The following is a 57,671-nucleotide window of genomic DNA, read 5'->3' as shown; positions in this document are numbered from 1 at the left end:
AGCAAAGCAAGCCCGGTTATCGGCCATTTGCCATATTTCTGCCGCAGATGCTGAAATTAATCGCAGCTCTCTTATTTTAAGCGGTTTTGCAGTATGATAGCGGCCTCTAATGGCAGCACACGCTGTCAGTACCGGCAAGAGGTTACTGTGGAAAAGCCGTTTCAACTGAAACTGATTATCAGAAGGGTTAGCGCTACTGCATCGCTGCAATGGTTGTCTGGCGCCTGGCAGCTGTTTAAAAAGACCCCAGTGCTGTTTATGGCAATGTTTTTACTGACCGCTTGTCTGGGTTTTTTATTGCAGCTGAACCAGCTGACGGCGATAGTCTGGGTATTTCTGAATCCGTTTTTAACGGCTGGGTTCTACAAAGCTATTGTTGGTGTTCAGCACCAGCAACACGTGACGGTTGATTGGGTATTTAAACCGCTGGCTGAACCGGCCTGCCGCTTAATCTTATTAGCTATTGGTGCGCTCAAAGTATTGTTGTTAACGCCTTTAATCAGTTTTCAACAGCAATTGCTATTGCCGATGTCTACTGCAATTGAGAGTCAAAGTACCGCTGATATAACCATTACCTGGCAATTGCTGGTATTGGTGGCGTTGTTTGCTCTGGTGTTTATGTTATTTGCCTATGCGGTCGCCATTGCTTACTTTTTAAAAGAACAACGTATTCTGGCGGTGCTGCAAACCAGCTTTATTGCCTGTTGGCGTAATGTGGCGGCACTGCTGGTTTTTGGTTTGCTGAGCATGGCGCTGGTGCTGTTAACCGTGCCCACATTTTTTATTGGCTTAATCGTGGTTTTACCGCTGTTAAACATTGCCTTCTTTTTGTCTTTTAACGAGGTATTTGCGCTGCAGGTAAAATCATCAGATGACGGCATATTAGAGGTTTAAGCATGGCTGAACTGGCCCAGCTGAAGAAAAACGCCTTAAACTGGCTTAGCCGGCGGGACTACAGCGAAGCCCAGTTGAGTCAGAAGTTGCGCCAGAAAGGCGCGTTGCCAGAACAGTTAAGCGCCGTTATCGAGTGGTGCAAAGCACAGCAGTACCTTGATGAAAGCCGGTTTTTAAGTATGCTGGTACGCAACAGGGCGCGCCAGGGGTATGGGTATAATTACCTGCTGCAGGAATGCCGGGCGCAGAAAATCAGTGTTGAACAACTAAATAGTTGTCTGCATGCGCTGGCTATTGACTGGTGGGCATTAGCCAGTGCTGCTTATCAGAAAAAATATGGCGACAGCCCGATAAGTGATTATAAAGAAAAAACAAAACGAATGGCCTTTTTGCAGCGCCGGGGTTTTAGTGGCGAGCAAATAAAGGCAGTATTTACTGAATTAACAAACCAACCTAACCGGACAGGATAGTTTCATGACGATGACTTCGGCCAAAATCAGACAGGCTTTTTTTGATTATTTTGCCAGTAAACAACATCAGGTAGTTGCCAGCAGTTCGCTTATTCCGGGTAATGATGCCACCTTATTGTTTACTAACGCTGGTATGGTGCAGTTTAAAGATGTGTTTTTAGGGCAGGACCAGCGCAGCTACAGCCGGGCGGTATCTGCCCAGCGTTGTGTCCGCGCAGGCGGCAAGCATAACGATCTGGAAAATGTGGGCTACACAGCCCGCCATCATACTTTTTTTGAAATGTTAGGTAACTTCAGTTTCGGCGATTATTTTAAACGTGAAGCAATCGGCTATGCCTGGCAGTTTTTAACAGAAGTGGTCAAGTTGCCAAAAGAAAAGTTGCTGGTAACGGTGTATGCCTCAGATGATGAAGCTTACGATATCTGGTTAAAAGAAATTGGCGTGCCAGCCGAGCGCATTGTCCGCATTGGCGATAATAAGGGTGCGCCCTATGCTTCTGATAATTTCTGGGCCATGGGTGATACCGGTCCTTGTGGCCCTTGCACCGAAATATTTTATGACCATGGCGAGCATATCTGGGGTGGCCCACCGGGTTCACCGGAAGAAGATGGTGATCGCTTTATTGAAATCTGGAATATCGTGTTTATGCAATTTAACCGCCAGGCTGGTGGTGAAATGCAACCGCTGGCTAAACCCAGTATTGATACCGGTATGGGCCTGGAACGGATTGCTGCGATATTGCAGGGCGTGCACAGTAACTACGAGATAGACACCTTTGCCGCACTAATTAAGGCTGCTGCTGAGATAACGGGTGCCACCGACTTATCGGATAAATCGCTACGGGTAGTAAGCGATCATATTCGTAGTTGTGCGTTTCTGATTATTGATGGCGTGCTGCCGGCCAATGAAGGCCGTGGTTATGTATTGCGCCGGATTATTCGCCGCGCTGTGCGTCATGGCAACACCCTGGGCGCGAAAGGGGCATTTTTCTATAAGTTAGTTGCAGCACTGGTAGCACAAATGGGCGAGGCTTACCCTGAGCTGATTGAGAAGCAAGCCGTTATTGAAAAAGCGCTGCGACTTGAAGAAGAGCAGTTTGGCAAAACACTGGAACGTGGCCTGACGATCCTGGATGATGAGCTGAAGGAATTGACCGGCAGCGTGATCCCGGGTGAGCTGGTGTTTAAATTGTATGATACCTACGGCTTTCCGGTAGATTTAACCAATGATGTTGCAAGGGAGCGTAACCTGACCATTGACCAGCCGGGCTTTGATGCTGCTATGGCAGCACAGCGAAAACGTGCCCAGCAAGCTTCAAATTTTGGTGCGGATTACAATGCAACGTTAAGCTCTGCTCAGCATACGGCGTTTACCGGCTATGATCATGAGTTTGGTGATGCGACCATTGTTGAAATTTTCAGCGAGGGTAAAGCGGTCGACAGTCTGAGTGCAGGTGACAGCGGCTTGGTAGTGCTGGATGAAACGCCGTTTTATGCAGAGTCTGGCGGTCAGATGGGGGATAGCGGAAAATTACTATTGGCCGGCGGTGGTGAGTTTGCGGTAACCGATACCATTAAGTTAGCTAAAGCATTTGCTCATCAGGGACAAGCCAGCGCAAATCTGCGGGTTGGCGATAAAGTTGCCGCCAGAATCGACAGTGACCGGCGCAGCGCGATAAAACAGAATCACTCGGCCACTCACTTGTTGCATGCGGCACTGCGACAAATATTAGGTGAACATGTTACCCAGAAAGGCTCATTGGTGGGGCCAGAACGGTTACGGTTTGATTTCAGTCATTTTGAAGCGGTCAAAGCCGCGGAGTTGCGTGAAATTGAGCTTTTGGTTAACCAGCAAATTCAGCAGAATAACCCGTTGCAAACCCGTTTAATGCCGATTGAGCAAGCCAAAGCGGCAGGCGCCATGGCATTGTTCGGCGAAAAGTATGATGAAGAAGTCCGGGTGTTGTCGATGGGTGAATTTTCTGTCGAACTGTGCGGTGGCACGCATGTCAAACGTACCGGTGATATTGGTTTCTTTAAAATTGTCGCTGAAGCAGGCATTGCTTCCGGCATCCGCCGGATTGAAGCAGTAAGCGGCAACGGCGCGCTGCATTATATTCAGTTGCTGGAGCAGCAGGCTGCGCAAGCGGCGGCATTGGTAAAAGGCGATATGTTAAGCCTTGCCGACAAAGTGCAACAAGCGCTGGAGAAAAGCCGTGGCCTGGAAAAAGACATTGAACAGTTAAAAGCGAAAATGGCCAGCCAGGCTGGCTCGTCACTGGAGCAGCAGGTTAGCCAAATCGCCGGCGTCAATGTGCTGGTCAGTGAGGTTGAGCAGGCCGATCCGAAAAGCTTAAGAGTCATGCTGGACGAGCTGAAAAATAAACTGAGTCCGGCGGTTATTCTGCTGGCAACGGTAAACGATGCTAAAGTTAGTTTAATTGCGGGCGTTAGCAACGAGTTAACCGGCAAAGTGCACGCCGGCCAGATGGTTGCCTGGGCAGCAGAGCAGGTTGGCGGGAAAGGTGGTGGTCGGCCCGATATGGCGCAGGCCGGTGGCACTGACAGCAGTGCTTTACCGACCATGCTGACAAAAGCGCAGCAGTATATCAGTGATAAGCTGAATAGCTGATCGTCGATAACCGATGTTGCGTAAAAAAATACTGAACAGCTGCTGACCGTTTTAATGCTGTTGTATATCGCGAAAAGCTTCCGGCCAGTGCCAAAGTTGCTACAATTTGCAGGTAATGGTCAGAAGCGGTTTATAAATATCATTTGCTGGCTTTTCAGTAGGAGCCAGCTGAGTTACTATACGGCGTTTTATCGAAAACAACGGTGAAAGGTCACTGTAATTGCAAGGAAAAGGAGCAAGCGAATGCTAATTCTTACCCGTCGTGTTGGTGAGACTCTGATGATCGGTGACGAAGTAACGGTTACCGTGTTGGGTGTAAAAGGAAATCAGGTTCGGATTGGTGTTAATGCGCCAAAAGAAGTGTCTGTGCATCGTGAAGAAATTTATATGCGGATCCAGGCAGAAAAAGATACCTCTGGTGGCGGCTTTAACGAAAGCAACTAAAAAATTACCGGCAGGATGCTGGTAACCAAAACAGACTGTTTTAATCAATAGCTGGTAAATATTGAGCGAATTGTTTAAAAGGTCGGCAAACAGACTTTACTGTCCTAAAAATTGTTTGACTTATTTTCCTGAGACATTAATATACACGCCGCAACATAGAGCGGAGAAATGGCCGAGTGGCTGAAGGCGCACCCCTGCTAAGGGTGTATAGGGGAAACTCTATCGAGGGTTCGAATCCCTCTTTCTCCGCCATTTTTATAGAGCGGACGCATAGCTCAGCTGGATAGAGTACTCGGCTACGAACCGAGCGGTCGGAGGTTCGAATCCTCCTGCGTCCACCATCTATAAAACGTAGTTTGAAAAAGTAATACCACCGGATGCATAGCTCAGCTGGATAGAGTACTCGGCTACGAACCGAGCGGTCGGAGGTTCGAATCCTCCTGCGTCCACCATATACGAAGAACCCGCTACGGCTAACGCCTTAGCGGGTTTTTTTATACTCACATTATGCTGCCTGACGCAGGTGGTTGAGAAGCTCCGGAAGGTTCGACCAATTTGCCGGGAGCAAATTGGCACAGCTTCAGCTGGCCCGAAGGGCAGGCGGCAGGATAGCCGCCTGCAATCCTCCTGCGTCCACCATATACGAAGAACCCGCTACGGCTAACGCCTTAGCGGGTTTTTTTATACGTGCCCAATATGGAATTTTCTTTTCATTCAGCCTCTGCTTATCTGCAAAGTGTTATATACTGCTGATTATATAAGGTAACTTCGCTACACGATTACCTATAACACTGCAGCTCAGGTTAACCCGTGAACACTACTGCCACCTTATCAGCATGTCAGACTCATGGTTCGGATCAGAACACAGATCCGCGGCCTGACGAACTGGTATTGTGTCCACATTGTGATGTGCTGCAGTACCTGCCGGCATTGATACCAGGTGAACAAGCCCATTGTTTGCGTTGCCAGCATCAGCTGGACGCCCGCCAACCTAACCCGATTATGCGCCCGGCGTTGTATGCGACATCCGCCTTATTAATGCTATTGCTGGCCAATCTGTTTCCCTTTGTCAGTATGGCGCTGGCTGGCACTCGCAGTGAAATTCATTTCTTTGATACCTCGGCGGTGCTGTTTACCGAGTATCAACAAATATTGTCCATTCTGGTTTGGCTGTTTATTCAGGCGGTTCCGGCATTTTGTATGCTGGCTATTATTTATCTGAAACTGGGTATGCGTTATCAACTGCCAGCGCGTATCTGGGTAGCCAGGGTGCTGTTTATGCTGAAGCCCTGGAGCATGGTCGATATTTTTCTGATGGGCTTGTTAATCAGCTTCGTTAAGCTGGTGGCTACTGCAGAAATTTCGCTGGGCATGAGCTTCTGGGCGTTCTGCCTGTTTTGTTTGTTGCATTTGCGCACATTTCAGGTACTGGATCGCCATGCGCTCTGGGCGAGTATCGCGCCCAGTCCGCAACCTGATGTTGCCGTAAAAGCTGGCCGCACGGGCTTGGACCAACAGTTAAAATTATGTCATTGTTGTACCGCTGTAGTGCCGCTTGCACAGCGTCATTGCAGCCGATGCCATACCAAGGTAACTGTTCGCATGCCAGCCAGTTTACAGAAAACCCTGGCCTTACTTATTACTGCCTGCGTGCTGTATGTACCGGCTAATATGTTACCAATTATGCGCACTGTGTCATTTGGCGATGTTACCGACTCCACCATAATTAGTGGTTTTATTCTGATGTGGCAGGATGGCGAATATCCGGTCGCCATTATTATTTTCCTGGCCAGCGTGGTTATTCCGATTATTAAAATTGTGCTGATGTTTTGGCTGTGTTACCTGGCTGCTAAATCAAAACAAACCGCAGCAAAATATAGTGGTAATGTCTACCGGTTAGTTGACTGGGTTGGCCGTTGGTCCATGGTAGATGTATTAGTGGTTGCGTTTATGGCGGCATTAGTGCGCTTTGGTTTATTGGCCAGTGTGTATCCGGGTGTTGGCGCCCTGGTCTTCGCCGCTGTGGTCATTACCACGATGCTGGCGGCCGTCAGTTTTGACCCTCGCCTGCTATGGGACAATCAACAGATAGCGGCAGATAAACCGATGCAATACAGACAAGCAGAAGGAAAGGTATAGTGACTGAGTCCGGACAGGTAAAGGCGAACGTCAGGGTGATTAAACAGTGGTCTCCTATCTGGGTAGTACCAATAGCGGCCGTTTTAATTGGTCTGTGGATGTTGTTTAGCCATTTTCAGCATCAGGGCGTGATGTTATTGCTGGTGGCTGAAGATGCCGAAGGGATCGTCGCGGGTAAAACTCAGATTAAAAATCGTAGTGTTGATGTGGGTCAGGTCGTGTCGGTTGAACTGAGTGAAGACTTAACTCAGGTATTAATTCAGGCCCGGATGAAACCAAATATGTCGCCGCTGCTGAACGCCGGTTCGCAGTTCTGGGTAGTGAAGCCACAAGTAGGGCGAGGCGGAGTCACCGGGCTTAACACACTGTTATCCGGAGTTTATATTGAATTGCAGCCCGGTGATACTGGCGACACCCAGCTTAGTCACCCGCTATTAAATTCTCCGCCGGTTGCACCGGCCGATGCGCCTGGTGTTCGGGTTAATTTAAATTCTGCTGACACCACAGGCCTGGCGGTGGGTGACCCGGTATTGTACCGTGGTTATGAGGTAGGGACCGTGGAATTAAGTGACTTTAACGTAGCAGAGCGTCGTACCCAGTTTCAGCTTTTTATTCGTGAGCCCTATGATCAGCTGGTTACTGACAATATCCGCTTTTGGTTAAGCAGTGGCCTCGCTTTTGATTTGTCCGCGGAGGGCCTGAGCGTTGATATCGGCTCGGCGACTACCCTGTTAACCGGTGGTGTTAGTTTTGACTTAATGGATGGCTGGCCTGCGGGAGAGCGGGTAACCGACGGGGCGGAATTTCAGTTATTTCCTGATAAGCAAAGTATTCAGGAGGGGATGTACAGCCAATATATCGAATACCTGGTGTTCTTCGACGAGTCTGTACGAGGCCTCAAAGCAGGGGCGCCAGTGGAATATCGTGGCGTCAGGGTAGGCACCGTAGCGACGGTACCTTTTTTCTTTGCCATTGATAAACCGTTTGAAGTCTCACTGCAGCAGGGCGTGCCGGTGCTTATTCGGATCGAATCGGCAAGGTTGTATGAAAAATTAAATTTATCACAGCTTGATACTGAGTTGCGCCGTGCGATTGAAGATGGCTTACACGCCGTATTAAAAACCGGCAATTTAATTACCGGTGCCCTTTATATTGACCTTGATATGAACGGCAGCTGGCGCGAGGACAAAGCGCGCCAGCAGTTATTCAGCGAGCAGCAGCAGCTCAGTACATCGGTGGGTTATCCGGCACTGCCCTCGGCTCGCAGTGGTTTTAGTAATATGGAGCAGAAACTGCTGATGGCACTGGATAAAATTAATAACCTGCCGGTTGAATCGATGCTGGCACAGGGAGAGCAAACCCTGGCCGCAACCAATGATGTAATGGAAAATGCCCAGCAACTGATGGTCAGCATGCAAGCGCTGGTCGATCAGCCACAGCTGCAACAGCTGCCAGCAGATATCCAGTTAAGTTTACAGCAGCTGCGTGATACCTTGCAGGGTTTTAGTCCTGAAGGGGCGGCATACGGCAGTGTTAATGCCAATTTGCAGGCGCTGGAGCAGGTTTTGCGGGAATTACAACCGGTGATTAAAACCCTGAATCAACAGAGTAATTCGTTAATCTTCAATGCCAGTGACCAGCCTGAACCTGAACCAAGGAAAGCCAGACAATGAAATTACTCTTGACCATGCTGCTTGTCAGCGGTTTAGTTGCCTGTAGCAGCCCGCCACCAGTGAGCTATTATCAGCTTAGTGCACCGCAACCGCCGCGGCTCAACCCTGAGCAGCGGCAGATACCTGAGCAAAGCCTGCACTTACAACCGGTTTTGGTGGCAAACTATTTAAATGGCGCGGGCCTGGTAATGCAACGCTCTGAGGTAGAGCTGGTTATTGCCAGTCGTCATTTATGGGCGGATGCACTGGATCAGCAAATGTATCGGTTGCTGGCCGAGCAACTTCAGGCGAGAATACCGGCGTTGCAGCTAAGCCCGGTTAGCATCGCCTCTGATATGCGACTGCAGCTGACCGTCGATCGGTTTCATGCGCAGAATGATGGCGTTGCGGTGATCAGTGGTTATTACACCCTGCTTTCAGGCGACAAGCGTGCTACCCAGCGCTTTAGTTATCAGCAACCATTAACAGCGGACGGTTATCCGGCAATGGTAAGTGCGCTAAGTGCCGGCTGGCAGCAGTTAGTCGATGATCTGGTAGAAGATCTCAGGCAGCAGCACTTGTAATCAGTATTGCTTCAGGGTATCTTTCTGGACGGCTAGACGCTAATAAGTCTTTGGTGATTCGCAGCCGAAATGGCTGGCATCACGCAGTTCTATTATTCAGCCCGCTTACTTGGCGCCATAATGCGGGTACTAATCACGGCAGTCAGGCAACGGCCAGACTATGCGGTTTGCATTGGTTATACAGGCATGAAACACTTGCTGGCTTAAAGCACGGGTTGGCTGAACACACACTTTGGAAAAGGAGAGCACACAGATGGTAACTGATTTATTACTCGAGTCAGCCTCGCTGATGGTAATTGGCATGGTAAGTGTGTTTACTTTTTTACTGCTGCTGGTGTTGCTGATGACCGCGATGAGCAGCTTACTTCGGCGTTATTCGCCGGCCAGGATTGTGACCCCGGGTGGCAAAACCGAGCCGGCAACGCATGGTGTATCACCTGCGGTCGTTGCGGCTATCAGTGCTGCAGTGCACCAATATCGCCAACAACATAAATAAGAGGAAGCTGGCATGTCGAAGCCTTTATTATTAACTGAGTTAGTGTTGCGCGACGCGCACCAGTCTTTACTGGCTACCCGCCTGCGTCTGGAAGATATGCTACCTATTGCCGGCAAACTTGATCAGGTGGGTTATTGGTCAATGGAGTCCTGGGGTGGCGCAACATTCGACTCTTGTATTCGTTATCTGGGTGAAGATCCCTGGCATCGGATCCGTGAGCTGAAAAAAGCCATGCCAAATACCAAGCAGCAAATGCTGTTACGCGGCCAGAATTTACTGGGTTATCGGCACTATGCTGATGATGTGGTCAAAGCATTTGTTGAACGGGCCCATGCTAATGGCGTCGATGTATTCCGTATTTTCGATGCAATGAACGATATCCGCAATCTGCAAACGGCTGTACAGGCAGCAATCAGTGTTGGCGCACATGCTCAGGGCACCATTTCTTATACAGTTAGCCCGGTACATACCATTGATATGTGGGTTGATATGGCCCGCCAGTTAGAAGATATGGGTTGTGATTCCATTTTCATAAAAGACATGGCCGGTTTGCTCAAGCCTTACGTCGCTGAGGAGTTAGTGACCCGGATAAAAGAAGCGACCAATATTCCACTGGCAATGCAATGCCATGCAACAACTGGGCTTAGCACCGCCACGTACCAGAAATCGATAGATGCCGGTATTGATATGCTGGATACCGCGATATCATCAATGAGTATGACCTATGGTCATAGTGCTACCGAAACCATGGTGGCAATAACCGAGGGTACTGAGCGTGATACCGGCCTTAATCTGGAGTTATTGGCTGAAATTGCGGCGTACTTCAGAGACGTACGAAAAAAATATGCCCGCTTTGAAGGCTCATTGAAAGGCGTTGACGCCCGGATTTTACTGGCGCAAGTGCCAGGTGGCATGTTGACCAATATGGAAAGCCAGTTAAAAGAACAGGGCGCGCTGGATAAACTCGATGACGTGCTAAAAGAAATCCCCAGAGTTCGGGAAGATTTAGGTTTTTTACCACTGGTCACTCCCACCTCCCAAATTGTTGGCACTCAGGCAGTGCTGAATATATTAACTGGCGAACGTTATAAAAGTATCACCAAAGAGACGGCGGGTGTGCTTAAGGGCGAATATGGTGCCACTCCGGCTCCGGTTAACCAGGAACTGCAGCAAAAGGTGCTTGATGGTGCTAAACCGATCACCTGCCGGCCAGCTGATTTACTTGAGCCTGAACTTGATAGGCTTAACAGCGAGTTGCTGGATATTGCCAAAGCCGAGTCGATTGATTTAGCAAAAGATACTATTGACGATGTGCTGACCTATGCCTTGTTCCCACAAGTTGGTCTGAAGTTTTTGAAAAACCGCAACAACCCGGCGGCCTTTGAACCGGCTCCTGAAGAGGAAGATGACACTACGGGTCAGGCGCCCGGCAAACCTAAAACGGCAACGTCTGGTCCGGCTGCATACAGTGTTCGGGTTGACGGTAAGGCTTATGAAGTTGAAGTGGCACCCAGTGGTGAGCTGAACAGCATTAAGCCTGTGGTGTCAGAAAATATTCCCGGCAGTGCCTCGGTTACCGGTGGCGCCACGTTAAATGCACCGCTTGCCGGCAATATCTGGAAAATTACCACCAAAGTTGGCGCGACCGTAAAACGCGGCGATGTGGTGATTATTATGGAAGCGATGAAAATGGAAACGGAAGTGCGGGCGGTTGCTGATGGTACCATCGCGAGTATTCATATCGCGGCCGGTGATTCAGTCAGTACTGGCGATGTGCTGATAAGTTATGAGTAGTACTACCGGTTTAAGGAATTTACATGGACGCGCTTAATACCCTGATTGCTTCAACTGGCATCGTGCATTTTACAGTGGGTCAGGTGGTGATGATGTTGGTGGGCTTTTTGCTGCTGTATCTTGCCATCGCCCGCGGTTTTGAACCCTTGCTGCTGCTGCCTATTGGCTTTGGTGCTATTTTAACGAATATCCCATTGGCCGGCATGGGTGAGCCGGGTGGCTTGCTGTATATGATCTATGAAGTTGGCATTGGCACCGGCATTTTCCCGCTGTTAATATTTATGGGTGTTGGCGCAATGACCGATTTCAGCGCGTTGATAGCCAATCCACGAATGCTGTTTTTAGGCGCTGCTGCCCAGTTTGGTATTTTTGCCACACTGTTCGGTGCCATTGCGCTCAATTGGGTGCCGGGGTTAAGCTTTACCTTAAAAGAAGCGTCAGCTATTGCAATTATTGGTGGTGCTGATGGCCCGACCGCGATTTTTCTGGCATCAAAGCTGGCGCCTGACCTACTTGGCGCTATCGCGGTCGCCGCCTATTCTTATATGGCATTGGTACCTATTATCCAGCCACCCATTATGAAAGCCCTGACCAGTAAAGCAGAGCGGGAAATTCAAATGACCCAGTTGCGCTCGGTGGGCAAGCGGGAAAAAATTATTTTCCCATTGATGCTAATACTGCTGACTATTTTGTTACTACCAACCGCAGCGCCGTTAATTGGCATGTTCTGTTTGGGTAACCTGATGCGCGAAGCGGGTGTCGTTGAGCGTTTAAGCAAAACTGCCCAAAATGAGTTGATTAATATTGTGACCATTTTCCTGGGCCTGGCCGTGGGTTCAAAGCTTAGCGCCGATAAGTTTTTGACCACCCAAACCCTGGGTATTCTGATATTAGGCGCAATAGCCTTTGCTATCGGCACGGCGACGGGTGTGTTAATGGCTAAGTTGATGGCGAAATTATCTAAACAACCCATTAACCCATTAATCGGTGCTGCCGGGGTATCAGCAGTGCCCATGGCGGCGCGGGTCGTCAATAAAGTAGGCTTACAGGCAAACCCACATAATTTCCTGTTAATGCATGCTATGGGGCCCAATGTGGCAGGGGTTATTGGCTCTGCGGTCGCTGCAGGTATTTTGCTGGCGTTAGTTGGTTAGAAGCCGGTTAAGCAAGTTAACGGCGTATAGCTATATTACCACACACTCGTTTTATTAATTCGGGGCGCAATATTGCCTTAAGGTAAGAACGCAACCCCCAGCACACAGTCTTTGCTGGCACCGGTAACCTCGGGCAGGTTACCGGGTATGTTATGCTGATAAGCCCAGGCCAGCCAGGCAAACGCCAGCGCCTCTACCCAGTCCGGATCCACACCTAAGGTGTTGGTGCTGCTTACCGTGCAATTGGGTAGCAGTGAGGCTAAATCAGCCATTAGTACCTGGTTATGCACCCCTCCACCACACACAAACACCTGCTGCATCTGCTGATGTTGTACGGCATCACTGATGCTTTGTGCCGTTAAACGACATAAGGTGCGCTGTACATCGGCTGGGTTATAGCGTTCAGGTTGAAATTGTTGCAACCAGGCAAGATTAAAATATTCGCGACCTGTGCTCTTCGGGGCAGCTTTGGAAAAGTAGGGATCGGCCAGCATTTCAGTCAGCAAATCAGGGAGCAGTTGCCCTTCACTGCAAAACTCACCGTTATTATCATAAGGCTGATTACGGCAGCGCATTACCCAATTATCCAGCAGCGCATTACCCGGACCGGTATCGAAACCGGTTACCCCGTCATCAGCGGGTAACAGGCTGACATTAGCTATGCCGCCAATATTCACAATGACCCGCTGCTGCTTTGGGTTTTGAAAGACCGCACGATGAAAAGCCGGTACCAGCGGTGCACCCTGACCCCCATAGGCAATGTCTTTACGGCGAAAATCGGCAATCACCGGAATTTGGCAGAGCATTGCCAGCTTATGCATATCACCAATCTGGTAACTGAACGGAAACGGCGCATCGGGGCGGTGGCGGACGGTCTGGCCATGGCAGCCAATAGCGGCGATAGCGCTGGCAGCAACACCTGCTTTTGTAAGCAGCGCTTTGACACTAGCGGCGTAACAATGAGCCAACTTCTGCTCGGCCAGGCCAAGTTGTTCAATTTCGTTATCGCCGGGTTGGCATAACTGCTGAAGTTGTAATTTAAGTTCGGTAGGAAACGGATGCAGCAGACTGCATACTAAGCGAGGCTCAGGGCTGAAACTGACCAGCACCAGGTCGATACCATCAAGGCTGGTGCCGGACATCATGCCGATGTAGTACATGGCGTTGCTGCCTTATGGCGCTATCTTAGCTAATAACACCCGTTCTTTGGTCTGTAGCTCGGCCAGCACCGGTGCTGCGTTGGCAACAAATAGGTCCCGTTCTTCACCTTGCAGCGGGTTAGCCTGTGGCAGCTTTACCGTGCGGGGATTGCGATGCACACCATTTAGCAAAAACTCATAGTGCAAATGCGCTCCGGTAACCCGACCGGTAGCACCCAGTCGGCCAATCGTTTCACTTTGCTTTACTCTGTCACCGACTTTAACGTTGCGCCGGGATAAATGCAGATATTTCGTCACAATATTATTGGCGTGTTTAATAAACACATAGTTGCCATTTAAGTTGTTATAACCTGAGTGGGTTACTTTGCCATCGCCAGCCGCCATAATAGGGGTACCAACCGGCGCGACGTAGTCTACGCCATTATGAGCCCGAACTTTACCGAGCACCGGGTGTAAGCGGCGCGGATTAAAGTTTGAACTGACATACTGAAAGCTAACGGGGGCACGCAGAAACGCCTGGCGCATGCTGGCACCATCGGGTTTGTAATAATTGCCGTCGGTGTGCCGGACCGCCTGAATCACCTGGCCCTGATTCTGGAATTGGGCGGCAATGATAGTGCCATAACCAACAAAATCACCATCAACGTAATTGGTTTGATACAGCACACTAAAGCTGTCGCCGGCCCGTAAATCCAGGCCGAAATCGATATCCCAGCCAAAAATTCCGGCCAGATTCATAATTTGCGCTTCTGATAACCCGGCTTCAATGCCGGCACTCCAGAAGCTGGATTTAATTTCTGCACTGGCAAACTGTTGGCGGTGTTCGACGGTTTTTTCCAGCTCTTGCGCCATAAACTGACCTTGTGGATCACGGCTTATGCGTAGCGTTTTCAGTTTGTTGATGGCGTAACGTAACTCGGTCAGCTCACCCTGCTCATTTAAGCCGAACTCCAGCGTTTCACCGGGGAACAGTCTGGTCAGTGTTTTTGTGGTATCCCCCAATGCCAGAATGGCCAGCATGGTTTGCTGACTGACATTGGCTTTCTTGAATAAACTAGATAGTACATCGCCGCGTTGAACCTGCAGGCTGGACCACTGCAAATTATCTTCTGCAGCAAGATCATCAATGACGTCAGGCTCGATGGCTTCATCGGTATCACTTTCGTTAACCAACTGTTGAGTCTGAGGAATAGCTAAACTGTAGCGTTTGCCAATTTCCAGCGAGTTACTGTGCGTGCTTTTTGACGCAGCCGCCTGCTCAGACGGCAGTAACAAAATAATGGCTAAACATACCGACACGGCGAGAATTAACGCACGGTGTTGAGAAGGAATTTTTGCTACCAGTTGCCGCATAAGCCCCGTCATCTGTTGTAAATGCACAAAAACCGAGCATAAACGTTTTTTTTCGAAGATACCAGAGTTTTGTGCGTTTCCCCTGGCTGGAACATGCTATAGAATGGCGGTTGTTTAGACAAAATAGCACTAAGTCAGGAGTTTAAAATGGCCGATTGGGCACAGGCGTTAGCTGAATTAAAACGCGGCTGCGAGGAAATCTTGCTGGAAGAGGAGCTTATTGCCAAGTTAAAAACCGGCAAGCCGCTAAAAGTAAAGGCTGGCTTTGATCCGACTGCGCCTGATTTGCATTTAGGTCATACCGTGCTGATTAATAAATTACGCACTTTTCAGCAACTGGGCCATGAAGTGATTTTTCTGATCGGTGACTTTACCGGCATGATTGGTGATCCCAGCGGTAAAAATGTGACCCGTAAACCGTTAAGCAGGGAAGATGTGCTGGCAAACGCTGAAACCTATAAAGAACAGGTATTTAAGATACTTGATCCGGCAAAAACCCGGGTCGCGTTTAATTCACAGTGGATGGGGGAGCTGGGCGCAGCCGGCATGATTAAACTGGCCTCACGCCAGACCGTTGCCCGGATGCTGGAGCGGGACGATTTTAAAAAGCGTTTTGCCAATAACCAGTCTATTGCCATTCATGAGTTCTTATATCCGTTAGTGCAGGGCTGGGACTCGGTTGCCTTAGAAGCAGATATTGAAATGGGCGGGACCGACCAGCGTTTCAATTTACTGATGGGTCGTGAGTTGCAAAAAGACGAAGGCCAGCGGCCGCAGACAGTGATGATGGTACCGTTGCTCGAAGGGTTAGACGGCGTGCAGAAAATGTCTAAGTCGTTAGGCAACTATGTGGGTATCACTGATACGCCAACGGAAATGTTTGGCAAAATTATGTCAATTTCCGATGAGCTGATGTGGCGCTATTACGACTTACTGAGTTTCCGGCCATTGTCAGAGATAACCGAGTTAAAGCAGCAAATGACACAAGGCGTTAACCCACGTGACATTAAAATCAGCCTGGCAAAAGAAATTATTGCCAGGTTTCATGATGAAGCTGCAGCAGAAGCCGCCCATCATGATTTTACGCAGCGTTTTAGCAAGAATGCCTTGCCTGATGATATTCCGCAGCTTACCGTCAGTGCTGAAGGTGACAGCATGCCCATCGCTAACCTGTTAAAAGAAGCTGGGTTAGTCGCAAGCACCTCAGAAGCGCTGCGCATGATTAAACAAGGCGCAGTGAAGCTGAACGGCGATACCAGAATAGACGATACCCGGCTCGAGGTGACAAAAGGCAGCACCGCGATTTATCAGGTCGGAAAACGGAAGTTTGCTAAAGTTACCCTGAGTTAATGTCGTTTTGACACGATAGTGTTGAATCGCTTGTCAGCAGGCCGCCATCGTGCGGCCTTTTTATTGGCTGTTGCCAGCTAAAATTTACGGACGTGTTGCCTTGCTTTTTCGCATCTGCGCCCCGATGCACTACACTTGATGAAGACGCAATAACCGAGGAATGTTATGAGCCAGAGTAATCCCTACGCCGACGTGCTGAAAGTTGCTGAGCAGGAGTACCAGATTTTCAGCCTAACCAAAGCTGCTACCCGTCATGGTACGGTTGACCGCTTACCCTTTTGCTTAAAAGTGCTGCTGGAGAACCTGCTGCGCAATACCGATGCGGATACCGTAACTGAGCAAGATATTCAGGCGCTGGTCGACTGGCAGAAACACGGCCATGCAGATCGGGAAATTGCTTTTCGCCCAGCCAGAGTATTGATGCAGGATTTTACCGGGGTACCGGCGGTTGTTGATTTGGCAGCGATGCGGGCGGCCGTGGCAGAGCTGGGTGAAGATCCGCAGAAAATTAATCCGTTATCGCCGGTGGATTTGGTCATTGATCATTCGGTGATGGTCGACCATTTCGCAACAGAAGACGCATTCAAACAGAATGTGGCCATAGAAATGGAACGTAATTTTGAACGGTATACTTTTTTACGCTGGGGTCAGCAAGCCTTTGCTAACTTTAAAGTCGTGCCGCCGGGCACCGGTATTTGCCATCAGGTAAACCTGGAGTATCTCGGCCAAAGTGTCTGGGCGAAAGATACCGAGCAAGGCACGCAAGCCTATCCGGATACCCTGGTCGGTACCGACTCGCACACCACCATGATAAACGCCCTTGGTGTGTTAGGCTGGGGTGTCGGTGGCATTGAAGCAGAAGCAGCGATGCTCGGCCAGCCGGTATCGATGCTGATCCCGGAAGTCGTCGGTCTGGAATTTACCGGTAAGCTTGCTGCCGGCATTACGGCAACGGACTTGGTATTAACCGTTACCGAGTTGCTGCGCAAACACGGTGTTGTTGGCAAATTTGTCGAGTTTTTTGGCGATGGCCTGGATCATCTGAGCCTGGCTGACCGGGCGACCATTGCCAATATGGCACCAGAATACGGCGCGACCTGCGGCTTCTTTCCGGTAGACCAGATAACCCTGGATTATATGGCATTAACCGGTCGGGACGAGAAAGTCATTGCCAGAGTAAAAGCCTATTGTCAGGCGCAGGGCCTGTGGCGTAAGCCGGGCCACAAGGCAACCTATACCGACGTGCTGCACCTGGATTTAAGTAAAGTAGTGCCGTCACTGGCTGGCCCGAAACGGCCACAGGATAAAGTCAGTTTACCGGCCCTGAAACAACATTGTGATGATGTATTGGCACTGCAGCTGAAAGCCGCAAATGAGCGTGAAGCAAAAATGGTTGAAGAGGGCGGTGGTCAGCCACAGCCGGAAGATAATGATGACCACGTTGAACTCGATGGTCAGCGAATTAAGCTGGATCACCATGCTGTTGTTATTGCTGCGATTACCTCCTGTACCAATACGTCCAATCCCAGTGTGCTGATGGCCGCGGGCTTGCTGGCAAAGAACGCACTTAAAAAGGGCTTAAACCGCAAGCCCTGGGTGAAAAGTTCGTTGGCACCCGGCTCAAAGGTGGTAACGCGCTATCTTGAAAAAGCCGGTCTGATGACGTCACTGGAGCAACTGGGTTTTAATCTGGTAGGGTATGGCTGCACAACCTGTATTGGTAATTCCGGGCCGCTGGCTAAAGAACTGGAGCAGGCAATCACTGACAATAACCTTAATGTGTCAGCAGTATTGTCCGGTAACCGTAATTTCGAAGGGCGGATCCATCCGTTTATTCAGTCTAACTGGTTAGCCTCACCGCCGCTGGTGGTGGCGTTTGCGTTGGCAGGCACGGTTAATATTGATCTTAGCAAAGAGCCGATCGGCGATGATAAAGATGGCAAACCGGTTTACCTGAAAGATATCTGGCCCAGTAATCAGGACATTGCCGATGAAGTCGCCAAAGTTCAGAGTGACATGTTTAAAAGCGAATATGCTGATGTGTTCAGTGGCGATGCGACATGGCAGGATATTGAGGTACCCAAAGATAAAACCTATACCTGGCCAGAATCGAGTTATATTCGCCAGCCCAGCTTTTTTCAGGGAATGGGCCGCGAGCCAGAACCGGTAAAAGACATCAGTGAGGCACGGGTACTGGCGTTGCTGGGCGATTCAGTAACAACCGACCATATCTCGCCGGCAGGTAGCATTAAAGAAAGCAGCCCGGCCGGGCGTTATCTGAAAGGGCTTGGCATCAGTAAAGCAGACTTTAACTCTTACGGCTCACGGCGCGGCAACCACGAAGTGATGGTACGGGGTACCTTTGCCAATGTCAGAATTCGCAATGAAATGGTACCTGGCACCGAAGGTGGGGTAACACTGCATCAGCCTTCAAAGGAGCAAATGGATATCTATGATGCGGCAGAGCGTTATCGGCAGCAGAAAACGCCGCTGGTGGTGGTGGCAGGCAAAGAATACGGTACCGGTTCGTCAAGGGACTGGGCAGCTAAAGGCACCTTGTTACTGGGAGTCCGGGCAGTGCTGGCGGAGTCTTACGAGCGGATCCACCGTTCAAATCTAATCGGGATGGGGGTACTTCCGCTGCAGTTTCTGGCAGGGGTTGATCGTAAGCATTTGCAACTGACCGGTGCGGAAACCTTTAGTATCAGTGGCCTGAATAATTTAAAGCCAAAGCAAAAGGTAGCGGTGTTAATTACCTATCCGGATGGCGACCAGCAGAAAATTGACATGCTGTGTCGGATTGATACCGGAAATGAGTTGGCGTACTACCAGCATGGCGGTATTTTACATTACGTATTACGCCGGATGATTGGCACAGCGTAGCAGGGTGTTAATGGTAAAAAGCTGACGTAACGTCAGCTTTTTTGTTTAATGGCTGTGGCCTGTTTTGCGTACTGACGGCACTCAATTACGGCTTTATTGACCCGCGGCAGGTTAGCATCGGCAAATTCAGGCGACAGATAAAAACCCGCATCGCGGGTGTAGTAGTTATAAAGTTGCAAATTATGTTCTGTTGCATCAGCTTGCATTTCAGACTGCAACTCCTCTGCCAGAGGTTGCGGCACGGCCAGCATTTCGACCCGGTTCATTTTCAATAAAGGCAGCAACTGCTGATAGTCATAAACCTGATGAATATACAGGTAGTTATTACTTTGCAGGTAGTTTAACTGGGGCGAACCGCGTTTTACGCCAATGGTCTGGTTTTTAGCCTGCCCTTGTTGTAATACCTCTTCTGCCACTACTCCGGTTTTATAAACAAAGTAGTCATCATCTTTGGTCAGCCAGACGCTGGATTTTAAATAGCTGTCTCGTTCAGCGGTAAAGCCCATCGGATAAATCAGATCCAGTTCATTTTCACGGGTGAGTTTTAACAACCGATCGGTCGGTAAGTTTTGCCATTCAATATCCACATTCAGCGCTGACTCGATGCAGTTGATAATTTCAGCGTGGCCATACGCCGCCTCTGGCTGGATATTACCCTCGACTACGGTGATCCCCGGGAAAGATTGCACAACGCCACCGCGCAGTGTAAGCGGCTTAGCCCAGAGCAAGGCAGGCAGCATCAGCATACTCAGCAAGGAAATAAGGAGTAATGCTTGCCTGATTAGCGATGTGCTTGTTACTGCTGGTTTAGTTGCAGCTGATTTGATAGTCGTTGTTTTAGCTATTGTCATAAATTAGTTACAACCCTAAATACGCCTGACCCTGATCTGTTATCAGATCGGTAAACGACTAAGTATTTACTAAAAACTCAATTTTGTCAGCTTTATAGTAACAAATCGTCTAAGTAAACCCTTACAACATCGCCAGATAGCCTGCCTGATAATCGGGGTAGTGCCAGTCAAAGCCGGTTTGTTGTAAACGGTTGGCACTCACTCTTTTACTGCCGTTATTGCGGTGTTCGATTGACTGAGGGTTGATCTGCAGTTGCTGCTGTAAAAAATCAATAACCTCAGTATAAGTAGCGGGTTGTAAGTCAGTCAGATTATAAGCATTAGCTACAGTATGCCCTTGCTGGCGCTGCTGAACCAGGTGCACAATGGCCCTGGCACAATCTGACACTTCTATGCGGTTGGTATAGACCGGTTTATTTTCAATAAAATGAATGGCCTTTTTAGCGGCGGTAATCATCATGTTGCGGCCCGGGCCATATAGACCAGCGGGGCGAAGTATGGTGCAGGCAATACCGCTGTTAAACCAAAAATCTTCTGCTTTCACCAGTGTTTTTGCAGTTGGAGTATCGGGTTGTCGCGGACTGTCTTCGGTTACCCATTCACCATTTTGCTGGCCATACACACCGGTAGAGCTGACGACCCAGACATGTGGTGGCTTAGCATGTTGATGTAGCCAGGCTAAAGCGCGCTCGCCTATTGTCAGGTAAGCCTGGCGATAGGCGGTTTCGTTGCGCGCATCTGGCGCAACACAGAGTATTAGATCAGTAAAAGTGCCCGTTATTTCTGGCCAGGGTAGCGTGGCATCGTGCTGAATAAGGCTAATACCTGGCGGGCATTGGGCACTGCGCCGCATCGCGCAAACGGTATTTCCCGCCTGTTGGACGCCCAGTGCAATCCGGCTACCCAAATCTCCCAGACCAACTACTAAAATATCTGCCATTTACTCTTCTTTCGCTGTGATGGGTGCGGCCGCAGGCCAGCCCGATTTAATATGTAAATCACGCTGTGGATACGGAATAGTGATCTTGTTGGCTTTAAAGGCCCGCCATATTGCCAGATTAATATCTGAGCGGATTTCACCGGTGCCTTTTTCCATATCAGCAATCCATACCCGTAGTTGCAACTCAATGCCGCTATCGGCAAACTCCATCAGTCGCACCGTCGGTGGCGGCTCTGTCAGAATGCGTGGTGATACTTTGGCGCATTCTAACATCAGGGATAATGCCTGTTCCGGATCATCGTCATAACTAATTTGTACTTTGATAATGAGTCGGACATTGGTGTCGGCGTAGCTCCAGTTGATCACTTCTGACGTAATCAGATTTTCATTTGGAATTAGGGTATCGACGCCCTCACGGTTGCGCACTACCACATAGCGGGCATTGAGTTGTTCAACCCAGCCAAACTTATCCCCTACGGTAATAATGTCACCAGGCTTAATTGAACGGTCGAATACCAGAATAAAGCCACTGATAAAATTGGACGCGATACGTTGTAAACCAAAGCCAAGGCCTACACCCAGGGCACCACCAAATACGGCCAGTGAGCTAAGGTTAATACCGACTGCATTCAGGGCCACCAGAAACGCGATGGTGATCAGTAAAAATTTACTGAATTTGGCAAAGCCAACCTGCATGCTGGGGCTAATGTGGGCGGAGCGTTGCACCCGTCGACTGATAAATTCAGCCAGCCAGATCGCCAGGGTAAAGGCCAGTGCAATCATTAAAATCAGTTTTAGCACTGCTAGTACGGAGATGCGGGTTTCGCCGACTGTCATGGCCAGACTTTCCAGCACCGCCAAGATCCCGGGTAACCAGCCTGCCAGATGCAGTAGCACGCCAAACCAGATAATTCCCGCTAATACGTTTTCGGAAGATTTTAGCAACGGGCTGACATTGAACGCTTTACGCAGTATGTAGACCACTAAGCGGATAACAGCCAGGGCTAATAACACCGGTACGGCAACTTCAAGAATTTGCACCGGCAGAGCGTTCATTTCAAATACAATTTTGGCAGGCACTAACACCGCTAGCGCGGTTAGCGGCCATAATAAGCGTTGAATACTGCGCACCGCCAGATGACGCAAACCGGTGTCCAGAACATGTTGTTTTTCTAATAAAGCTTGTAAACGCTGGTTTGCCAATGAGGCCAGCAATAAGGCTGATACGAGTGCCAGCAGCTGCCACCAGAAATCAAATTGTTGCACGCTGGTTAGTACTGACCTGCCGATTTCGTTCAACTTTTCCATAATGTTCCTTTAACGCAGTAACCAATAAACCACGGGGAGCGTTACCAACCCGATTAAAATACCAAAACCAATGATGCCACTGACTAAACGTGGTGCCAGGCCCGCCATAATAGCAATGGCGCCGGCCGAGATCATCGGTGGCATCGCTGCCTGAAAAATACTGATATCTACCGCCAATCCGCTCTGGCCAAGGCTGCGCCAGATTGCCCATGCCAGTAAAGGCATCATCAACAACTTAATGGTCAAGGCTGAGATGAGCGGCGATATTTCGCTTTTGCTAAAACGAAAGCTTAGCTGAAAACCGACAGCAATCATCACAACGGGCACTAAGGTCGCCGCCAGATTGTTTATCAAGGCGTCAGCCAGAGGGGGGACAGTAGCATTTTTCAGTAATAGTCCCACAACCAGCGCAATAAAAGACGGAAAAGAGATAATTTTTATCAGAATGCTTTTGGCAGTTGGTTGGCTAACCTGCGGGCTGTAAATAGCGGCGACGATGGTGACATAAGTGGCCAGGGCGATAAACGAGCCCACTTGGTCATACACCACGGCATAGGGCATGGCAGTGCTGCCAAACAATGCCTGGGTCATCGGGAAGCCTAAAAACGAGGTATTACCCAGCGGCAAAACAATTAACAGCGCGCCGGTAACCTCGCGACTCCAGTTAAACAGTTTACTCAGTAACAGCACTGCCGCAACCACGGTTAATAGCAACAGCCAGGGGGTGAGTGCCGGGATCAACAATTCAGCAGAGAACTGCAACAGTGGTACGTTTTTCAGAATAAGCGCCGGCAGGGCAACATACAACACATAGATATTAAGGACAATGCCGCTATTTTCCGGCATGGCCGGCAACCGTCGCAAGCCAAAGCCAATAACCAGGTACGCCAGTACCAGGTAAAAATTATCCATTACACGGCTCGCTTATCCGCTGCTCTTTTGCAGCTTTTGAAAGTTGTTTTAACTGATACTCAGCCTTGCTGGCCTCGGCCCGGTTAGCCATAACCTGCTGGTAAACCAACTGCAGCGGGCCTTTGCCGCGCAATGCTTTTGCACCGCCTTTCAGTTCACCATTGTGCTGGCGTAACCGGCGCTTAGGATCGGTGCTGATGCCAGTGTAAAGCTGGCCGCCAGCAGTGCGAATCATGTATAAAAACCAAGGTGCTGCTGTCATGCTGCTGAATATCTTGTTATTGGCGCATCTGCTATAATCGCGCTTTAATTAGCCCTGGCCATTCTGGCATGGGCGCAGTCAGGATAACCAATGTCGTTTCAATCTTTAGGGCTGGCAGAGCCTATCTTACGGGTATTAACCGAACAGGGCTATACTGAAGCCACACCGGTACAGCAACGCAGTATTCCGCTTATTCGCTCCGGTAAAGATGTGTTAGCCGGTGCCCAGACCGGTACCGGTAAAACTGCAGCCTTTACTTTACCACTGCTGCAGCACTTGCTCAATGCACCTAAGGTGTTAACTGCGGGTCAGGTAAGGGTTTTAGTGCTGACACCGACCCGGGAATTGGCGCAGCAAGTGCATGATAGCGTGCTAACCTACAGCCGGTATGTTAACTGTCGCAGTGCCGTGTTCTACGGCGGCGTATCTATCCGGCCACAGTATGATGAGGCAGAGCAGGGGCTGGATATTCTGGTGGCAACACCCGGACGCTTAATTGACCATTTGCACCAGCAAACTATTGATTTAAGCCAACTGGAAGTATTGGTGCTGGATGAAGCCGACCGCATGCTGGATATGGGGTTTGTAGTAGACATTAAGCGCATTATGGCGAAATTGCCGCCAAAAAGACAAACCCTGTTATTTTCTGCTACCTATTCTAACGATATTAAAAAACTGGCAGACGAGCTGTTAGATAACCCACTTCTGGTTGAAGTCGCTGCGGCCAATGCCACGGCTGACCGTGTCAGCCAGCAGGTGTATCTGGTCGATAAGCATCGTAAACGCGAAATGCTATCGCATTTAATTGGCTTTCGTAACTGGCCGCAGGTGCTGGTGTTTGTTCGCACCAAGCATGGTGCTGACCGCTTAGCTAAGCAATTGCAAAAAGACGGTTTAAAAACCGCCGCTATTCACGGCGATAAAAGCCAGGGTGCCCGTACCAAGGCATTAGCCGATTTTAAAGCCGGCTCAGTCAGGGTTTTAGTGGCGACTGATATTGCCGCCCGCGGCCTGGATATTACTGAATTACCCTATGTAGTAAATTACGATTTACCACAAATTGCCGAAGATTATGTGCACCGCATCGGTCGTACCGGCCGTGCTGGCATGAGTGGTATTGCCGTTACCCTGGTAACCCCGGAAGATTTAGGCGCACTTGAAGATATTGAGAAGCTGACCCAGCAGGTGCTGAATACCGAAGTGATTCCGGGCTATGAGCATGACCCCAGTTACCAGGCACCGAACGAAGCGGTAGCTCGCACCCCGGGCCAGCGGCCGGGGCGCAATGATGGTGCAGCAAAACGCCAGGCGCAGGGTAAGTTAAAAGCAAAACTCAGAGCCAAAGCGCTAGGTAAAGCTTAACTGACAAGGCTTAGCTGGCAAGGTTTAGCTGATAAGGCTTAACTACGATACAGGGTTTTAATCAGGTGAAAACCAAACTGGGTTTTCACCGGACCATGTACTTCCAGCAGCGCTAGCTTGAATACAACATCATCAAAGGCCTTAACCATCTGGCCTTTACGAAATTCGCCTAAATCACCACCTTTTTTGCCTGACGGGCATAGTGAATGCTGCTTAGCTAATTTGCCGAAATCGGCGCCTTGGGCAAGTTGCTGCTTTAGTTTTTCGGCTTGTTCCCGGGTTTTAACCAGAATATGTAAAGCACAAGCTTTAGACATGATGATTCCTTCGATGCTAATAGCGAAGATTGGAACCCCGTTCCGGTCGACACAGAGTGTCTGAGCGAGTGCGCTGACACTCGCGAGTTGCTGTGGCGAGCCGGGGCGGGTGTTGCAATCGCAGCTACACCCTTTCCGCAGAGTTAACCAGTAGGCTGCTGCTGGGTAATACAGTGAATATTGCCACCGCCCAGTAGAATTTCCCGGCCGGGTACTTTCACCACCTGATGATCCGGATAAAGTTGTTGCAATATTTCAGCAGCTACCTCGTCGTTCGGGTCATCGAAGGTTGGCATAATCAGGCCGCCATTACACAAATAAAAATTGATGTACGAACCGGCCAGCCGGGCGTTAGCTTCGCGTGGAATGGCGCTTAAGGTCGCATCTACCGTGGCATATTCATCCGCTTTGGCGATAATAGGCTTAGGTAGCGGTAGTTTATGCACTTTAATCTTGCGACCTTTGGCATCGGTACTGGCTTCTAAATAGTCCAGTGCCGCTTTACTACGGGCATACTGCGGGTCGCTTTGATCGTCGGTCCAGGCCAGTACCACTTCGCCAGGTTTAACAAAGCACGCCATATTATCGACGTGGCCATCGGTTTCGTCGTTAAAAATACCGTCTTTTAACCAAAGTACTTTGCTGATCCCCAGATACTCGGCCAGTTTTGCTTCTATTTGCTCGCGGCTTAAATCAGGATTACGGTTAGCGTTTAATAAACATTCTTCGGTCGTTAATAGGGTGCCTTCGCCATCGACATGAATAGCACCGCCTTCCAGCACAAAGTCTTCAGTGCGATAGCGGGGCAACTGTTCTATCCCTAAGATTTTACTGGCAACCTGATCATCAAAATGCCACGGGAAATATAGACCGCCGTTGAGCCCGCCCCAGGCATTAAAGGTCCAGTCGATACCGCGCACTTCACCGTCGCTGTTTGTTAAGAACGTAGGACCGGTGTCGCGACACCAGGCGTCGTTGTTAGACATTTCCACAACTCGCACCGGGTATAATGCGCCGGCTTTGCTGAGTTGTGCTTCGGCATTAGCATACTGGGCAGCCGATACCCCTACGGTTACCGGTTCAAAGCGGGCAATAGCGGTAATAACAGCACAAAAGGCCTGCTGGGCGGGTTTAGCCCCCATCCGCCAGCTATCGGTGCGCTCTGGCCATACCATCCAGGTTTGCTTGTGCTCTGCCCATTCGGCCGGCATCGAGAAACCATCTTGTTCAGGTGTGGTTGGCAGTAAACGGCTCACTTGCTGTTCTCCGGGTTTACTTTGCCGTCTTTGGTCAGCACGGTATCGTAAATGTCGATTCGACGGTCACGAAACAGGCCCCAGGCACGGCGATCAGCGGCAACTTTATCCAAATCGAAAGTGTGGATCAGCACCGCTTCGTCGGTCTGATTGGCTTCCTGCACCTTTTCACCGCTGGCGTCGGCAATAAAAGAACTGCCATAAAAAGTAATATGGTAGTCAGCTTCCGTTTCGGTACCAATGCGGTTAGAGGCAATAAGTGGCATTAAATTCGCTGCAGCATGGCCTTGCTGTGTGCGTTGCCAGTGGCCACGGGAGTTAATGCTGGCGTCATGCGGCTCACTTCCGATTGCTGTCGGGTAAAACAATAATTCAGCGCCCTGTAACGCCATGCTTCTGGCGCATTCCGGAAACCACTGATCCCAGCAAATGCCTACGCCAATTTTGGCATAACGGGTTTGCCACACTTTAAAGCCGGTATCGCCAGGCGTAAAATAGTATTTTTCGTTATAGCCCGGGCCATCCGGAATATGGCTTTTACGGTACGTGCCCAGGTTTTCACCGTCAGCATCAATAATAACCACACTGTTGTATAAGCAATTGCCAGCACGTTCGTAAATGCTGATAGGCAGCACCACGTTCAGCTCTTTGGCAATCTTGGTAAAATGTTTAACCGCCGGGTTTTCCTCTACAGTAGTTGCAAATTCCAGATAAGCAGGCTTTTGCTTCTGACAAAAGTAGTTACGTTCAAACAACTCTTGCAGCAAAATAATCTGGGCGCCTTTAGCGGCAGCGTCGCGCACCAGCTTTTCACCACGGGCGATGTTTTCGTCAACATCCCAGCCACCAATCATTTGAGTTGCAGCAACGGTTACATTACGCATCAGTTATCTCCAGCAGAGGGTTAAACCAACAGGCTAGCATTTCAATGAATACTTGCCAAACAGGGCGCGCAAAATGCCGTATTTTTGTGCGCTCGTCAACGTTTTTGTTTTAAAAAAACAGCAACGCCAACCGCAAAGGTGGGTGTTGCTGTGAACAGGTGAGACAACCTGAAAAATAGAAATTATTGCAGCGCAAGTTCAGCGGCTTTTAACAGCAGCTCGCTTTCTAAACGGGTTTTGTAATTGATATGAACGTAGTTAAATACCACTTCGCCGTCGGTATTAAGGATGTACACTGCTGGCACAGGTAACACCACTTTTTCAGTGCCGCTCTCAGTGGTAATTAAACTGCCCAATTTACCTTTATAAATGCTAGCCGTTTTATCGTCCAGATAGTACGCCAGACCAAAAGCACTGCTGGCTTTAAACTGGTTGTCTGACAATAACTGGTAGGTTAACTTTTCGCCGCCGGTATCGTTCATACTGTTAACGATTGAACTGACACTGTCGGGAGTGATGGCAATGATCTGGTAACCGAGCTTGGTCAATTCAGGCTCAATGGTTCGCAGCGCGGCTAACTGGGCGTTGCAATAGGGACACCAACCGCCACGATAAAACACCAGCACACTGGGTTGTTGTTGTACCCGTTCGCGCAGTGCTACCGCTTTATTGTCAGCAGAGTACAACGTCACGTCGGGAATGGCCAGGCCATTTAACAATGGCGATACCTGCTCTGGTGAAGGGGCAATCGTGGGTGCTGCCATCAGCTTGATACTAAACAAAGCTGCCATTGCGACGATAAAATAATATTTCATGTGTTTTCCTGTTTTTTGTTGGACTGTAGATAAAGGCTTGCCGCAACACAGACCGGTGCTGTAATGGTTTACTTTCAATTACTGATAAAATTTCCTAAACGTTTTCGGGGTGCAGTTGCGGGCAATTCGCTTATGACTGGCGTAGAATAGAAAACAGAGCAGGCAAGCGAAACACAAAGAAGGTTTTTTGTTATGAACAGTGACACCCCGGCACAGCATTTTGATATCAGCATTGTCGGTGGCGGCATGGTAGGGGCGGCTATTGCGCTGGCGCTAAGCCAGGCTGGGTTGACAGTAGCACTTATTGAAAAGCAGGCGCCAATAGAATTCGAAGCCGATAGTGTGCCGGATTTACGGGTGTCATCGATTAACCTGGCCAGTGAAGCCTGGTTAACCAAGCTGGGCGCCTGGCAGTTATTGCAAACTATGCGGCTTTGTCCTTATCAGCGACTGCAGGCCTTTGAACATCCGGCCAGTATTGTCACCTTTGATGCTGCCGAGGTTAAAAATAGCCACCTGGGCCACATTGTTGAAAACAACCTGCTGCAGCTGGCGCTTTGGCAGCAATTTTGCACTAGGGTTAGCCGGTTTTGTCCGGACTCAGTGATCGCGCTTAATCAATCTGCTGACGGTGCCTGTCTTACGCTCGACAGTGGTGCTCAGCTGAACAGCGCATTAGTCATTGCTGCCGATGGTGGCAACTCGCAGCTGCGCCAACTGGCGGGTATTGGCACCAATGGCTGGCAATATCAACAAGCTTGTTTAGTGGCGTTAGTGACCACACCTTACCCACAGCAAAACGTCACCTGGCAGCAATTTACCCCAACTGGCCCCAAGGCGTTTTTGCCGTTGCCCGGCCAGCAAGGCAATATTGTCTGGTATGACGATGCGTCCAGAATTAAACAATTAGCGGCCCTGACGCCAGAGCAACTTACCCTGGAACTGTTAAAGGTTTTCCCGCCGCAGCTTGGCAAGGTGGAGGTGGTTAACAGCAGCTGGTTCCCACTAGCCCGGATGGATGCCAACCGGTATTATTCAGGCAGGGTCGTGCTGGCAGGCGATGCTGCCCATACCATTAATCCGTTAGCGGGGCAGGGTGTTAATTTAGGCTTTGCTGACGGCAAACTGCTGACTGAGCTAATTATCAATGCGTATCAGCAACAGCAAGATATTGGTAGCCAGACGTTATTTAGTACGTATCAGCGTAAACGTAAGCCAGCTAATTTACTGATGATGAGTACCATGGATGGTTTCTATCAGCTGTTTGGTAATGACATTCCCCCGCTGCGTAAATTACGCCAGCTGGCCCTGACGATTGCCTCACGTAGCAGCGCGCTTAAGACAATAGTTACTCATTTTGCTGTTGGGGCTAAATAGCTGAGACTTTCCCATACCGGGAGGTTAGAACTCTTTTTGCGCAGCCACAGAGTGTCTGAGCGAATGCGTCAGCATGAGAGAGTTGCTGTGGCGAGCACAAAAGATGTTGTAACCGGCAGGATTGAGTCAGGATTAGCACAAAGCAAAAACCCAGCCGAGGCTGGGTTTTTTAAATATGGCAGGGGCGCCAGGATTCGAACCTGGGCGTGGCGGGATCAAAACCCGCTGCCTTACCGCTTGGCTACGCCCCTAAGATAGAGATTGCAGTTCAGTTGAACACAAGGAGAGATAAAATCAACTGCCTGAGTTAATGGCAGGGGCGCCAGGATTCGAACCTGGGCATGGCGGGATCAAAACCCGCTGCCTTACCGCTTGGCTACGCCCCTGCAGAAACTGCTTACTTGCTAAGTATGGTGCGGAAAGAGAGACTCGAACTCTCACGCCTCGCGGCGCTGGAACCTAAATCCAGTGCGTCTACCAATTCCGCCATTCCCGCATACATAGGAAAATTAAGTGGTGGCTACAGCGGGAATCGAACCTGCGACCCCAGCATTATGAGTGCTGTGCTCTAACCAGCTGAGCTATGTAGCCACGCTAACTTGTCCTAAGCAAGTGGCGCGTATTATGCTGATCTGACATATTAGCGTCAACCGTTTTTTTACGATTAGTGCGCAGGAAGGGTGTGTTTGCTGTTTTTATACGCAATACGCGGCCAGATAAAAAAGCCGCTGCGATGGCAGCGGCTTTCTAAATGCGATAACGGGGTTAAACGTTAAAGCGAAAATGCATCACGTCGCCATCTTTAACGATGTAATCTTTACCTTCCAGCCGCCATTTGCCGGCTTCTTTGGCACCGGCTTCGCCGTTAAAGCTGACAAAGTCGTTGTAACCTACTACTTCAGCCCGGATAAAACCTTTTTCAAAGTCGGTATGAATAACTCCGGCCGCCTGCGGTGCGGTAGAACCAATTTCCACGGTCCAGGCCCGTACTTCTTTTACGCCAGCGGTAAAATAAGTATGTAAGCTTAACAGTGAGTAACCGCCACGAATCACCCGGTTTAAACCCGGCTCTTCCAGGCCCATATCGGCCATAAATTCGGCTCTCTCGTCATCTTCCAGCTCAGCAATTTCAGATTCAATCGCCGCGCACACCGGCACCACAATAGCGCCTTCTTTGTCGGCAATGGCCTGCACGATATCTAAGTAAGGATTGTTCTCAAAGCCATCGTCAGTCACGTTAGCAATATACATGGTGGGCTTAATCGTTAAAAAGTTCATATAGGCAATCAGGGCTTTTTCGTCCTTGTCCAGCTCCAGCTGACGTAAGGTATTGCCTTGCTCTAAATGCGCTTTAACTTTTTCCAGCACCAGTATTTCCGCCTTGGCGTCTTTGTCACCGCCTTTGGCTTTTTTACTGACCCGGAAAATAGCCCGCTCGGCGCTGTCCATATCAGACAGTACCAACTCCATATTAATGGTATCGATGTCATCGGCCGGGTCTATTTTACCGGCAACGTGAATAATGTTTTCATCGTCAAAACAGCGGACCACATGGCCAATAGCATCCGTTTCGCGAATATTCGCCAGAAACTTATTGCCAAGACCTTCACCGCGGGACGCGCCTTTTACCAAACCGGCAATGTCGACAAACTCCATGGTAGTAGGAATAACCCGCTGCGGTTTAACAATCTCGGCCAGTTTATCCAGTCGTAAGTCTGGCACCGGTACCACGCCGGTATTAGGCTCTATGGTACAAAACGGAAAGTTGGCCGCTTCAATGCCTGCCTTGGTTAACGCATTAAACAAGGTAGACTTTCCTACGTTAGGCAGGCCGACAATACCACATTTGAAACCCATAATAATTTTCCTTTGCGCTGAGTTGCTGGCCCAAGGGCTAGCTGGCTTTAAAACTGTGTAAGCGGTGTTGGGCTTTTATTAAGCCGTCACGGGCCAGAATATCAAAGCAGCTTACTGCTTCATCAATACTGGCATCAATTAATTTTTGTTCACTGGCCGGGGCTTTGCCCAGCACAAAACCGGTGACCTGGTCTTTATGGCCCGGATGGCCAATACCGAGGCGTAACCGGTAAAAATTCGGGTTGTTACTCAACCTGGCCATGATATCGCGTAAACCGTTGTGGCCGGCATGGCCGCCACCGAGTTTAAATTTAGCAATACCTGGCGCCAGCGCCAGCTCATCGTGGGCCACCAGAATATTTTCCGGTGCCAGTTTATAAAACTGCGCCATGGCTAAAACGGCTTTGCCGCTGAGGTTCATAAAAGTAGAAGGGATAAGTAGTTTAAATTCCTGGCCGGCGCAAACAAATTTACCGCTATAACCAAAGAATTTACTGTCATTTTTCAGGTTGACATTAAAGGCATGAGCCAGCTTTTCAACAAACCAGACCCCGGCATTGTGCCGGGTATGCTGGTATTCGGGGCCCGGATTTCCCAGGCCCACGATTAACTGAACATTGGCAGGTAATGCGTCAGACATTACTCGGCAGTTTCAGTTTCTTCTTCTGTATCAACGGCTTTACCAGCTGGCTTGTTCACAGATACCACTGGCAGGTCATGGCCTTCACCTTTGTTTAACTGAACAAAGCTAACACCTTTAGGTGCTTTAATGTCAGTCAGGTGTAAGGTAGTACCGACTTCAACGTCAGCCAGGTCTACTTCAATAAACTCTGGTAAGTCTTTTGGTAATACGCTGATTTCAATCTCGTTCAGCGCGTGAACTACCACACCGCCTTTTTTGATTGGCTTGTCTTCGTTTAAGAAGTGAACCGGAACGATAGTGGTCAGCTCGTGGCCAGCTTCAACGCGTTGGAAGTCAACGTGCATGATTTTTGGCTTGTACGGGTGACGTTGCATATCTTTAACGATAGCCTGGATCTTCTCTTTACCGACGGTGATGGTCAGAATGTGAGAGTAAAATGCTTCAAAGCTTTGCGCTTTTAACAGCTTAGGGTGCTCTAAAGTAACAGATAAAGCATCTTTATGTCCGCCATAAATGATGGCTGGAACTTTGTCTTCGTGACGCAGGCGGCGGCTCGCACCTTTCCCCAGGTCAGTACGGACTTCTGCAGTTAACGTGAAAATTGCATCAGACATGATGTACTCCAATAAAGTGATTGTTGTTGCGGCTTGCGACCAGCCCCAACCTGATTGCCCCTTCAAAAGGCGCGACATGTTACCACCAGCACCGACCAGCTGCAAATGAAAAAGGCGCCCACAGGCGCCTTAATGACATCGGTTGACGGTTTAGTCGAACATAGAAGAAATAGATTCTTCGTTGCTGATCCGGCGAATACATTCAGCCATCAGCTCGCTTAAGGTTAACTGGCGTACTTTACTAACCGTTTTCATTGCCGCTGACAACGGGATGGTGTCGGTAACGATTAACTCATCAATCACGGAATTGCTGATAATTTCCGGGGCATTGCCAGAAAATACCGCATGAGTGGCGTAAGCAAATACCCGTTTGGCACCTTGCTCTTTTAGCGCTTCAGCCGCTTTACAAAGGGTACCGCCGGTATCAATCATATCGTCCACGATAATACAGTCGCGGTCTTTTACATCACCGATGATATGCATAACCTGCGATACATTCGCCTTAGGCCGGCGCTTATCAATAATGGCCAGGTCGGCGTCGTTCAGTAGTTTGGCAACCGCACGCGCCCTGACTACGCCACCAATATCTGGTGAAACGACTACCGGCGAATGCAGGGTTTTCTTGCGCATGTCGTCCAGCAGCACCGGGCTGGCGAACACGTTGTCTACCGGCACATCGAAGAAACCCTGAATTTGCTCGGCGTGCAAGTCGACGGTTAATACCCGATCTACCCCAACACTGGATAAAAAGTCTGCGACTACTTTAGCGGTGATAGGAACCCGGGCTGAACGCACGCGGCGATCCTGTCTGGCATAACCAAAGTAAGGAATAACCGCAGTGATCCGACCGGCTGAGGCGCGGCGTAATGCATCCACCATCACAATCAGTTCCATCAGGTTGTCATTGGTGGGGGCACAGGTTGACTGAATAATAAAAACATCAGAACCACGAACATTTTCATTGATTTGTACGCTAACTTCGCCATCACTGAAACGGCCAACTTCGGCATCTCCCAGTTTGATATAGAGACGGCTGGCGATTTTACGAGCAAGTTCTGGTATGGCGTTACCAGCGAAAACCTTCATGTCGGGCACAGTAGGATCCTCAGGGCGGTGGTGAGTCCGGTTATATTATTCAATGCCAGAGTAAATGGCATCAGGCGTAAAATTCCGTATCTGCCAACGCCGCCATTACTGGCGACTGGTTGACTCCTTTAGCAATAAATCCGCGGCAGTTTGCCGGTAAATTGGCTAAGGCATGCTGAGCACTGGCCGTGTCCGGAAATTCGGCGAACACACTGGCGCCAGTACCCGTCATTCGACACGGCGCATATTCTACCAACCACTGTAAGGTTATTGCAACAATCGGCTGCAGCTGTTCGACCAGAGGTTGGCAATCATTGCGCCAGGGACTGTTAAACAGTGTGTCTAAACTGAGTGCACGGCTGTTTCTGATTAAATCTGGATGTTGAAATACCTCTGCCGTGCTTATGTGGCAGTGCGGTGTTACCACTAAATACACTTTCTCAGGCAAGGTTACCGGCACTAACTTCTCACCGACACCTTCAGCAAAGGCGCTGCAGCCCCTGACAAACAATGGCACATCGGCGCCAAGTTGCAATGCCAGAGCAGCCAGTTGTTCATTACTCAGCTTTAACTGCCACAAGGTATTTAAGGCCAGTAAGGTGGTGGCTGCATCAGACGAGCCGCCACCCAGACCACCGCCCATTGGTATTTTTTTATCCAGCACAATATCGCAGCCAAGCTTACAACCGGTGTGCTGTTGTAATAAACGACCGGCTTTCATAATCAGATTGTCGGGACCCTCAAGGCTGGGATCATTACATTGCAGCGTCAGCTTATCGTTATGGCGGGGGGTAAAATGCAGCTCATCGCCGACATCCAGCAATTGAAATAAGGTTTGCAGGTTATGATAGCCGTCGGGCCTGCGACCGGTAATATGTAAGAATAAATTAAGTTTAGCTACGGCAGGCAGGCTCAGGGTCATAATTGCCAGTTCCTGATGTGAAAGCGGATAGTGGTATCTTCACTGCTTAAATTAATTTTCTGAGGTAAAGCCAGCGGATCGGTGAAGAAGCTCTGATAACGCAGCTGCCAGGTAATACCGGTGCTATCGACCAGCTGAAATGCCTGAACTCTGCCAATTTCATCGTATTCAATGGCACTGGCCGTTGCACCCGGTATGCCTTTTAACCACAATGGCATATCAGAGAGCGGCATCGACCAGCCAGCCAGCTGCCAGAGCAAACTACTGGGGTCTGCTGCCTGATACCGCTCGCCGCGTACCATAATACTGCTGCCCTGGGCGTCGTTGTTCAGCTCAAATAAGCTGATCCCTAAAAAATTAGCAAGACGTGCTTTGAAGTGTTCAGTGTTATGCTGTTGCCAGTTCAGGTTGCCACTTACTGACTCGTCTGGTGTTTTAATACCGACAGATGCCTGTAACGTATACTGTTCGATAGCTGTAAGTTGCACCAGCCGGCTTTTATTGTCCAGGGCGGGCCCCGCGGCAGGTTTTGATAACAGGCTGCAACCACTGGTGATGAGCAGTAATCCGGCAAGGGCTAGCCACTTAATTGGTGCTGACACGCTGAAAGTCCTTAGTTACGCTTTTCTTAATATGGGCTTTTTCGTACAATTCGCCCCTGACAAACTTGATGATACAGGTGATGGCCATCTTTGCACTAGGCATTAATCATAAAACAGCACCGGTTGGCTTACGGGAAAAAGTGGCATTTGCCCCGGAACAGGTGCATGAAGCCTTGCGCGAACTGGCGACTGCGACAGCGGTGACCGATGCGGTGATTTTGTCTACCTGTAATCGCACTGAATTGTATTTTAATGGCACAAATAATCAAGCAGAACACGTGATTGCCTGGTTGGCCCAGTTTCATCAGTTAAAGGTTAATGAATTGCAGCCGCACCTGTATCTGCACTACGATCGACTGGCGGCTGAGCATTTGATGCGGGTTGCAGCCGGGCTTGATTCTCTGGTGTTGGGCGAGCCGCAAATCCTCGGCCAGGTTAAGCAGGCTTACAATCAGTCACGTCAGGCCGGCACCATTAATCCACATTTTGAACGATTATTTCAAAAAACCTTTGCCGTCGCCAAAGATGTCCGCACCAACACCGATATTGGTGCCAATGCGGTCTCGGTTGCTTTTGCCGCAGTGAGTTTAGCCAGACAAATTTTTGGCAAACTTGAGAAAGTGCAGGTGCTGTTAATTGGCGCGGGTGAAACCATTGAGCTGGTGGCCCGTCACCTGGCCGAGCAGGGCGCGAAAGAGCTTACCGTTGCTAATCGCACTTACGAGCGGGCTGTACTGTTAGCAGAGCAGTTTAATGCCAAAGTTATTACCTTGTCGCAGGTGCCGATGCAGCTGCCGCAAGCGGATATTGTCATCAGTTCGACCGCCAGTACGTTGCCCATCGTGGGGAAGGGCATGGTGGAACAAGCGTTGAAAAAACGCCGGCATAAACCGATGTTTCTGGTGGATCTGGCTGTGCCGCGCGATATTGAACAGCAGGTTGCTGAGCTGGAAGACGCGTATTTATATACGGTAGACGACTTGCAAAGTATAGTGGCGCAAAATGTTAGCTCGCGCCAGCAAGCCGCAGAGCAGGCAGGGGTTATTATCCGGCAGGGAGCTGATGATTTTCTGCAATGGTTACAATTACAAGGTAGTGTTGACTGGGTGCGGGATTACCGCCAGCGCTGCGAACAAATTAAAACCGAGTTACTTGGCCGGGCATTAAACCAGCTTGCTGCAGGCCAGGATGCTGAGAAAGTGCTGACCGAGCTGGCCAACAAGCTGAGTAACCGGCTGATGCACAGCCCAACCAAAACCATTCGTCAGTTATTGCAACAAGAGGCCAGTGAGCCGCAGGCGCTGATCAACAGTTTATTAGATATTTAAACAGGTAACAGACCTAACATGAAAGATTCGGTATACCGCAAGCTCGAAGGCTTAGTCGAGCGGCATGAAGAAGTACAGGCGTTGTTAAGCGATCCGGGCGTAATTGGCGATCAAAAACGTTTTCGCGAGTTGTCTAAAGAATACAGTCAGCTGGAAGATGTCAGTAAGGCGTTCAACCGCTTTCGTCAGGCACAGCAAGATTTAGCTGCTGCTGAAGAGATGCAAAAAGACAGTGATCCTGATATGCGTGAACTGGCGCAGGAAGAATATAAAAGCGCCCGAGCTGCCATTGAGCAACTGGAAAAGGAACTGCAATTACTATTGCTGCCCAAAGATCCGAATGACAGTAATAACTGTTTTATTGAAATCCGGGCCGGGGCAGGTGGCGATGAAGCGGCAATATTTGCCGGCGACGTATACCGTATGTACAGCCGCTTTGCCGAACGCCGGCGCTGGAAGCTTGAAGTGATCAGTGCTAATGAAGGTGAGCATGGCGGTTTTAAAGAAGTGATTGTTGGCGTTCAGGGTGAAGGCGCCTATGGTATTTTAAAGTTTGAGTCGGGTGGCCATCGGGTGCAACGGGTACCAGCGACGGAGTCGCAGGGACGAGTGCACACCTCAGCTTGTACCGTGGCCATTATGCCGGAAATACCGGAAAATGAAGCCATTGAAATTAACCCTGCAGATTTGAAAGTAGATACCTACCGGGCGTCTGGCGCCGGTGGTCAGCACGTAAACCGTACCGACTCTGCGATCCGGATCACCCACTTACCCACCGGTATAGTTGTTGAATGCCAGGATGAACGTTCTCAGCACAAAAACCGGGCCCGTGCTATGAGCGTATTGCAATCGCGAATTCAGGCCGCAGAAGATGAAAAGCGCCGCTTAACGGAAGAATCTACCCGCCGCTCGCTGGTGGGCAGTGGTGATCGCTCTGAACGGATCCGCACTTATAACTTCCCGCAAGGCCGCTTAACCGATCACCGGATTAATCTGACCATTTACCGTTTAAACGAAGTGATGGAAGGCGATTTAGAATTAGTGCTTGAACCGCTGAATCAGGAACACCAGGCTGACTTACTGGCCGCGCTGGCAGACGAAAACCGCTAAGATGACACTGACACAATGGCTGCAACAGGCAACCCGCCAGCTTAGTGACGTGTCACCGCTGGCGGCGGATGACGCCAAATTGTTATTGTGTCATCAGCTGCATGTCAGTGTCAGTTATCTGTACAGTCATGCAGACGACACGCTGACCACGGCTGATCTGAATGCCTTGCAGCAGCTGCTTGGCCGGGCGGTGCAGGACGAGCCTATTGCTTATATTATTGGCCAATGGCCGTTCTGGAATATTGAACTGGAAGTCGCCAGCTGTACCCTGATCCCCAGGCCAGATACGGAGCTTCTGGTTGAGCAGGCACTGGCGTTGCCGCTGCCGCAAAACGCCAAAGTGCTGGATTTGGGCACCGGCACGGGTGCCATCGCACTGGCGTTGGCCTGTAACCGGCCGCTATGGCAGGTGACGGCGGTAGACAAAATACCTGCAGCCGTAGAGCTTGCCAGGCGCAATGCGAAACGGTTAGCAGCCAGCAACTGCACAATATTACCCAGCAACTGGTTCAGCGCCGTTACCGGCCAATATTTTGATCTTATTGTCAGCAACCCCCCTTACATTGAACCTGACGACCCGCATTTACCGGCGCTGAAATATGAGCCGGTATCCGCCCTGGTGGCCGCAGAGCAGGGCCTGGCAGATTTAGCCATTATTTGCCAGCAGGCACCGGCTTATTTAGCCGCAAATGGCTGGTTATGGCTGGAGCATGGTTATAACCAGGCCGAGGCCGTGCAGCAGTTATTAGCCGCGGCGGGCTTTAGCCATGTACAGTCGCGTAAAGATTACGGTGATAACTGGCGGATCAGTGGCGGTTGTTTAAATCGGAGCGACTAATCACAACAAAGTTTTGACCCCCAAGCTATTAGCGCATATAACTATTTAACGTTTTTTAAATCGCTATCTGTTTTTGGAGCCTGCCTGATGAATGACGCCTTTCTGTTTGCGGACGAGACTGAACTTCCTGAAGTGGCCAACCATGGCTTTTGGAAAGTATTAATTGTCGATGATGAACCGGAAGTGCATACCGTCACCAAGCTGGCGCTTAGCGACTTTACCTTCAATAACAAAAGCCTTGAATTTTTAAGCGCCTATTCAGGGGCTCAGGCCCGGGAGCTAATTGCCGCAAACCCGGATACGGCCATTATTTTACTGGATGTGGTGATGGAAACCGATGATGCCGGTTTGCTGGTAGCACGACATGTGCGGGAAGAGCTGAAAAACGAGCATGTGCGGATTATTCTTCGTACCGGTCAACCTGGCCAGGCACCCGAGCGCCAGGTTATTGTTAATTATGATATTAACGACTATAAATCAAAAACGGAGCTGACAGCGCAAAAGCTGTTTACCGTGATTATGTCCAGCCTGCGCTCGTATCGCGATATTCTGTCGCTGGAACATAGCCGGCAGGGCCTGGAAAAAATTATTAATGCCTCAATTGATCTGTTCTCTTCTCATTCGATGGAGCAATTTATAGAAGGGGTGTTACAACAACTAACCTCCATTTTGGGCAGCCATGAAAATGCCTTGCTGGCCAGTTCTTCTCTTGTCGCAGGCAATGTGAGCTCTGATGCCGACCCACACGATTTAGTGGTATTTGCCGGACAGGGCCAGTTTGCCCGAAAAGAGGGTAAGCCGGTGCAGGAGGTGTTAAATCACGAACTGCTGGCGGCATTTGAAACAGCACTAGATAGTCGCAGTATTGTTTATAGGGATAATTATCTGGTGGCATACTGTTGCAGTAAATTTACCCACGGCTCGCTGTTGTATATTTCTGGCTTACCGGGGCAGGTCAGTGATAACCAGAAAAAGCTGATTGAGCTATTTGCCCAGAACGTACAAATAGCTTACGAGAATGTGCAGTTACAGCATGAAATAGAAGATACCCAACGCGAAATAGTCTACCGGCTGAGCGAAGCGGTAGAACATCGCTCGGTTGAAACCGGCAACCATGTGCGCCGGGTTGCCTTTATTTGCTATGACCTGGCAAAAGCTTATGGCCTGAGTGAAGAAGAAGCGGAGCGGCTAATGTATGCTTCACCGCTGCATGATGTAGGAAAAGTGGGGATCCCGGATGGTATTTTAAATAAACCAGCAACGCTTGACAGCGGTGAATGGGAAGTGATGAAAACCCACAGCAACATCGGCTACGATATTTTGAAAGACTCAAAACGTGTTATTATTCAGGCCGGTGCAATTATCGCTCAGGACCATCATGAAAAATGGGATGGTACCGGCTACCCTGCAGGTAAAAAGGGTAAAGACATTCATGTCTATGGCAGGATTGCCGCCCTGGCAGATGTTTACGATGCACTGCGCCACCGGCGTTGCTATAAACAGGCGTGGAGTAAGGAAGAGGTCGTCGCTCATATTGTGGCGGAGTCGGGTAAGCAGTTCGAACCTGAGTTGGTTAAATTATTTCAGCAACGGGTTGAGAAGCTCGAAGCAATTTTACAAAAATATCCTGATATTGAGGAGTAGCAATAAGGACCCTGTAGTATGTATATGGCGTTTAAAAGTCTGCACCTGTTGTTGGCGGTACTGAGTGTGAGTTTGTTATTTATTCGCTTTGGTATGATGTTGCGCAGCTCGCCAATGCTGCAGCATAAACTGCTGAAAATTGGCCCCCACGTGGTTGATACTTTACTTATTTTATCTGCAGTGGTGTTAATGCTCAGTATTAATCAGTATCCGTTTGTTGATAGCTGGCTGACGGAGAAAGTAATTGCCTTGCTCGCTTATATCGCCCTGGCCGTGATGGCACTGCGTGGGCGTACCATGGCCATACGCTGGTTATGTTTTTTAGGTGCGCTGGGTTGGCTGGGGCTAATGGTCAGGGTAGCGCTTGATAAACAACCGGTGTTTATACCGCTTTAATTTAAATAAATTGCTGGAATATTATGGAACAGAAAACCGTCAGGGTCGGTAACCTTACAGTAAATAACCAGCAGCAGTTTGTGCTGTTTGGTGGCATGAACGTGCTGGAATCACGGGATATGGCAATGCGCATTGCCGAGCATTACGTTACCGTATGCGCCAGGCTTGGCATCCCTTTTGTGTTCAAAGCATCGTTTGACAAAGCGAATCGCTCGTCGGTGCACTCTTACCGGGGCCCTGGTCTTGAGGAAGGCTTAAAAATCTTTGCTGAAATTAAAGATACCTTCAATGTGCCACTGATTACCGATGTACATGAACCCTGGCAAGCTGCGCCTGTGGCAGAAGTGGTTGATGTCATTCAGCTGCCGGCATTTTTAGCCCGGCAGACGGATTTGGTGGTGGCTATGGCCAAAACCGGCGCGGTGATTAACGTTAAAAAACCGCAATTTCTGGCACCGCACGAAATGCGCCATATCATTACTAAGTTTGCCGAAGCCGGTAACGATAAGGTGATTTTGTGTGAGCGTGGCAGTTGCTTTGGCTATAACAACCTGGTGGTTGATATGCTGGGTATGGATGAAATGAAGCAATTCGCTCCGGTAATATTTGATGCCACCCATGCATTGCAAAAGCCAGGTGGCCGAACCGATTCGGCAGATGGCCGGCGAGCTCAGGCTGCTCAGCTAGCGCGCTCTGGCATGGCACTTGGTTTGGCGGGGTTGTTTATTGAAGCCCATCCTGATCCGGACCAGGCAAAATGTGACGGTCCTTGTGCCTTACCATTGGCGAAGCTGGAAGGATACCTCAGCCAGATGCAGCAACTGGACCAGCTGGTGAAAAGCTTTGCACCGCTGGATACCTCTGCCAGCTAAGACAGTGTGCGCCAGTTAGTAGCGCTGGCGCACGTAATTAACCACATCCTGATACTTCTCCTGCATCACCCTGGCATGTTCATTAATAACTGACCAATCACTGTTTTCAGCTGCCCGCTCCAGCTTTAATGCCTCTGCTGACAGACTTACTGCACCAACACTTTTTGCGACCGATTTAAACTGATGAGCAACCGCTCTAACGGAGCTGCGATTCTGTGTCTTGGCTACCGTGCTCAGCTCAGTCAGTAACTCTTTAGCGTGCTTCACAAAGTAGTTAAGATACTCTTCATGTTTGGCCGGCTCATTGCCCAGAAAGTTGGCAATGGTGGTAAAACAAATAGGAGAGGGTTGCTGACCAGATTCAGTGTTGTTGGCAGCGGACGCTACCGGCTTTTTGACGGTAGCTGGCAGCCAGCGCTTCAGCATGGTCTCCAGGGTAACCAGTTCTAACGGCTTGGTAATATAACCATCCATACCAATACTGATACATTTTTGCTCTTCACCTTTTAGGGCGTTGGCGGTAACGGCGACAATCCGGCTGAAATTACTGTCATCCTGGCGGTTTAAACTTTCTTTGCGAATTGCAATGGCTAAATCGTAGCCACTCATATTGGGCATGTGTAAATCGGTTAACACTAACGGGTAGTGATAGTGTCGCCACATATCCAGTGCAATCGCGCCATCATCTGCCACTTCAACCGCGTAACCCAGCGCATTAAGCTGATCGACAATCACCCGTTGGTTCATGATGTTATCTTCAGCCAGCAAGATTAACTGTTTGTCGCGCCGCGCAGTTTCAATATCCGGAGCGCCTTTACTTAAATTAAGGTTAGACGTTTGTTGCGGTTTGGGTTTCTCTTTACGCTTGGCGGCAACTAAAATGGCGTCATACAAGTGACTGCGACAAATTGGAGAGCTATGCAGATAGTAGATTTGCTCATTGCTGTGCTCGGATAATTCAACCTGATTGGTTATAACAATAAACGGCACCTGCTCCAATTGCGGCACCTGCTGCAGCATTTTAATATGATCCGCAGAAATTTGCTCATAGGTCGCGTCAAGCACCCACACAGCTGCCTGCTTAGGTGGCAATGGCTGTTGCGCGGAAGCTCGCTTAAATAATGCTTCAATATTGTTGATGACATCCAGTTCGGCATGGGCATGCGTGAAGTAATCGCTTAAATGCTCCTGGTTATCGCTATCCTGAGTAAACAGGCAAATATGCACATCGCGCAACAGCTCTTTACCCACGTAGTCTATTTCGTCAGAGCGGCGCATCGGGATCCTGACTTTGAACTCCGTGCCTTTGCCCACTTCGCTTTGCACGTCAATATCACCATACATCAGTGAGGTAAGACGCTGACAAATAGACAGGCCAAGGCCGGTACCACCAAATTTTCGGGTAATAGAACCTTCGGCCTGATTAAACGGATGAAATACGTGGTTTATCTGGCGCTGCGTCATACCACGGCCGTTATCTATAACGGTAAACTGGATTTGACTGTATTCAAGGTTTTCTTCCAATAAATCAGCACGTATCACCACTACCCCGGTTCTCTGCGGAGTGGTCTCGGTAAACTTAATGGCGTTACCCGCCAGATTATATAATATCTGGCGCAACCGAACCGGATCACCAAATAAGCCATTAGGTATTTTCGGGTCGATATACAATTTCAGATCGATTTGCCGCTGATAGGCAACAGACACCAGAATGCGGCCGACCGCTTCAATAATATCAACCAGAGACACCGGAATATTTTCCAGTTCCAGTTTACCGGCCTCTATTTTTGAGAAATCCAGAATATCGTCCAGAATGCGTAGCAACGAGAAAGACGACTCGCGGATGGTATCGGTCATTCTGAACTGTGAGGTAGAGAGCTGGGTTTTTCGGAGTAAATCAATGGTACCGATAATACCATTCATTGGCGTACGAATTTCATGGCTCATGGTCGCTAAGAAGGTCGATTTTGCTTCGTTAGCGCGCTCAGCGGTAAGCTTGGCGGTTTCTAAGGCATCTGTGCGTTCTTTGATTCGGGTATCGACTTCTTGTTTCAGCTGGGCAATATCGGTTTCTGAGTTTTTCAGGGCCTGTTGCCCCTGCTCAATCCGCCGGAACAGCTGGTTAATATAACTGCCCATCACCCCAAAATCATCGTGGGCATGACTCTCAACACTACCATCGAACAGGTTTTTATCCAGCGCCGTTTTAGTCCCATCGACTAAGGGTGTCAGTTTACGGCTGAAGAACACAGAAATGGCATAGGCAAAGCTTAAACTGAGTACCGCACCGCTAACGAGACTAATTAAAAATGCCAGCAGCAGCGGTAGCTGACTGGTTGGCGGAATATAATTTACATTCACCAGCAGGGTGTTGACGTCGTTACTGACTACTCTGCTGACGATTAAAAAACTTCCCTGACGGACTTCGCGGTTCGCCAATTCAGGTTGTGGTACGAAGTTGGCGAGGTTTACCGTATTGGCAATCAGTTCCAGCTGTTGGTTCGACTGGCGATATAAATAGATAGCCCGTTGGCTATCGGCATTGCGGGCTTGCAACAGCAATTGTTCGGCAGCCTGAATATTGTCATTACGCAGTGGCGTGCTTAAGGCGCTGGCAAGAATAGTGGTCTCGGCCGTTAAGCGGGCGAGCTGCTGCTCTTCCTGATTTTGTTCTGGCAAGGTAAACAGGGTGTACAGGGCAGCTTGCAGTAACAGAATAACCAGGGCCATTAATGCCAGGCGTCGAAACATCGGTTTGGTGTATGAGGTTTTTTCCATCAGCGGTCCATCTAAATGCGTTGTACGGCGTGTCGGTTAACTGAATACAGTGTAACAAGTTTTTTGAGGCTGGCGCAGTGTTAATTTTAATAGCTGGCCAACAAAGCAGCGGCCTTTGGTTAATCCCTGTCCGGTTGCGATGCTTTTAGAAAAAATCTGTTGACTTAGACCGGCAAAATCCGTTTAATACGACCCGCATTGCCCAGATAGCTCAGTCGGTAGAGCAGCGGATTGAAAATCCGCGTGTCGGTGGTTCGATTCCGCCTCTGGGCACCATAATTTTGGTGTCTTGTTCCATTACTGCTTTGGTTTAGCTTATCAGGCAGCATAATATAACCAGCACAATGTTTTTGCCCAGATAGCTCAGTCGGTAGAGCAGCGGATTGAAAATCCGCGTGTCGGTGGTTCGATTCCGCCTCTGGGCACCATTAAAGTTAAAACGCCAGCATATTGCTGGCGTTTTGCTTTTTTTCAGCCAGGCGTCATCTTTGATTACTCGGCACGTCCAGTGCCTCGCCCTTATAAGGGCCACCAGTATGGTATTTCCCCCGAGTCGACATAAATTTCAGTTAGTTGAAATAGGCAGCCGCCGCTATCTTTGGTAAGCTCGGCTCAGGTCTGCTATTTACCCGCCTTTTATCAGGTATAAGGTACCAGGCATCAGATATAAGCGCTTCTATTAAAAACTATAACGATGGAGTTTACTTACCATGAAATACGCTATTACCCTGTTAGCAACGGCCATGCTTAGTGCATGTGGTGGTGCTAAACAAGATGTAAAACCCAGTCAGGATGTTACCGTGAGTACAGAGCAACGCCAGCCATTAGCTTATCCCGATACCCGCAAGGGCGACACCGTTGATACTTATTTCGACACCACGGTAGCCGATCCTTACCGCTGGCTGGAAGATGACCGCAGCAGCGAAACTGAAGCCTGGGTAAAGGCGCAGAACAAGGTCACTTTTTCCTACCTGGAACAAATTCCGTTTCGGGATGAAGTGCGTGCCAAGTTAGAGAAATCATGGAATTTTGAGCGGATTGGTGCGCCCTTTAAAGAAGGTGATTACCAGTATTTTTATAAAAACGACGGCTTACAAAACCAATTCGTGTTGTACCGGCAAAAAGAGGGCGGTGAAGCTGAAGTATTTTTAGACCCGAATACTTTTAGTGAAGATGGCACCACCTCACTGGCAGATATTGAATTTTCGCGCGATGGCAGTCTGGCAGCCTATGCTATTTCTGAAGGTGGCAGTGACTGGCGGAAAATTATCATTATTGATGCGAAAACCAAAGAACAACTGGAGCCAACCCTGATTGATGTTAAATTCAGCGGTATCTCCTGGGTGGGCAACGATGGTTTCTTTTATTCCAGTTATGACAAGCCAGAAGGCAGTGAATTATCGGCGATGACCGATCAGCACAAGCTGTATTATCACAAACTGGGTACTGGTCAGACTGAAGATAAGGTGGTGTTTGGCGGCACGCCAGAGCAGAAACACCGCTATGTCGGTGCTTCAGTGACTGAAGATGATAAATACCTGCTAGTGTCGGCAGCAGTATCAACTTCTGGTAATAAACTCTTTTTAAAAGACTTAACTAAAGCAAACAGCCCGTTCGTGACGATTCTGGATCATACCGACTCGGATACTGACTTACTGGATAACGACGGCGACAAGCTGTATTTAGTAACCAACCTGAATGCACCAAACCGCAAAGTGGTGGTGACTTCAGCGACAAAGCCGACCCCGGAAAACTGGCAGGAACTGATACCTGAAACCGAAAATGTTCTGCGGATCAGTAAAGGCGCAGGCTATTTATTTGCTAATTACATGGTCGATGCCATTGCCAAAGTCAAACAATACGATTACAGCGGTAAACTGGTCAGAGACATTAATTTGCCCGGAATAGGCAGTGTCGGTGGCTTCAGCGGCAAAAAAGACGCTGAGCAGCTGTATTATTCTTTTGCTAACTACACCACACCTTCCAGCATTTACGCTTTTGCGCCGGACAGTGGTGCCTCTGATTTATATAACAGCCCGAAAATTGAATTTAATCCGGAAAATTATACCTCTGAGCAGGTTTTCTATACTTCAAAAGATGGCACCAAGGTGCCAATGATCATCAGCTATAAGAAAGGCCTGAAAAAAGACGCGTCTAACCCGACTATTTTATATGGTTATGGTGGCTTCAACGTCAGCCTTACCCCGTCGTTCAGTGTGGCAAACGCCGTCTGGATGGAAATGGGTGGTGTATATGCCGTCGCTAATTTACGCGGGGGTGGTGAGTATGGTAAAGCCTGGCACAATGCCGGCGTGCAGCAGCAAAAACAAAATGTGTTTGACGATTTTATTGCTGCAGCAGAATATTTACAGCAACAGCAATATACCTCTGCTGACAAACTGGCCATTCGTGGTGGTTCAAACGGCGGCTTGCTGGTTGGTGCGGCCATGACGCAACGTCCTGAGTTGTTTAAAGTGGCGCTACCTGCTGTAGGTGTACTGGACATGCTGCGCTATCATACCTTTACCGCGGGCGCTGGCTGGGCCTACGACTACGGTACGGCGGAGCAGTCTGCTGATATGTTTCAGTATTTAAAAGGCTATTCACCAGTACACAACGTGCAACCCGGTACTACTTATCCGGCCACTATGGTAACTACTGCTGATCATGATGACCGGGTTGTGCCGGCGCATTCCTTTAAATTTGCAGCAGAGCTGCAAGATAAAGCCACCAAGGTTAACCCGCAACTGATCCGGATTGATGTTAACGCCGGGCACGGTGCTGGTATGCCGGTATCGATGGTGATTGATCAGACTGCCGATATTTTCAGCTTCACCCTTTACAACATGGGATACCAGCAACTGCCGCAGTAATGCTGTAATCGTACTTAACGGTACAGGGAACAAAACAAACGGCGCACTGGCGCCGTTTTTTGTTTCACATGCAGCGGCGTAAAGCTTGATAAAAACTGCAGCAAGCGCCAAAGTAACAGTTAAACTTGTAAAAGGCCGGGCCGCGTATTAAAGTGCGTGCCCTTTTTATTTTTCAGGTTCTGCGCGGCGTGATTTCACATCACAGGCGCTCAGTTCCCGCCGGTACATTTTTGCAGTGGGAGTCCACAGTATGGCAAAGGCAGTGATCCTGGTTCTGGATAGTTTTGGTATTGGCAGTGCGCCCGATGCCGAGTTATTTGGTGATGTGGGTGCGAATACGTTTGGCAGTATCGCGCGTGAATTCGTAAAACAAAAAGGCCGCCAGCTGGCCTTGCCTAACCTGGCGCGTTTAGGCCTGGTTAAAGCCGCAACGGCCGCTGCAGGCAGTGCGCCGAAAGTGGAGGACAGTGCAGAGCCGGTGGGCGCCTATGGTTATGCTCGCGAGCTGAGCAGTGGTAAAGATACACCCAGTGGCCATTGGGAAATGGCTGGCGTGCCAGTACTGTTTGACTGGGGCTATTTTTCAGAGAAAACCGAGAGTTTTCCTCCAGAGCTTATTGCCGAATTATGTAAGCGGACCGGCGTAACCGGTATTTTAGGAAATTGTCATGCCTCTGGCACTGACATTTTGCATAAGCTGGGTGACGAGCATATAAAAACCGGCAAACCCATCTGTTATACCTCTGCTGACAGTGTATTTCAGGTCGCCGCCCATGAAACGCATTTTGGTCTGGAGAAACTGTTAAGTTTTTGCCGGGTCGCCCGTGAGTTGTTAGACAAATACAATATTGGTCGGGTAATTGCCCGGCCGTTTTTAGGTGATAGCCCGGACAATTATGCCCGTACCGGCAACCGCCGCGATTATTCAGTGTTACCTCCTGCGCCCACTGTGCTGGATAAATTAACCGATGCAGGTGGCAAGGTGATCAGTATCGGTAAAATAGCCGATATCTACGCCCATCAGGGGATCAGCGAAACGATTAAAGCGACTGGCCTGGCGGCACTGGTTGATACCACCTTGGCTGAAATGGCAAAACAGCCAGCGCAAAGCCTGGTGTTTACCAACCTGGTCGATTTTGATCAGAATTACGGTCACCGGCGTGATGCGATTGGCTACGGCGAAGCGCTGGAATATTTTGATAGCCGCTTACCCGAGCTGCTTAATGCCTGTGGTGAAGATACCTTGCTGCTGATGACGGCAGATCATGGCTGTGACCCAACCTGGCCAGGTACCGAGCACACCCGGGAATATATTCCGGTGCTAGCCTATCAGCATGGCCTGGCCAGTACTGACTTGGGCGAGCGCATGAGTTTTGCTGACATAGGCCAGACCCTGGCCGATTATTTTAAGCTGGACGCCATGGCGCACGGCGATTCCTTTATTGCTAAATTACATTAAGAGAGAACTATGGCTACTCCTCATATTAACGCTGCTGATGATGCTTTTGCACAAACCGTATTAATGCCAGGCGATCCGTTACGAGCTAAACACATAGCCGAAACCTTTTTAACCGATGCAGTGTGCGTCAACACGGTACGTAGCATGTTTGGGTATACCGGTACCTATCAGGGCAAGAGCGTCAGTGTATTAGGCTCTGGCATGGGCATTCCGTCTATGTCTTTGTATGCCACAGAACTGGCCAAATTCTACGGTGTTAAGAATATTATCCGCATTGGCTCCTGCGGCGCACTGCCGCTTGAGGTAAAAGTGCGTGATGTGGTTATTGCCATGGGCGCCAGCACCGATTCAGCCGTTAACCGTAACCGCCTGGACGGAATGGATTTTGCGGCTATCGCCAATTACGACTTACTGGAAAAAGCCGTACATGCTGCCCGCGCCAAGCAGATTAACGTCAAAGTGGGTAATGTATTCACTTCTGACTTATTTTATAACCCAAGTGAAACCCTGTTTGATACGCTGGAAAAATATGGCGTATTGGCAGTAGAGATGGAAGCTGCCGGTTTATATGGTGTAGCAGCCGAATATGGCATTAATGCGCTGGCCATTTTAACGGTAAGCGATCACATTCGTACCGGTGAGGCGCTGGATGCCGACTTACGCCAGACCAGCTTTAATGAGATGGTTGAAATTGCCTTGTCATTAATTTAGTTATTTATCTGATTACAATCGGAATTATTATGTCTCTTACCACCAATAAAATGTTTTATGTGTCTTGGGAAGCTTTTCACCGGGCCAGCAAAGAGTTGGCCCAGCAACTGCTGGGCCGTGATTTCACTGCCATAGTGGCAGTAAGCCGCGGTGGCCTGGTGCCTGCCGCTATTCTGGCGCGTGAGCTAAATATCCGGGTGGTCGACAGTATTTGTGTCGCCAGCTATGAGCATGATAAACAGGGCAGCTTACGTATTCTAAAAGACGCCAGCCTGGAAGATAACGCCAAGCTGCTAATTGTTGACGATTTAGTCGATACCGGTGAAACCGCCCGCACGTTGCGCGAGCATTTCCCCAAGGCTTGTTTCGTTACAGTTTATGCCAAGCCACAGGGTAAGCCACTGGTCGACCATTATATTACCGATATCGAGCAGGATACCTGGATCCAACTGCCATGGGATATGGAACTGGCCTACAGCAAGCCATTAGCGGAGCATTAAGCTTATGGCTGCAGTAAAAAATATTACTATTACTCTTCCTGAGTGGATTAACGAGGTTGTTGACTGGCAGAAAACCTACCACAATGATCAGGAAAAAATGGCGCTGGCCGTCGAGCTGTCGAAGCAAAACGTGCTGCGTGGTACCGGTGGCCCGTTTGGCAGCGCTATTTTTGCCTGTGACAGCGGCAAGCTGATCAGTGTTGGCGTTAACCGGGTAATGCCAATGCATAACTCGGCGGCCCACGGCGAAATGGTCGCTATTATGTTTGCTGAGCAGCAAGTGCAGAGTTTCAGCTTACATGCCGATGGCGTAAAGCGCGAATTGTTTACCTCCTGCGAGCCCTGCGCCATGTGCTTAGGCGGCACGCTATGGAGCGGGGTAAAGCGTTTAGTTTGTGCGGCTACTGCAGACGATGCCCGCGCTATAGGCTTTGACGAAGGCCCGGTAGAGGCCAGCAGTTATCAGTATTTAACCGACGCCGGTATTGAAGTAGTGCGTTTAGTGCAGCGCGATGAAGCTAACGCAGTACTGCAGCTTTATGCCAATGGTGGCGGTGAAATTTATAACGGATAGTGATAATAGCTAGTTACAACGGTTAGCGCTTATACCTATAAGCGCGCCATTTTTTAATGCTAACGCAAAGCAGTAACGCTTCCCCCGCAGACGTTCTGCGCGCCGGTTCCAACGCTTTTTCTGACTCAGTACATGACCCATTTGACTGGATAACGAAGTTCCAACAGTTGAACAGCGGCTAAGTGCCAATAGCGGCAATTTGTTCAGACTTAGTTTGCCTATTGGATAAAGAATTGGATTGTAAATGAATAACCACACTAATCGTGACTTAAACTTAGTGATGTACGCATTGTTTCATGTGAGAAGCCTAGACGATGTGCGTGCTAATAATTATATGTACAATATTTACGGCCAATTTACTCGTGAATTTGATAAAGCTACGCAAGAAAAGGTGGTTAATACGATACAAAAGGCCTTGGACAATGGAAACCTTAGTGATTTCTACACATTACCTAATTTACCTGGATCCAATGAATTCAAAACTGAGTACCTGAAAATTGTGTTGGGTCATTTGAAAGGTGCCATGAACTGACAATACGTGTCAGTTGGACAGCATTCGTCGGGCGTTTGTTTTCTTATCGCAACGCAAGTTAACTACGCTATCCCGAAAACTGCCGCTACAGTATGCGTTACTTCCGCAATTCGCTCAGAGCAGACTGTCTAGTAAAAGCTGGGAAGTCCATTGTGTCCCCCTTTTCAGGTGAGAAACTCGTATTCCGGATACAAAGCTCTTTCTCATTCACCGGAGCAACTCGCCCGTCGCCTGGCGGCATGGGTTCAGACACTCTCCGGTTCTTTCAAAAGAGGTTCTATCCTCTATTATTTAAGTCGATACCTGACTCAATGATTGGACAATTGAGTTGTGACAGAACTCGCGTCGCGATTGAAAAAAATATCCTGATCCTGTCGACTCTGGCCCTAATGATATCAACGATTTGGTTTATAGTGACATTTTTACGGAGTGCTTTACGACCGAACACCACGACCAGTCAGCAAGTTACCAGTAAGCCGTGAAGCGGTGTTGAATTCATATAAGTGAGTATTGCGATGAGAATAGAAGTACTGGACCAACCGGAGCAGGCCTTGATTGAACTGCTGGATATGAAAATAGCTGAATTTAACTGGGCGAACTGGGAGGTGCAGGAAAGGCTGCCGATTGCAGTGCAAATTAAAGATAATAATGGTGAGGTTATTGCCGGTTCGGCAGGCAGAACATTTGGCAATTGGTTACAGATTAATACATTGTGGGTGTCAGAGAGCTTCAGGGGCCAGCAGATGGGTAGCAAAATATTGCAGGCGATAGAGCTGGGCGCGAAAAAACGAGGCTGTGTAAATTGCCTGTTAGATACCTTAAATTTTCAAGCCATGCCATTTTATGAAAAACACGGATACCAGGTGCAGTGGGTGCAGGAAAACTACCCTAAGAACGGCTGTAAATACTATATGGTGAAGCGGCTGTAAGTGAACGAAAGCAAATATTAGAGCAAATATTAGGGTCAGATTAAAATTAATCTGAATGCTTGCTCCACACATAACGCCTTCTCTCGCTTTTGCTTTCCTGGCAAAAGTATTTAAAAGTCCCAGTAAAATTAATTTAAGCAGTTACAAATGCTGCTGACATGCTTTCGCTATGACAAGCTAGCCAAACATTGTTCTTTGTGCGGTGAAAAACCAATTAAGTTTCCCCTGTCAATTGTGCCCCTTTTGATTCCAATGCTATGGTCTATACTGACATTTCTACGCAGTGCATTGTGACCGAAAATCACTGCCAGCCACCAGAGTGTTGTTCAATAATAGGGGGACGGGGCAGTCTATGAATAATAAAATCAGACAAGCTATTGCTGATCTCATTGAACTTGCTGCCAGCACCAGCAGTAATAAGTGGCTTGCTCTGGTGGTTGATGATTCGCTCGAGCCGCTGATACATGCGGCTTCTGACGTTGCAGAAATCAGAACCTACCTGCAAGCTGCCGAGCTTCTAATTGACAAACAATCCAGAGAACTCATCAAAATTGAGTTACAGGAAACGGTTGCTGTATTGACCGGAGAAACCTCCCGCTCAACCTTTAAAACCGCCCGCACGCTTAAAGCCGTTAATTTATTTAATGCTAAGGGGGATCATCAGGGTTTACTAGTTGCGCTGAGTGTATCGTCAGAACATTCCGACAATCTGAAAGAAGACGCATTGCCGCGCATTGCTCAACTGGCAGAACAATTTATTGCAGCCGGAACATTGGAAGACCAAAGCCAGCAAGCGCTTGAGCATAGTTTTAATATAAACCGCGCTATCCTTAACACGCTTTATGATGCGGTGGTTATGACGGACCTTAAGGGGCATATCCAGAGCGTAAATCCCGCATTGGAGAAAATGTTTGGATACCCGGAAAACGAGTTGATTGGCGAGTCGATTACCAAACTTATGCCGGCTGAGATAGCACATCATCATCCTGATTACATGCTTGCCTATGCTGAGGGGAAAACAGCCGGGAAAATTATGGGCAATGTGCGCGCTGTACAAGGGCAAAGGGCAGACGGCACCCGCTTTACCCTGCAGATTGCAGTAACCGAAGCCAGGGTTGGGGCTGAACGCCTGTTGGTCGCTGCCTTGCAGGATATTACCCAAAGCGAGGAAGCCAGATTAAACCTGAAGCGCTTTCGCAAAACACTCGACAGTACACTGGACTGCGTTTTTATGTTTGATGCAGATACCCTGCAGTTTTTCTATGTGAATCAGGGGGCACTTGACCAGCTGGGCTATACCACAACCGAGCTTCTCAAACTCCATCCCTACGACGTAAAACCGCATTATCCGGAAGCTGAATTCAGAAAGATGATCGCGCCTTTGCTAAACGGAGAGGTTCGCCGCCTGAATTTTCAAACAGTTCATCGCCACAAAAATGGCCACGACTTGCCAGTGGATATCTCATTACAGTATGTCAAACTGGAAGATGAGCCTGCGCGGTTCATCGCTATAGTCAGAGACATTACCGCACAGCAACAATATAAGGAAGAAATTGAACACCTGGCATACTTTGACCCGTTAACTAATCTACCGAACCGCAGCCTGATTGCGACAAAGCTCGAAAACTGCCTGCGTAATTGTGCCAAAACCGGCCATTTTGGCGCTGTGATGCTAACCGACCTGGACGATTTTAAATCGATAAACGATACCCTCGGTCATCGTGATGGCGACCAGCTATTGATTGAAATTTCAACCCGCTTTGCCAATGTGCTGGGCGATCGCCATTCTATTGCAAGATTGGGCGGAGATGAATTTTTGGTGGTGTTAAACACCCAGCATCAGGATTACAAGGTTGCGCTTGATGAAGTTAGTCTGATAGCACAGCAAATGCTGAGCGCCGCAGCGCAGCCAACCGACACACTTGGCCATGCGTCACCCATATCAACCAGCCTTGGCTTGGTGCTTTTTAATGATGATAGCATTTGCGCCAGCGAGTTAATGAGGATGGCTGACATTGCGATGTACGACGCCAAGAAGAAGGGAAAAAACCATTTCAGTCTGTTTGACGATATCATGCAGCAAGAGCTGTTAGAAGAGCATAGACTTACTGCCGATCTGAACCGGGCACTAGCGGGAAACAATGAAATCGTACCGTGGTTTCAGCCCAAGGTGGATCGAAACGGCAGATTTATCGGGTTTGAGGCTCTGGCCCGCTGGCATCATCCTGAACGGGGGCTACTTAACCCCATCAGCTTTATCGGACTGGCCGAAAAGAAGAACCTGATGGTGCCACTCAGTAACCAGATACTATTGAAAACCTGCAGGTTAATGAGTAAATGGCGCAGGCAGTTTGCCATAGATAACTTAACCGTCTCTGTTAATATCAGCCAAAGTCAGCTGGCGATGGGTAACTTCCCGGATAACGTCGAAATGATTCTGTCGGAAACCGGCCTGCCGCCATCAGCATTGATGCTTGAGGTAACGGAAAGCGTTATTGCAGAAAACATTGCTGCCAGTGTGCAGCAAATGAAACGGATCCGGGCCATGGGCGTCCGTTTTTCTCTGGATGACTTCGGCACGGGTTATTCGTCCTTATCTTACGTTCGACAGCTACCGATCGATGAACTGAAGATTGACAAAAGTTTTGTTAATACCCTACTCAGTGATTCGGAAACGCACTCTATTGTAAAAATTATTTTGTTATTAGCCGACGTACTTAAATTAGATGTTATAGCGGAAGGTATTGAACAGGAAGCACAATGGCAGGCGTTGCTGGAACTGGGTTGCTCAGGATTCCAAGGCTACTTTTTCAGTCGTCCGCAGCCGCCTGAAGATATTTTTGAAAAGCTGCAGTCAAGTTATCAGTAATCTGTGGGCCTAGAGACGAATACGCAGAGATATTCATTTGAATGAGCATTGTGATAAAAATAGCACTGTTATCTTTGTGTAATCATAAGACGAAAGCATAAAAAACCCAGCAACGCTGGGTTTTCACAAGACTAGAATGGTTTAAACGATACGCCGGCGACGGAACAGTAATGCGCCCATTGCCAGCGTAAACAACGCTATCGTAGAAGGTGCGGATACAACCTGAGCAGCGCCGAGACTGATAGAATCGAAGTCCACTAAGTTCCCGTCAAGGTCAAACACTTCCAGGAAGCCAAACCCGAAAGCATCGTCGAAGATCATCTGATAACTCCAGGTAAATGGTCCAAAACCAACGTCATCTCCGTCAAACTCGAAAAATTCGATTCCTGCAAAGATATTGTCGCTGTCGATAACGACTTCAAATAGGAACACATTAAATACGTCACCCCAGGAATACAGGTCGCTGAGATTAAAATTTATCAGCGTTATGCTATCACCAAAGGCAGTATCTAAAATGCCGGTATTTAGCTGGCTGTTATCTATTTGAATTTCAATAGAACCAATTTTCCCGTAGAAATCGCCGATGATGTCCTGTTTTATATTGATAAGACCCGCGTTGGCGGCAAAGGATGTTGCAAACATTAGCGTAATAGCGAACAACGATTTACTTATTAATTTTGTAATAGATTTCATTATCTACTTCCTTTTTTTTTAAAAATTGCCGGGACAGACTCGCTATCCCGGCGTTCCCTGACTACGGCTGAACTACTTCCAATGCCGTTGTGCCTTGTACTTCACCATTACCATCAGTAAAGGTAACAGTACCCATGTATAAGCCTGAGGCTAAGCCACGTGTTCTGAGGCTGATATTTTGCAGGCGGTTTTCAACTGCGCGGGTTGATGCAGAAACCACGGTTGTAGACTCAGCACCGTCAACAATCCAGATAAGCTGCGTATAATCCACACTGGCATTGCCAAGCAAATCTACGCCTTGGACAAACAACAGATAGAAGCTAAGGCCACTGTCTACCGTATTTTCCGGGTTAACAATGATCATATCTTCATTTGCATCTGGGCCTGTAGAGCTCTGCAGAGGTGAGCAGCTATTTCCTGTTGGAGTGGGTACACAGGTGTATAGCACCAGGTCTAAGTTGGTACCCGGAACGCTAACTAACCCGTCACGGGTGCTTATCCTTAGTAACGTTGCTCCTTCAGGTACACCAAATGCTGTGTAATACGATGGAGAAGCTACGTTAATGCCAAAATTAAATGCGCCCGGGTTGCTGGGTGAGGTTTTATTGACACCAAAGGGTAAGCTCAGGCCTTGATAATCGATGTTAAAACTACCGGAATATAAGGTCTCAACAAAGAACAGAGCACGGCCCCGATTCAATGTTAATGACAGGAGTTCAGGTACAATAATAGTCTGTGTCGGAACCTGATTGACGGCAATGGGGCTGCGTACAGTCAAACCATCACTGCTTTCAAGGGTTACTGCACCAAATACCCACTGATTGGCCGGGAAGCCAGGCACTGAGTTAAAGGTTAAGCTGTAGCTTGCTGTGCCGTTTGGTGCAACTTCTAACAATCCACTGGGGATAACATTGCCGCCAGCATCAAAGGTTGCAACGGTAACAGTGGTGCCTTCTGGTGCATCAACCACGACATTGTAAGTACCACCATTACCCGTTACGTCAGTTACCGTACGAGAAATGGTTTCAGTACCGGCAAGTTCAGCAATCGCTATTGAGGGGTAGTTCAATTGACTTGCGTCAGTTGCAAAACCTGCATTAACAATGTCGGTACAATCTGCTCCAAATCTGGCAGAGGACACTAACCCCGCCTCGCCTTGTCCACACAAAAATCCAAGATAATCGCCTAAGTTTGCGCTATAGACCAGACCTGGATTTAACGACGGAGCAGGCGCTACATGGCCGGCACCAAAATCAAATGGATCTGCAGGTGTGGTGCCATTTTCTTTCACCAGGTTCTGGCGAGCCGTGGTCATAATGGCTGATTTGATTTGCGCCGGAGTCCAGTTTGGATACTGGCCCGCTAACAGTGCAGCCATACCGGCAATATGTGGGCTGGACATTGACGTACCTTGCAGGTAAGCAAAGTTTTCACCCTGTGGGTTGCCACCAAACTGCAACTGCTGTGGGCTGGACGCCGCTAAAATGCGAACACCCGGTGCAGTAATGTCCGGCTTAAGGATGTCGCCAGTTTGGGTATTCACGCCGCGTGACGAGAAGCTCGCCATGATGTTACCCACTTCAACTGCGTCGGTAGCAGCACCGTTCTGTGACATCGTCACATTGGTAGACCCTGCATTTACGCTGTCAGCAAGTGCCAAACCGTCTGCATTGAAGACCATGACACCAGGGATGCCAATACCGGGATCAGTACCACCCATCGGGATAGGCGTGCCACTTAGCGTATAAACGATAACCCCTATAGCGCCGGCAGCTTCAGCATTCGCCATTTTATCGGTGAACGGGCAGGTACCGCGGGAAATAAGCGCAATTTTGCCAGTTAAGTCATTATTCAGTGGTCCGCAAGCGAGTATGGGATCTGCAAGACCTAAATCACCTGTCAGACCTCCAACCGGCAATGCCGTACCAATAACAGCAGGAACAGAGAAGAAAACCTCTGGTGCCAGTTCGCCACTATTAACAATCAGCTCCTTACCAACTGCAGCAGATATACCGTCATAAGTAGAGGCCGCTACGGTTGCAATCCAGGGCGCAATATTACTAACTGTTGCCGCTGTCGGCCCGCTGTTACCAGCAGATGCGGCAAAGAACACACCGGCATTAGCAGCGCTAAGCGATGCGTTATATACCGGCGTATTAATCGCCTGAGAGTTACCGATTGAGTAATTTAATACGTCGACTCCATCCACGACAGCTTGATCAATTGCCGCCAGGCTGTCTCCAAAGAAACATCCGCGTTCAGGCCCTGTAGGAGCTTCATAATTGGCGTTCCAACACACTTTGTATGCTGCAACGCGTGCCCGCGGCGCAATACCAGATGCGATACCAACTTCAGCTCCGCTTAAAACTGCTGTTACGCCAGCGTTTCCCGCTGCAGTGGATGCCGTGTGACTACCGTGACCATCGTCGTCTCTTGGCGAAGCAAATGCACCTAAGCTAAACTGCATTTCATATACACTTGAGAAGGTGCTACCGAAATAGCGTGCGCCGATAAGTTTATTGTTACAAGTGAACTCGTCTACAGGAGCAGTA

Annotated in this window: 48 protein-coding genes and 9 tRNA genes (1 of these 57 running past the window's edge); 33 read left to right on the top strand and 24 right to left on the bottom strand. The window is 49.1% G+C overall.

Translation table 11 applies throughout. The features are described from left to right. Window positions 1-147: 147 nt before the first annotated feature. The 13 genes from B2X65_RS06230 to B2X65_RS06170 all read left to right on the top strand — a co-directional run bounded on the left by B2X65_RS06230 (window position 148) and on the right by B2X65_RS06170 (window position 12,259). Window positions 148-894, top strand: coding sequence for a hypothetical protein (locus tag B2X65_RS06230; protein ID WP_290611331.1), 747 nt, complete (start codon window positions 148-150; stop codon window positions 892-894). A gap of 2 nt (window positions 895-896) precedes the next feature. Then, window positions 897-1,364, top strand: coding sequence for a regulatory protein RecX (locus B2X65_RS06225; RefSeq protein WP_290611330.1), 468 nt, complete (start codon window positions 897-899; stop codon window positions 1,362-1,364). 10 nt (window positions 1,365-1,374) lie between these two features. After that, window positions 1,375-3,996: an alanine--tRNA ligase gene (gene alaS, locus B2X65_RS06220; protein ID WP_414631411.1), complete on the top strand. Its 2,622-nt coding sequence runs from the start codon at window positions 1,375-1,377 to the stop codon at window positions 3,994-3,996. Between the two features lie 243 nt (window positions 3,997-4,239). Further along, window positions 4,240-4,440: a carbon storage regulator CsrA gene (csrA, locus tag B2X65_RS06215; RefSeq protein ID WP_290611328.1), complete on the top strand. Its 201-nt coding sequence runs from the start codon at window positions 4,240-4,242 to the stop codon at window positions 4,438-4,440. 162 nt (window positions 4,441-4,602) lie between these two features. Further along, window positions 4,603-4,692 (top strand) — tRNA-Ser (locus B2X65_RS06210). Window positions 4,693-4,704: 12 nt separating this feature from the next. Then, window positions 4,705-4,781: transfer RNA gene (locus B2X65_RS06205), tRNA-Arg, on the top strand. Window positions 4,782-4,815: 34 nt separating this feature from the next. After that, window positions 4,816-4,892 (top strand) — tRNA-Arg (locus tag B2X65_RS06200). Window positions 4,893-5,250: 358 nt separating this feature from the next. Then, complete coding sequence (locus B2X65_RS06195) at window positions 5,251-6,579, top strand: PqiA/YebS family transporter subunit (RefSeq protein WP_290611327.1); 1,329 nt, start codon at window positions 5,251-5,253, stop codon at window positions 6,577-6,579. After that, window positions 6,579-8,252 carry an intermembrane transport protein PqiB gene (gene pqiB, locus B2X65_RS06190; protein WP_290611326.1) on the top strand — a complete coding sequence of 558 codons (1,674 nt, stop codon included), beginning with the start codon at window positions 6,579-6,581 and terminating at the stop codon, window positions 8,250-8,252. Before B2X65_RS06195 ends, pqiB begins: the two co-directional genes overlap by 1 nt. Then, on the top strand, window positions 8,249-8,815 hold the full coding sequence (locus B2X65_RS06185; protein WP_290611325.1) for a PqiC family protein: 567 nt from the start codon (window positions 8,249-8,251) through the stop codon (window positions 8,813-8,815). The genes pqiB and B2X65_RS06185 overlap by 4 nt, the downstream gene beginning before the upstream one ends. A gap of 253 nt (window positions 8,816-9,068) precedes the next feature. After that, window positions 9,069-9,311 (top strand): OadG family protein, encoded by a 243-nt coding sequence (locus tag B2X65_RS06180; protein WP_290611324.1) that lies wholly within the window; start codon window positions 9,069-9,071, stop codon window positions 9,309-9,311. Between the two features lie 12 nt (window positions 9,312-9,323). Next, window positions 9,324-11,105 (top strand): sodium-extruding oxaloacetate decarboxylase subunit alpha, encoded by a 1,782-nt coding sequence (gene oadA / locus B2X65_RS06175; RefSeq protein WP_290611323.1) that lies wholly within the window; start codon window positions 9,324-9,326, stop codon window positions 11,103-11,105. A 23-nt stretch (window positions 11,106-11,128) separates the two neighbouring features. Then, complete coding sequence (locus B2X65_RS06170) at window positions 11,129-12,259, top strand: sodium ion-translocating decarboxylase subunit beta (protein ID WP_290611322.1); 1,131 nt, start codon at window positions 11,129-11,131, stop codon at window positions 12,257-12,259. A gap of 77 nt (window positions 12,260-12,336) precedes the next feature. Here the strand turns inward: B2X65_RS06170 and B2X65_RS06165 are convergent, their stop codons facing one another. Both B2X65_RS06165 and B2X65_RS06160 read right to left on the bottom strand, forming a co-directional pair. Further along, window positions 12,337-13,419: an anhydro-N-acetylmuramic acid kinase gene (locus tag B2X65_RS06165; RefSeq protein ID WP_290611321.1), complete on the bottom strand. Its 1,083-nt coding sequence runs from the start codon at window positions 13,417-13,419 to the stop codon at window positions 12,337-12,339. A gap of 12 nt (window positions 13,420-13,431) precedes the next feature. After that, the gene (locus B2X65_RS06160) at window positions 13,432-14,772 is read right to left on the bottom strand and encodes a peptidoglycan DD-metalloendopeptidase family protein (RefSeq protein ID WP_290611320.1); all 1,341 of its coding nucleotides are present in this window, start codon (window positions 14,770-14,772) and stop codon (window positions 13,432-13,434) included. Between the two features lie 147 nt (window positions 14,773-14,919). Between B2X65_RS06160 and tyrS the strand changes: the two genes are divergently transcribed. Further along, on the top strand, window positions 14,920-16,122 hold the full coding sequence (tyrS, locus tag B2X65_RS06155; RefSeq protein ID WP_290611318.1) for a tyrosine--tRNA ligase: 1,203 nt from the start codon (window positions 14,920-14,922) through the stop codon (window positions 16,120-16,122). A 165-nt stretch (window positions 16,123-16,287) separates the two neighbouring features. Next, window positions 16,288-19,005, top strand: a complete 2,718-nt coding sequence (acnA, locus tag B2X65_RS06150) for an aconitate hydratase AcnA (protein ID WP_290611317.1) — start codon at window positions 16,288-16,290, stop codon at window positions 19,003-19,005. 32 nt (window positions 19,006-19,037) lie between these two features. Here the strand turns inward: acnA and B2X65_RS06145 are convergent, their stop codons facing one another. The 5 genes from B2X65_RS06145 to B2X65_RS06125 form a co-directional block, all read right to left on the bottom strand. After that, on the bottom strand, window positions 19,038-19,745 hold the full coding sequence (locus B2X65_RS06145; RefSeq protein ID WP_290611316.1) for a transporter substrate-binding domain-containing protein: 708 nt from the start codon (window positions 19,743-19,745) through the stop codon (window positions 19,038-19,040). Window positions 19,746-19,977: 232 nt separating this feature from the next. Then, complete coding sequence (locus tag B2X65_RS06140) at window positions 19,978-20,796, bottom strand: NAD-dependent epimerase/dehydratase family protein (RefSeq protein WP_290611315.1); 819 nt, start codon at window positions 20,794-20,796, stop codon at window positions 19,978-19,980. Further along, window positions 20,797-22,104: a mechanosensitive ion channel family protein gene (locus B2X65_RS06135; protein WP_290611314.1), complete on the bottom strand. Its 1,308-nt coding sequence runs from the start codon at window positions 22,102-22,104 to the stop codon at window positions 20,797-20,799. Window positions 22,105-22,113: 9 nt separating this feature from the next. Beyond that, complete coding sequence (locus B2X65_RS06130) at window positions 22,114-23,016, bottom strand: AEC family transporter (protein WP_290611313.1); 903 nt, start codon at window positions 23,014-23,016, stop codon at window positions 22,114-22,116. Beyond that, on the bottom strand, window positions 23,009-23,278 hold the full coding sequence (locus tag B2X65_RS06125; protein WP_290611312.1) for a GIY-YIG nuclease family protein: 270 nt from the start codon (window positions 23,276-23,278) through the stop codon (window positions 23,009-23,011). The genes B2X65_RS06130 and B2X65_RS06125 overlap by 8 nt, the downstream gene beginning before the upstream one ends. Before the next feature lie 90 nt (window positions 23,279-23,368). On the opposite strand from B2X65_RS06125, the gene B2X65_RS06120 reads away from it, so the two are divergent. Next, window positions 23,369-24,640 carry a DEAD/DEAH box helicase gene (locus B2X65_RS06120; RefSeq protein ID WP_290611310.1) on the top strand — a complete coding sequence of 424 codons (1,272 nt, stop codon included), beginning with the start codon at window positions 23,369-23,371 and terminating at the stop codon, window positions 24,638-24,640. A 38-nt stretch (window positions 24,641-24,678) separates the two neighbouring features. Here the strand turns inward: B2X65_RS06120 and ppiC are convergent, their stop codons facing one another. The 4 genes from ppiC to B2X65_RS06100 all read right to left on the bottom strand — a co-directional run bounded on the left by ppiC (window position 24,679) and on the right by B2X65_RS06100 (window position 27,912). Beyond that, on the bottom strand, window positions 24,679-24,957 hold the full coding sequence (gene ppiC / locus B2X65_RS06115; protein ID WP_290611309.1) for a peptidylprolyl isomerase PpiC: 279 nt from the start codon (window positions 24,955-24,957) through the stop codon (window positions 24,679-24,681). A gap of 143 nt (window positions 24,958-25,100) precedes the next feature. Continuing rightward, the gene (gene aguA / locus B2X65_RS06110) at window positions 25,101-26,213 is read right to left on the bottom strand and encodes an agmatine deiminase (RefSeq protein WP_290611308.1); all 1,113 of its coding nucleotides are present in this window, start codon (window positions 26,211-26,213) and stop codon (window positions 25,101-25,103) included. Continuing rightward, window positions 26,210-27,100 (bottom strand): N-carbamoylputrescine amidase, encoded by an 891-nt coding sequence (gene aguB / locus B2X65_RS06105; RefSeq protein ID WP_349678705.1) that lies wholly within the window; start codon window positions 27,098-27,100, stop codon window positions 26,210-26,212. Before aguB ends, aguA begins: the two co-directional genes overlap by 4 nt. A 179-nt stretch (window positions 27,101-27,279) precedes the next feature. Beyond that, window positions 27,280-27,912 (bottom strand): peroxiredoxin-like family protein, encoded by a 633-nt coding sequence (locus tag B2X65_RS06100; RefSeq protein WP_290611306.1) that lies wholly within the window; start codon window positions 27,910-27,912, stop codon window positions 27,280-27,282. A gap of 192 nt (window positions 27,913-28,104) precedes the next feature. Here B2X65_RS06100 and B2X65_RS06095 point away from each other — a divergent pair, with 192 nt between their 5' ends. Further along, window positions 28,105-29,289, top strand: a complete 1,185-nt coding sequence (locus B2X65_RS06095) for an FAD-dependent oxidoreductase (protein ID WP_290611305.1) — start codon at window positions 28,105-28,107, stop codon at window positions 29,287-29,289. A gap of 176 nt (window positions 29,290-29,465) precedes the next feature. On the opposite strand, the gene B2X65_RS06090 is transcribed toward B2X65_RS06095, so the two are convergent. From B2X65_RS06090 to lolB, 10 genes are all read right to left on the bottom strand, one after another. Next, window positions 29,466-29,540 (bottom strand) — tRNA-Gln (locus tag B2X65_RS06090). A gap of 60 nt (window positions 29,541-29,600) precedes the next feature. Further along, window positions 29,601-29,675 (bottom strand) — tRNA-Gln (locus tag B2X65_RS06085). A gap of 25 nt (window positions 29,676-29,700) precedes the next feature. Continuing rightward, window positions 29,701-29,785, bottom strand: a tRNA-Leu gene (locus tag B2X65_RS06080). 18 nt (window positions 29,786-29,803) lie between these two features. After that, window positions 29,804-29,880 (bottom strand) — tRNA-Met (locus tag B2X65_RS06075). A gap of 174 nt (window positions 29,881-30,054) precedes the next feature. Next, the gene (gene ychF, locus B2X65_RS06070; protein WP_290611303.1) at window positions 30,055-31,146 is read right to left on the bottom strand and encodes a redox-regulated ATPase YchF; all 1,092 of its coding nucleotides are present in this window, start codon (window positions 31,144-31,146) and stop codon (window positions 30,055-30,057) included. 37 nt (window positions 31,147-31,183) lie between these two features. After that, complete coding sequence (pth, locus tag B2X65_RS06065; protein WP_290611301.1) at window positions 31,184-31,786, bottom strand: aminoacyl-tRNA hydrolase; 603 nt, start codon at window positions 31,784-31,786, stop codon at window positions 31,184-31,186. After that, window positions 31,786-32,403: a 50S ribosomal protein L25/general stress protein Ctc gene (locus B2X65_RS06060; protein ID WP_349678704.1), complete on the bottom strand. Its 618-nt coding sequence runs from the start codon at window positions 32,401-32,403 to the stop codon at window positions 31,786-31,788. Before B2X65_RS06060 ends, pth begins: the two co-directional genes overlap by 1 nt. 150 nt (window positions 32,404-32,553) lie before the next feature. Then, window positions 32,554-33,489: a ribose-phosphate pyrophosphokinase gene (locus B2X65_RS06055; protein WP_290611299.1), complete on the bottom strand. Its 936-nt coding sequence runs from the start codon at window positions 33,487-33,489 to the stop codon at window positions 32,554-32,556. 70 nt (window positions 33,490-33,559) lie between these two features. After that, window positions 33,560-34,411 (bottom strand): 4-(cytidine 5'-diphospho)-2-C-methyl-D-erythritol kinase, encoded by an 852-nt coding sequence (ispE, locus tag B2X65_RS06050; RefSeq protein ID WP_290611298.1) that lies wholly within the window; start codon window positions 34,409-34,411, stop codon window positions 33,560-33,562. Further along, the gene (gene lolB, locus B2X65_RS06045; RefSeq protein ID WP_290611296.1) at window positions 34,408-35,013 is read right to left on the bottom strand and encodes a lipoprotein insertase outer membrane protein LolB; all 606 of its coding nucleotides are present in this window, start codon (window positions 35,011-35,013) and stop codon (window positions 34,408-34,410) included. The genes ispE and lolB overlap by 4 nt, the downstream gene beginning before the upstream one ends. Before the next feature lie 80 nt (window positions 35,014-35,093). Here lolB and hemA point away from each other — a divergent pair, with 80 nt between their 5' ends. From hemA to kdsA, 6 genes are all read left to right on the top strand, one after another. Further along, a complete protein-coding gene (gene hemA, locus B2X65_RS06040; RefSeq protein WP_290611295.1) occupies window positions 35,094-36,341 on the top strand; it encodes a glutamyl-tRNA reductase in 1,248 nt (415 codons plus the stop codon). Window positions 36,342-36,359: 18 nt separating this feature from the next. Then, window positions 36,360-37,451 carry a peptide chain release factor 1 gene (gene prfA / locus B2X65_RS06035; RefSeq protein WP_290611294.1) on the top strand — a complete coding sequence of 364 codons (1,092 nt, stop codon included), beginning with the start codon at window positions 36,360-36,362 and terminating at the stop codon, window positions 37,449-37,451. A 1-nt stretch (window position 37,452) separates the two neighbouring features. Next, window positions 37,453-38,289 carry a peptide chain release factor N(5)-glutamine methyltransferase gene (prmC, locus tag B2X65_RS06030; RefSeq protein WP_290611293.1) on the top strand — a complete coding sequence of 279 codons (837 nt, stop codon included), beginning with the start codon at window positions 37,453-37,455 and terminating at the stop codon, window positions 38,287-38,289. An 87-nt stretch (window positions 38,290-38,376) separates the two neighbouring features. Beyond that, window positions 38,377-39,933, top strand: coding sequence for a DUF3369 domain-containing protein (locus B2X65_RS06025; protein WP_290611292.1), 1,557 nt, complete (start codon window positions 38,377-38,379; stop codon window positions 39,931-39,933). Between the two features lie 18 nt (window positions 39,934-39,951). After that, window positions 39,952-40,329 (top strand): SirB2 family protein, encoded by a 378-nt coding sequence (locus B2X65_RS06020; RefSeq protein ID WP_290611290.1) that lies wholly within the window; start codon window positions 39,952-39,954, stop codon window positions 40,327-40,329. Between the two features lie 23 nt (window positions 40,330-40,352). Then, window positions 40,353-41,201, top strand: coding sequence for a 3-deoxy-8-phosphooctulonate synthase (gene kdsA, locus B2X65_RS06015; RefSeq protein ID WP_290611289.1), 849 nt, complete (start codon window positions 40,353-40,355; stop codon window positions 41,199-41,201). A 15-nt stretch (window positions 41,202-41,216) separates the two neighbouring features. Here the strand turns inward: kdsA and B2X65_RS06010 are convergent, their stop codons facing one another. Continuing rightward, entirely contained in the window at window positions 41,217-43,979 is a 2,763-nt protein-coding gene (locus tag B2X65_RS06010) for a hybrid sensor histidine kinase/response regulator (RefSeq protein ID WP_290611288.1), read from the bottom strand. A 200-nt stretch (window positions 43,980-44,179) separates the two neighbouring features. Between B2X65_RS06010 and B2X65_RS06005 the strand changes: the two genes are divergently transcribed. The 10 genes from B2X65_RS06005 to B2X65_RS05960 all read left to right on the top strand — a co-directional run bounded on the left by B2X65_RS06005 (window position 44,180) and on the right by B2X65_RS05960 (window position 54,426). Then, a tRNA-Phe gene (locus B2X65_RS06005) sits at window positions 44,180-44,255 on the top strand. 76 nt (window positions 44,256-44,331) lie between these two features. Beyond that, window positions 44,332-44,407 (top strand) — tRNA-Phe (locus B2X65_RS06000). A 282-nt stretch (window positions 44,408-44,689) separates the two neighbouring features. After that, window positions 44,690-46,852, top strand: coding sequence for a prolyl oligopeptidase family serine peptidase (locus B2X65_RS05995; protein ID WP_290611287.1), 2,163 nt, complete (start codon window positions 44,690-44,692; stop codon window positions 46,850-46,852). Window positions 46,853-47,102: 250 nt separating this feature from the next. Continuing rightward, complete coding sequence (locus B2X65_RS05990) at window positions 47,103-48,311, top strand: phosphopentomutase (RefSeq protein ID WP_290611286.1); 1,209 nt, start codon at window positions 47,103-47,105, stop codon at window positions 48,309-48,311. 9 nt (window positions 48,312-48,320) lie between these two features. Further along, the gene (deoD, locus tag B2X65_RS05985; protein ID WP_290611285.1) at window positions 48,321-49,022 is read left to right on the top strand and encodes a purine-nucleoside phosphorylase; all 702 of its coding nucleotides are present in this window, start codon (window positions 48,321-48,323) and stop codon (window positions 49,020-49,022) included. A gap of 29 nt (window positions 49,023-49,051) precedes the next feature. Then, window positions 49,052-49,522: a xanthine phosphoribosyltransferase gene (gene gpt, locus B2X65_RS05980; protein ID WP_290611284.1), complete on the top strand. Its 471-nt coding sequence runs from the start codon at window positions 49,052-49,054 to the stop codon at window positions 49,520-49,522. Between the two features lie 4 nt (window positions 49,523-49,526). Continuing rightward, window positions 49,527-50,096, top strand: coding sequence for a nucleoside deaminase (locus B2X65_RS05975; protein ID WP_290611282.1), 570 nt, complete (start codon window positions 49,527-49,529; stop codon window positions 50,094-50,096). Window positions 50,097-50,340: 244 nt separating this feature from the next. Next, complete coding sequence (locus B2X65_RS05970) at window positions 50,341-50,628, top strand: hypothetical protein (RefSeq protein ID WP_290611281.1); 288 nt, start codon at window positions 50,341-50,343, stop codon at window positions 50,626-50,628. Between the two features lie 515 nt (window positions 50,629-51,143). Continuing rightward, window positions 51,144-51,557, top strand: coding sequence for a GNAT family N-acetyltransferase (locus B2X65_RS05965; protein ID WP_290611280.1), 414 nt, complete (start codon window positions 51,144-51,146; stop codon window positions 51,555-51,557). A 352-nt stretch (window positions 51,558-51,909) separates the two neighbouring features. Continuing rightward, window positions 51,910-54,426, top strand: coding sequence for a putative bifunctional diguanylate cyclase/phosphodiesterase (locus B2X65_RS05960; protein ID WP_290611278.1), 2,517 nt, complete (start codon window positions 51,910-51,912; stop codon window positions 54,424-54,426). Window positions 54,427-54,567: 141 nt separating this feature from the next. On the opposite strand, the gene B2X65_RS05955 is transcribed toward B2X65_RS05960, so the two are convergent. Further along, window positions 54,568-55,119, bottom strand: a complete 552-nt coding sequence (locus B2X65_RS05955) for a PEP-CTERM sorting domain-containing protein (RefSeq protein ID WP_290611277.1) — start codon at window positions 55,117-55,119, stop codon at window positions 54,568-54,570. A gap of 61 nt (window positions 55,120-55,180) precedes the next feature. Further along, window positions 55,181-57,671, bottom strand: partial view of a S8 family serine peptidase gene (locus B2X65_RS05950; protein WP_290611276.1) — the 3' portion only. Its footprint extends 728 nt past the window's final position; the window shows 2,491 of its 3,219 coding nt (coding positions 729-3,219); the start codon falls outside the window, past its right edge — the gene reads right to left on this strand; it ends in the stop codon at window positions 55,181-55,183.

The sequence above is a fragment of the Arsukibacterium sp. UBA3155 genome (assembly GCA_002364615.1).
GTDB lineage: Bacteria > Pseudomonadota > Gammaproteobacteria > Enterobacterales > Alteromonadaceae > Alishewanella.
The sequence above is the reverse complement of the archived record's forward strand: the minus strand, read 5'-3'. Positions and strand labels throughout refer to the sequence as shown.

What these genes read in the sequence shown, in the direction of transcription:
- B2X65_RS06225 (WP_290611330.1), top strand. Translation starts at nt 897, where the DNA reads ATGGCTGAACTGGCCCAGCTGAAGAAAAACGCCTTAAACTGGCTTAGC.
- alaS (WP_414631411.1), top strand. Translation starts at nt 1,375, where the DNA reads ATGACTTCGGCCAAAATCAGACAGGCTTTTTTTGATTATTTTGCCAGT.
- csrA (WP_290611328.1), top strand. Translation starts at nt 4,240, where the DNA reads ATGCTAATTCTTACCCGTCGTGTTGGTGAGACTCTGATGATCGGTGAC.
- B2X65_RS06185 (WP_290611325.1), top strand. Translation starts at nt 8,249, where the DNA reads ATGAAATTACTCTTGACCATGCTGCTTGTCAGCGGTTTAGTTGCCTGT.
- B2X65_RS06180 (WP_290611324.1), top strand. Translation starts at nt 9,069, where the DNA reads ATGGTAACTGATTTATTACTCGAGTCAGCCTCGCTGATGGTAATTGGC.
- oadA (WP_290611323.1), top strand. Translation starts at nt 9,324, where the DNA reads ATGTCGAAGCCTTTATTATTAACTGAGTTAGTGTTGCGCGACGCGCAC.
- B2X65_RS06170 (WP_290611322.1), top strand. Translation starts at nt 11,129, where the DNA reads ATGGACGCGCTTAATACCCTGATTGCTTCAACTGGCATCGTGCATTTT.
- B2X65_RS06165 (WP_290611321.1), bottom strand. Translation starts at nt 13,419, where the DNA reads ATGTACTACATCGGCATGATGTCCGGCACCAGCCTTGATGGTATCGAC.
- B2X65_RS06160 (WP_290611320.1), bottom strand. Translation starts at nt 14,772, where the DNA reads ATGCGGCAACTGGTAGCAAAAATTCCTTCTCAACACCGTGCGTTAATT.
- tyrS (WP_290611318.1), top strand. Translation starts at nt 14,920, where the DNA reads ATGGCCGATTGGGCACAGGCGTTAGCTGAATTAAAACGCGGCTGCGAG.
- acnA (WP_290611317.1), top strand. Translation starts at nt 16,288, where the DNA reads ATGAGCCAGAGTAATCCCTACGCCGACGTGCTGAAAGTTGCTGAGCAG.
- B2X65_RS06145 (WP_290611316.1), bottom strand. Translation starts at nt 19,745, where the DNA reads ATGCTGCCTGCCTTGCTCTGGGCTAAGCCGCTTACACTGCGCGGTGGC.
- B2X65_RS06140 (WP_290611315.1), bottom strand. Translation starts at nt 20,796, where the DNA reads ATGGCAGATATTTTAGTAGTTGGTCTGGGAGATTTGGGTAGCCGGATT.
- B2X65_RS06135 (WP_290611314.1), bottom strand. Translation starts at nt 22,104, where the DNA reads ATGGAAAAGTTGAACGAAATCGGCAGGTCAGTACTAACCAGCGTGCAA.
- B2X65_RS06130 (WP_290611313.1), bottom strand. Translation starts at nt 23,016, where the DNA reads ATGGATAATTTTTACCTGGTACTGGCGTACCTGGTTATTGGCTTTGGC.
- B2X65_RS06125 (WP_290611312.1), bottom strand. Translation starts at nt 23,278, where the DNA reads ATGACAGCAGCACCTTGGTTTTTATACATGATTCGCACTGCTGGCGGC.
- B2X65_RS06120 (WP_290611310.1), top strand. Translation starts at nt 23,369, where the DNA reads ATGTCGTTTCAATCTTTAGGGCTGGCAGAGCCTATCTTACGGGTATTA.
- ppiC (WP_290611309.1), bottom strand. Translation starts at nt 24,957, where the DNA reads ATGTCTAAAGCTTGTGCTTTACATATTCTGGTTAAAACCCGGGAACAA.
- B2X65_RS06100 (WP_290611306.1), bottom strand. Translation starts at nt 27,912, where the DNA reads ATGAAATATTATTTTATCGTCGCAATGGCAGCTTTGTTTAGTATCAAG.
- B2X65_RS06095 (WP_290611305.1), top strand. Translation starts at nt 28,105, where the DNA reads ATGAACAGTGACACCCCGGCACAGCATTTTGATATCAGCATTGTCGGT.
- ychF (WP_290611303.1), bottom strand. Translation starts at nt 31,146, where the DNA reads ATGGGTTTCAAATGTGGTATTGTCGGCCTGCCTAACGTAGGAAAGTCT.
- pth (WP_290611301.1), bottom strand. Translation starts at nt 31,786, where the DNA reads ATGTCTGACGCATTACCTGCCAATGTTCAGTTAATCGTGGGCCTGGGA.
- B2X65_RS06060 (WP_349678704.1), bottom strand. Translation starts at nt 32,403, where the DNA reads ATGTCTGATGCAATTTTCACGTTAACTGCAGAAGTCCGTACTGACCTG.
- B2X65_RS06055 (WP_290611299.1), bottom strand. Translation starts at nt 33,489, where the DNA reads ATGAAGGTTTTCGCTGGTAACGCCATACCAGAACTTGCTCGTAAAATC.
- ispE (WP_290611298.1), bottom strand. Translation starts at nt 34,411, where the DNA reads ATGACCCTGAGCCTGCCTGCCGTAGCTAAACTTAATTTATTCTTACAT.
- hemA (WP_290611295.1), top strand. Translation starts at nt 35,094, where the DNA reads ATGGCCATCTTTGCACTAGGCATTAATCATAAAACAGCACCGGTTGGC.
- prfA (WP_290611294.1), top strand. Translation starts at nt 36,360, where the DNA reads ATGAAAGATTCGGTATACCGCAAGCTCGAAGGCTTAGTCGAGCGGCAT.
- prmC (WP_290611293.1), top strand. Translation starts at nt 37,453, where the DNA reads ATGACACTGACACAATGGCTGCAACAGGCAACCCGCCAGCTTAGTGAC.
- B2X65_RS06025 (WP_290611292.1), top strand. Translation starts at nt 38,377, where the DNA reads ATGAATGACGCCTTTCTGTTTGCGGACGAGACTGAACTTCCTGAAGTG.
- B2X65_RS06020 (WP_290611290.1), top strand. Translation starts at nt 39,952, where the DNA reads ATGTATATGGCGTTTAAAAGTCTGCACCTGTTGTTGGCGGTACTGAGT.
- kdsA (WP_290611289.1), top strand. Translation starts at nt 40,353, where the DNA reads ATGGAACAGAAAACCGTCAGGGTCGGTAACCTTACAGTAAATAACCAG.
- B2X65_RS06010 (WP_290611288.1), bottom strand. Translation starts at nt 43,979, where the DNA reads ATGGAAAAAACCTCATACACCAAACCGATGTTTCGACGCCTGGCATTA.
- B2X65_RS05995 (WP_290611287.1), top strand. Translation starts at nt 44,690, where the DNA reads ATGAAATACGCTATTACCCTGTTAGCAACGGCCATGCTTAGTGCATGT.
- B2X65_RS05990 (WP_290611286.1), top strand. Translation starts at nt 47,103, where the DNA reads ATGGCAAAGGCAGTGATCCTGGTTCTGGATAGTTTTGGTATTGGCAGT.
- deoD (WP_290611285.1), top strand. Translation starts at nt 48,321, where the DNA reads ATGGCTACTCCTCATATTAACGCTGCTGATGATGCTTTTGCACAAACC.
- gpt (WP_290611284.1), top strand. Translation starts at nt 49,052, where the DNA reads ATGTCTCTTACCACCAATAAAATGTTTTATGTGTCTTGGGAAGCTTTT.
- B2X65_RS05975 (WP_290611282.1), top strand. Translation starts at nt 49,527, where the DNA reads ATGGCTGCAGTAAAAAATATTACTATTACTCTTCCTGAGTGGATTAAC.
- B2X65_RS05970 (WP_290611281.1), top strand. Translation starts at nt 50,341, where the DNA reads ATGAATAACCACACTAATCGTGACTTAAACTTAGTGATGTACGCATTG.
- B2X65_RS05965 (WP_290611280.1), top strand. Translation starts at nt 51,144, where the DNA reads ATGAGAATAGAAGTACTGGACCAACCGGAGCAGGCCTTGATTGAACTG.
- B2X65_RS05960 (WP_290611278.1), top strand. Translation starts at nt 51,910, where the DNA reads ATGAATAATAAAATCAGACAAGCTATTGCTGATCTCATTGAACTTGCT.
- B2X65_RS05955 (WP_290611277.1), bottom strand. Translation starts at nt 55,119, where the DNA reads ATGAAATCTATTACAAAATTAATAAGTAAATCGTTGTTCGCTATTACG.